Consider the following 44,757-nt stretch of genomic DNA (forward strand, 5'->3'; position numbering starts at 1 on the left):
CCCCGTCGGGGTCGGGGGCCGACCACGCGGGCATCCCGCCGGCGGGCACCACATGTGTCGGCCGCCACAAGTGGTTTTCGGTGGGTGGTGTGGGCGGCGCCTCGATGGCGTCTCCCCCCGTCGACGCCGGTGTGCTGATGGTGTCGGGTGTCACCGGCTGGGTTCGCACCTCCGGTTGTTGGTTGTCGGTCGTGGCCGCGGCGGACCGTCGTGCGAAGTCCGGTTGACGGAGGAAGAGGTTGAGGTAGCCGACGACGGTGTCGGCGCTCACGGTCTCCAGGTGAATGCCGCGGTCGATCCATTCGACGGTCATGAGGTCGTTGATACCTGTCTGCAGGCAGGTGAAGCCGAGGCGGTTCAGGCCGCCGTGGCCGTCGTCGAACGCGTTCGTCAGCTCGACGATCGCGGTGATCGCCGCGAAATGTTCGGCGATCGGGGCACATGGCCCGGCCGGCCGCGCGGCCTCGGAGTCTGCGTCCACGAGCCCCTGCTGGGCCAGTCGCGCAATGGAATCGGTCAACCCGGCCCCGGCGCGGGAAGCCTCGACTCCGCACAGCCGACCGATCGCGTCGACCAGTGAGAATCCGGTCGTGGGCGGCTCGTCGAGTGTGGTCCGCAGCTGCGCGAATTCGACCGGCACGTCGGCCTCGGGGTGACCGGTCGCCAGGCCGGAGAGGATCCGGCGGCGCTGCACGTCGATGAGCGCGGCGAGGACGACACTGTCCTCGATCGGCAGTTCGAGGGTGAGGTCCAGGCCGCGCCACTGGCTTCGCCCGACCAATCCTGTCAGGAATTCGGTCACCCGGTCGGTGGGCGCGGGGTCCTCGAGGCGAAACACGCCCGGCTCCCTGGTGGCAGACAGTGCGACGGGGTCATGGTCGACCGACGCCCACACGATGTAATCGACGAGGACACCGGCACCGACGAACCTGACCGTGGTCGTGGCGGTCGCCGCCGCGAGCGCCGCCAGGGTGGGTTGCAGGTCCCTTCTGGTCGCGGTGTCGTCGACGACACCGAGGTCGGCCAACCGGGCGCGCGCGGTGTCGGTGACCGTCCCGTTCACCCCCGCCCAGGGTGAGACGGGACTGTGCGGGCCGTCCACCAGCGCCGCCAGCGCGTTGAACGCCTCTGCGTCGAGATCGAGTTCAACCGCCACGTCGCCACCTCCTCGTTCCGATCACTTCCAGCCGCCTAACCACTTCGTGAACGCCGTGACGGCTTCGCCGGTTGCCTTGCAACCGACACCGGCTGCGATCTTGATCTGTGTGGCGACGCCACCCGGAACTAAGAACCAGCCAGCGTTGTTGAGGTTGTCCCCGACGAGGTGGGCAATGATTTGTGTCCTGCTCTGCTCGCTCGCCAGACCGCCGGCGATGTCCTTGACCGTCGTGTACGCGGCGTTAGCCGCCAGCCCCGCAACCGGCGTAGGCAGGAAATTCGAGGCGACGCTGAAGGCAGTATCGGCGGCGTGGCCGATTACCCCGGCGCCGGTTTCCCCTGCCCCATGTAGCGCTTCCCACCAGCTTTCGCTGTCACGCTCCGTCACCCCTTCGTCGATCTGTTTTTGCAGCTGCGCGCGGCGGGCGGCTTTGGCGTCCTCGGACATCGGCGGTGGTGTAGGGGTCGGTGTCGGCGTTGGCGTGGCCGTCGGGGTCGGTGTCGGGGTCGGCGTTGGCGTGGCCGTCGGGGTCGGTGTCGGGGTCGGCGTTGGCGTGGCCGTCGGGGTCGGGGTCGGGGTCGGGGTCGGCGGAGGCGGAGGCGGAGGCGGAGGCGGTGGCGGTGGCGGTGGTGGCGGTGGTGGCGGTGGTGGTGGTGGCGGTGGTGGTGGTGGCGGTGGCGGTGGTGGTGGTGGTGGCGGTGGTGGTGGTGGTGGAGGCGCCGGCCAGTGCGAGATGAGGATGGGACTATTGGGGTCGAAGACCGACTGGCCCCCGACAGTCTTGGTGCCGTACGCGGAGCCGGCAACATTCGGGGGCAGGTTGTCCGGCACCTTCACGTAGGTTGTGCCGTCCGGGCCGGTGACAGTGTGGGCGGGGACCCCGAAGTTCTGCTGCAGCGTCGACGCGAGCGCGGTGGCGTCGAACCCTTTCCCCGGTGGGGTGAGCCATTGGTCGGTCGGCGGCGTGGCGGGGTGAGACCAGTCCACCACCAGCGCGATGGGCTGGTGGGGGTCGATCGTGCCGTCGGGGCGGGTGCTGAATCCGCCGCCGCTGATGCCGGGCGGGAAACCCCCGGTGGGGGCGACCAGGGGGGCGTTCGGATCGTACGGCTGGCCGGCGGGGTGGGTGGCCGCCCACAACGTGCGGCGGGCATCGCCGCCGGAGACGACCCGGCTGTCGACCACAGTGCCCAGGGGCGGCGCCGGGGGTCCGGCGACCGGGCCCGCGCCCGGTCGTCCCGCCGCGGGGCCGGTCGACGACACCGCGTGCGGGTCCGGCTGCGGTTCGTCGGGACCCGGCGGTAGGTCGGGCGGGGGTGGGGGTGCGACGTCACCCTCCGGCGGCGGCGGTGGCTGTGAAGTGTCCACGGGCCGCGGACGCCGCTGGCTGGGCAACAGCAGTGGCGGGTCCGGCAGGCCGTGGGTGTGTCGCCAGTTCAGGTAGGCGTTGAATTCCGTGTTGCTGGGCGGATCGGGGTAGCCGGGGTGGGTGGCCCGCCACTGGGCGAATGCGGGGTCGCGGAGGAGTTGCTGGATCCAGTTGTTGATCGCGGCGCGGTCGTCGGGCCGGTCCGGGGATGGTGCCGGTTGCGGGCCGCGGCCGTCGCCGTTGCCCTGGGTTCCGGCGAGGGTGCCGAGGAAGGTGCCGGCGACCGCGCCGGCGGCGGCCGCGGCGCCGCCGACGGCCGCGTGGCCCAACACGGCGGGGGTGCCCGTGCAGCTGAGCCAGGGCGTGTTGTCGGCTTGGCATTCCTGCCATCCGCCGTCGTCGGCGAACGCGAGGGCCGGGTTGGTCAGCCAGGCCAGTACCGGAATTGCGGCAATCAGCAGCAGGGTGACCGCCGGGGGCGGCCCGATCCGGCCGATCGCCAGGGCGGCGCCGGCCAGCACCAGAACCAGGATCAGTTTGACCTCTGTGCTGGGGATCACGTACGCCGCCAGCAGGGCCGCAGCCGAGCCGAGCAGGCCGACCGTCATCCCGGTGACGCCGGTGACGGCGTGGCGGCGGGTGGGTGCGAACTGTGTGAGCAGTCCGGACCAGATCCGGCTGGCGAGGTCCGCGATGATGCTGCCGATCAGCCCGGGAGCGGCGACCAGCACCCCGAGCGCCAGGACCGCGCCCACCGAGGGCGCGAGGATCAGTGCGGCGAGCATGGCGGCCGCCGCCCCCCACAGCAGATGCACCCGGGCGGCGCGGTCGCCGCCGATCAGCGCGGCGAGGGCGCGGGGCAGCCCGCGCAGGTCGGCGAGGAAACGCTGGGTGCCGACCGCGTGCCAGTACCCGCCCACCCCGAAGATGACGGTGCCGGCCAGACCCCAGAACAGGGAACCCTGGATAAGGGAGCCTTGGCCGGTGGCCGGCGCACCACCGGGCACCATATATCCCTCGTAGCGCACGGCCATCAGCCACACATTCCACACGTAGCCGAAAACACCGCCGACCACGGCACCGGTCAGCGCCGCGAACAGGTGCGTGCGCAGCCACGTGGGAAACCCCCGCGCGACGTCTCCCACGGTGGGAACGGACACCGGGGATCCGCCCGCGCTCATCGCAGCCCCCTGCCCCGGTCGGCACTACGACAGGACCGCATCACCGGAACGACCCGGAGCGGTGCCGCCACCGGGCCCACGCGTGACAAACCCGCCGACCGGTATCCGCACAGAGCCGCACACCTCGGGACGGACCCGGATGGCTGCACCGGTGCGTAGCGGGATCGGGTGAGGTGAGAATTCATCTCAGCCCCCCGACCTTGTCCACGATCACGAATCCCCCCGAATACGGTGCCGGGGAGGTGCGGACCCGCATCACCTCGCCACTGGTCGCGAAGCACGCCCGGGTGATCCGGCCGGGCTCGAGCGTCGGGGCGCCGACGGCATCGGCCAGCACGTACCCGACCGCGTCCTCGTTACGCAGGCTCACGCAACCGTCGCCGGGTACCCGCAGCCACTCCGGGTAAAAGCGACCCTCGCGCACGATCGCGCTGGGTCCGCCGTCGACCTGCTCACCGGCCCGCACCGGTGCCGGGGTCCGGAAGGGGTGCTGCCAGGCCACCAGCACGACCAGGACGGTGAGCATCGAGTAACCGACGGTGTGCGCACTGACCTCCCGCAGTTGGCGCATCGTGCGCTCCGGGTGGGCGACCAGCGGGCCCAGCACCGCACCGTAGGCCAGGTGTCCGCCGTAGGCGATCGCCAGCAGCCCCGGTCCTCGGAGGGCATACAGGCCGGCGACCGGCGAGGCCACCGCCAGGGTCTCGATCGCGAGCCCCCACAGCAGGGCCCACTGCCAGCGCCGGCCCGCCGCGATCACCGCGTAGGTAATGCCGAAGCCGATGCCGTTGCCGAAGTGGAAGAGCCAGCCCAGCAGCCCGGTCCACGGACCGGACGACTCGGCACCGGCGATCAACACACCATAGGAGTCGATCGGGGCGAGCAACCGATACCCGGCCAACAGGAACGGGATCCGGAACAGGTCGTAGGCGAGCGTGCCCGCCAGCCCACCGAACGCGCCGACCACCAGTGCGGTGTGCAGGCCGCGGTACGCGGGCCACCGGGCGGTCGCCACCCCCGCGGTCGTCAGCAGGGCCAGCGCGGGCACCGTGACAAACCAGAACCACAACCGAAACGAACCCAGCCCGTACGCCCAGGCCAGCAGCGGAACCACCGGGAGCAGCCCGAGCAGCGCACACAATCCCCTCACGCCTCGCCGGCCGGCCACCGACGAGGCGAGTGCGGAACCCTTGGTCTGTACCCCTGAGGTGCGACCCTCTTCCGGGGATCTCATTGCGATCCGATCTACCGAGCGAGGCTGCTCATGTCCCGAGGCTGCTCATGTCCCGAGGTTGCTCGTCTCAGTATCACCCGCGGCGACCGGAACGCACCACCGCCGGCGGTGCCGACGACTTCCGCGCACACGTCGAGGGTTCGCCGCCGACACGTCGGGCGTGATCTGAGAGCCTGCGCGTCCGACCACCCGGGCGAATCCGGCGTGGCCGTGTCGGAGCCGCCGGCAGCGCTCGCCGGGGGAATCCGTCGGTGCGGACACCGCCGACGATCGTTGCCCGCTTGACGAGTGTCGCCGCCGGAATCACCAGAGGACCCGCGACGAGTTCCGGCGGCGGGTCCGCACCCACTACCCCTCAAACCTGCCTATGAAACAAGCCCTCTGCCCGTCAATTCGCCATTCACGGGAGAAACGATGACCAATGACGACAATCCGGATCTCCCGCCACGTCACCCTCCGGCGTCAAGGCCCATCGCAGCGGCCGCGACCGCTGCGATGGGCCTGCGGCCCGCCGTTGACCCCGGAGCCTCAACGGCCCCCTCAACGCGCAGTGGTACGGCGGGCAGGCGCGCCGCCCCTGCCCGCCGTACCACGCGGCCCTCGACACCCCGACCAAGATCAAATCCGGACAACCAGATTCTCTGCGGTTTCCGGGGATTGCCACTGTTCGCCGAGAGTTGCATGGGTCTCGCCTCGGCGAACACGGTTTCGTGAATGCCTGCAAGCCACCTCACACCAGCTGAACGAGCGTCACAACCGCAATGTAGGCCAACAGCAACCCCACCACGACGCCGTACACCCGCCACCAGAACTTCCCGTTGTCCCCGAACAATTCGACCAGCGACTCCTTCGTCCCAGGACATCGCCGTTCGAGTTCCGTTACGGACATTCTGCCGACGTCAACGGGGCCGCGGCCGAGGCGCTGCCACAGTTCGTGGAGGCTGCGCGGTGACCATTCGCCATGGAGGACGATGGGTCGATACCCGGACGCGCCGGTCACGATGAACACCCGCTTCGGGCGTCTGGGAACGTCGCTACCCGAGGCGCCCGGCGGGAGGAGGGCGCTCCAGACGCCGGTGACAGCCACGATCGGGATGGTGCGGCTGAGACGACCGGACTCGCCGACAAGATTCAGCTCGGCTCCGGTCACGACAAGCTTGACGTTCCGGACGGCCTGGAGGCCGAGGGGAACGATCATCAGCATGGCGGGCCCGAGGAATGCGCAGACTGCGGCGGCGACTACGGCGCCGAGGCGGGGTCCGAACGAAATGGTGAAGAAGAACACGCCGGCGACGACCATGGCCGCCAGCGGCGCCAGCACCACCACGCAATACACGACCGTCACGGCGCTGGAAAGCGATGACGGGCGAAGTACCAGCTCGTCCGGTTCGTTGCCCGTCGGCGGCCACGGCTCGTCATTCATCGCTGATCCCGTTCTCGTTCTTCTACCAACGACGTGTTGCCGGTCGTGATACGTCCAGCCCGCGGCGATGCTCGGCGCGAGCGATGGCCCCAGGCGCCGACACCATCGGTTGTCACGTCGCTCAGGTAGTACTGGCGGCGCGCGCCCATTTCATTCCGCTGAACACCGACGACAAGGCCGGGGCGATCGGACCGATGCGTTTCGTCAAGTACCTGATTTGGTCGTAGTAGTCCCCCTTGATTTGGAAGTTCTTGCAGCGGTATGGGATTCGAACTGCCAGTGCGGTAAACGCGGCGTCGGTGTCGTCGACCGCGCGTCCCTGCCCGCGCGGATGGGCGGCCCGAAGGTTCGCCTCGGCCCGCGCGCGGAACTCGGCCCTCAGCTGACGCTTCTGTTTCCGTGGGAGGGACTTGACATTGTCCGGGAGCATCGACAGGGCGTCCTGAGCCGCGCGCGTCATGGCGTCGTGGTCGGGCTCGTCGGCCTTGGCGGCGCGCAATGTGTCCTCTACCGCCGCCCGCAGCCGCGCCGTCAACTCCAGGTCCGACGCCCGGTATCTGGTGTGGGGAACCATGCCGAGGACCCGGTGTCGTTCCGGGGTGACGAGTCCCTCGCTGACGAGTTGATCCCGGGCCAGTCTCTCGGTCGGGCGGGGATCGGTGCCGATCCAGTGTTCCCAGGTGCGCGGCCTCGACGCGGCGATCTGCGTGATGAGTTGTTGTTCCAGCGCGCCCGGATGCGCCTGCCGGCACTCCGCATACGCGTGGCCCGTGCGATCCGTTATCTCACCGGTCAGGTAGAGCTCGGCGAGAACGCCCGCCCGGACGAGTGCGCCGAGTTCGTCGTACTCGGTGACCTGGCCGTCGGGGCGTGTGCACAGCAGATACAGGCGCTTCCACAGCGGGAGAGGAGGCACGGAGTCCATGCTAGTCCGGATGATGCCGGGGTTCCCCGGCCGGCGCGGGAGGCCGGCGGCGCCGATCATCGCAGTGCTTCGGGTCGACGACCAAGGCGTCGACGTTCCCTGTGTCGGGTGCTCGGATGACGGTGGCGCACGTCGTCAGGCGTGCGACCGCATGCCTCGTCGAGCATCGCCACCGTGCCGTGCCGGTGCAGGTGCGCTGACCGCCGGGTATGCGGCATAGTTGGCAACACAAAGGACGCAGGAACCCGCCCTGGAACAGAGGGCTCGCGGACAGACGCCCGCCCGCCCCGGTCCCGAGCCATGACGGTGTGCGTGTGGGCGGAGTGGTGGGTTCGTCAGTGCCTTCACTCCCTGGAGGCGGCGATGACGGGTACCCGGTTCGGGCGCTACCTGTTGCAGCGGCCGCTCGGCGACGGTGCGACGGGACAGGTGTGGTCGGCCCACGACACCGCCACCAACCGGACCGTGGCGGTGAAGGTGCTGCCCGCGCACCTGACCGCGGACCCGGTGTTCGAGGAACGGTTCCGCCGCGAATCCCACGCCGCCGCCGCGCTGCGCGAACCGCACGTGCTCCCGATCCACGGCTACGGGGAGATCGACGGCCGCCTCTACCTGGACATGCAATTGATCGAGGGCACCGCGCTGACGGCGTTGTTGGCCCGGGACGGGCCGCTACCACCCTGGCGGGCGGTGAGCATCGTCGAGCAGGTCGCCGCAGCCCTCGACGCGGCGCACGCCGCACGGCTGGTGCACCGCGACGTCACACCGGCTGGCATCCTGGTGTGCGCCAACGATTTCGCGTACCTCACCGGCTTCGGGATCGCCCGCGCCGCCGGGGAGCCGGTGATGACCGGCACCGGTGTGCCGGTCGGCACCCTCGCCTACACCGCCCCCGAACGTTTCACCACCGGGCAGGCCGATCCGCGCACCGACGTGTACGCGCTGACCTGCGTGCTGCACGAATGCCTGACCGGCGCACCCCCCTACCCGGGAGAGACCTTCGAGCAGCAGAGCATCGCGCACCTGACCGCGCCCCCACCCCGGCCCAGCCTCGCCCGACCCGGGATCCCGGCCGGGTTCGACGACGTCATCGCCTACGGGATGGCGAAAAGTCCGGACGACCGCTACCCCACCTGTGCGGCCCTGACCGCCGCCGCGCGAGAGGCACTCGAACCAGCCGACCCCCGGTCGGCCCCCGCCCCGACCCGGCCACCGGCCCCACCGGAGGCGGCAACGACGGTCCGGCGCCCCACGGTCCCGACCGAACCGGACGAGGCGGCGCAGCAGCAGACCGAAGCGTGGGCCCGCGGACGTCGGCGGGATTCCGCGCCACCACCCCTCGGACCGCCGAGCACGGACCGGCCGCCGGAGCGTCCGCCCCACGCTGGGCGTCCCGCACCCTGGTGGCGGCGCCCCGCGACACTGATCGTCGCGGTCGTGGTCGTCGCACTCGGCGCCGTGGGCTACACGCTCTGGCGCGGTCAGGACACGGACCGGGCAGTCCAGAACCCGGGAATGGTGTTCGACGGCATGTACGACGCGGCGTACCGGGTGCAGGCCACCCACGGCGTGGACGACAGCGGCGAGTCCGCGTACACGTTGCGGTGGGCGGTCCGCACCCATTGTCCCGCCGCCACCGGTGCCTGCGTCACGTCGGTCACCAGCCCGAGTCTTCCCACCGATCCACCCGGAACGCCACCGACCCAGTTCGTGATGGACTACAGCGACGGAACATGGTCCGCCGTGAGGGAACTATCCGACACCGGCTGCCAGGACCCCGAGACCGGTGCCCCGCTCCAGGACGTCCCGGCCTGGGATTCGCGGACACTGACACTCGACGGCCCGCAGCCGGACGGCCAATCCCTGACGGGCACGAAGGTCGAATATCGCGGCGACCCCTGCGCGCGGCGAACCGAGATCAGCATCACCCTCCGCCGCACCGGTGAGGTCGACCCCACCATCCCGCTCACCCCGCCCACCGAGATAGCGCCGATCGGCCCGACCTCACCCGGCGCGGCGCTGACCGGAACCTACAACCTCGTCTTCACCCCGGCGGTGGTACCACCCGGCGGGACGCCTGCTCGGGAGAACTTCACCGGTCGCTTCCGGACCCACTGCTTGCGCACCGGCGACCGGTGCGCCTCGATCCTCATCACCGACGCAACCCCTGAGGGGCTCATGTACCTGTACGCGAACGGCCAGTGGACTTGGGCCTACACCGGCGCCCCGGAGAACTGCGACTCCACGGAAGGGAACAAGTTCGTCGAAAACCGCGTGACCCTCGACCGCACCGGCGCCGGCGAGGGACCGGCCCAAAAACTCGCGGGCCGCCGAATCAGTACCCATCACGGCGACTGCCCAACCACCTACCAGTACACCGTCGACGTCACCCGAACCGGCGACTGAGGACACGACCACGACACGGGCGCGGTTCCCGGCGCCGAACAGGCACCGAAGGACCGCTCCGGCCGGTCGCCCCGCCATCGATCACGCACGGGTCGGCCGACCGATGGCGCCGTCTCGCCCGTGCAGTCGCCGACGGACGCGCCGCTCGCGATGCATGAGGATGGAGATCACCGCCACCCTTCCATCGAGCGCGTAGACCTCGAAATCCGTCCTGCAGACGGATCCCTCTACAGGACTGTCCGCGCCCAGCTTGGGGCTCGAAACGCCGCCGATCAGCGCTCCCGTTAGAACGTCCTGATGAAAGGCGCGTCCAGGATGGGCCGCACCCATCTGGATGCGGCCACGCCGATCTGTTAAACAGGCCGCACATTCTGGGCTTGCGGACCCTTCTGCCCCTGGCCTACCTCGAACTCCACCCGCTGGTTCTCATCGAGTGCCTTGAAGCCACTGCCCGCGATCTCCGAGAAGTGCACGAAGAGGTCTGCTCCGCCGTCATCGGGCTTGATGAATCCAAAACCCTTCTCGCCGTTGAACCACTTCACAATGCCCTGCGGCTCGAACGTGCTCTCGACGCCGTTCTCGAGCCGGTCTCGACGCCATACTCGTCGACCGAGTCGACGGTGACCTTCGCGTCTTTGACGATCGCGCCGGCATCGAGCGCCGCCTGCAGCGCCTTGTGCCGCGGGGAGCGAGTGTCGGGGATGATTTCGGCGCGGCTGGTATGGATTCGATTCTTGTGCGCCTCATGCTCGAGGCGGACCTCCCGCTTGCCGCGGCCAGGGCATGCCTCCTCGATTGCCCAGGTCAGCTCGTGAAAACGCCTTGGGCCGGATCACTGTGCCGGGGTGCAGTGTGATCGCCGCCCGGCAGATGGTCCGTCGCCGGGGAGCCAGTGACACGGTGACCTTCCGGGGAAGGTCACCGGTGGTCTGACGCACCACGGATTCGAGCATCTGAGTCCACTTGCGCGCGCGGTAGCGGGACACATCGAGCGCGCACAGTGCGGCAGCGACAGCGAGCAAAGGCCACTGGTAGCCGTGCAGCTGTGTGAGGAGGCCCGTCGCGGTCTCGTTGCCGTCGACGGCCGGCAGCAGCCGTGGCGCGTACACCGCCGCGCCGGCGCCGGCGACAGCGATCGGTGAGGAGGGGGTGAAGCGGCCGATGCGCGTCGGGTCGGGCGTCCGAATCGACCTGCGTGCCTGCGCGTGCGGTGTCGCAGTCGCCGAAGATCTCGCGGTACTGCTCAACCACCCAGTCCTCGACCGGGTCACGACTCGCGTTCACCGCGGCCCCTTTCGCTCGGCCCGACACCACTGCGGGAGTGATGCGGGAGCACTGTGGCAACAAACGCGCGCCGGATTCAACGGGGTATGTGGATAACTTCCGGGCGACGCGTTCGAGGAACCGTCCCGAGCCCGTCGGTGTCCCACGTAGAGCATCCCGGCGACCCCGGATCCCAGCGGTCCGCGCGCCGCTCACCGAGACCCGGTGTGTGTGCCGCATCGCACGCCGTGGCGAGGCAGGCATCCAGGGGGACTCGTTCGCTGTGTCGGCGGTGTTCGCCGCACGGTGCCGGAGCGGTGCGGGTGCGGCCGCGGACCCGCCCGCCGCAGCGCTCCGAACAGCAGTCGCGGACCCCCACCGCAGAGCGCTCGAATCAGCGGTCGAGTTCCGGGCGTTTCGACGGTGATTCGACCACTGCGGCGAGCACGTCCGAGCACGCGTGTGAGACGCCTCTCCGCGAGCGATACCGGCAGGGTCGGTGCGGCGGTCGACGCGGTCCCGATGCCGGCGCGGCGAGTCCACGAAGGGCGCGCCGAACCGACGCCCCGCTGCGCGGTCGACACAGCACCGCCGCAGGCGTGTGACATGGGCGTCCCGAAATATGTTGGCGCGGCGCAATTTCTAGTAGTACACTCCCCCTAGGCCCGAAGGGCCGGGGGGAGTGACCCCCGAAGGGGGTGGGGTTCCCCGCTTTTCCGGACGCTCGATTCGGACGCCCGTTCTCATGCCACGGCAGAGCACCCTCCGATCGGTGCCGCAGCACCACTTGTTCGATCCCCATTTCGAGGGCAATAAGACGCGCACTCGTGTGCGCCTGAACACGGTCGGTCAGGCACCACATTTCAGCGCTGAATTTCGCGCTTCCACGGCCCTGCCGCCACCGTTGCTCCGCCGGGCTCTCCTGGCACCGCCCCACCGGGCGGCCCGTTGCGGTGCTCGGCGGGCCCCGATCTCCGACTGAGAGGGGTCAAGCGCACACCGAACCACACACGACCCGTCAGAGGTCCACGCGCGACACCCTCACCGCCCACGCAATCGATGCCCGCGCCCAGCCCATGCGTGGGTCACCAGATGGCCGAAAAGCACGCACCCCCGCTGCGCCGAGGACCACCGCTGCACCTTCGCACAAGGAAGCTATCCACATACCCCGTTGACGTCGGCACGCGATCTTTCTTCACGTCGACCGCACCACGTTTCAAGTGCTCTCGCCAGATCCGACCCGAGAAGAACCCCATCTCTGTTGCGTCCACGGTCGTCGACGCCGCACTCGCTTCACCCACACACCCCCACATCGGTGGTCACTTTCTTGCTCCGGAAACCGAGGTGAACACAACAACCTCGAGGACTGGATCGGCGACAACGTCTTCGCCCGTGATCTTCTTCGCTGGTTGCCTGCTCGATCGCACTCGGAGCCCCCCAAGAGCAACTTCTCGAAGGTGCCGACCGTCGGCGGACGGTCTGTCGCCGCGATCACCTTCTCCGTGCTCGCCGGTAGCCAGAACGCAATGAACGGGCTCGGGGCCGTTTTCCTCAGCCTCTTCGGCGTCGACGTCTCACGCGTGCTCGTCCCTTGCGAACACATCTTCGAAGGAAGTGAGCACATGATCGACAACAACCGACCTGCTCTACCCGCCAGGACTCGCACTACCTCGGCCCCCGCGGGCAGAACCCTCCCGACTCGCATCCGGTACTCCACCGTCGCGGTGGGTGCAACGATCGCGGTCACGGCCTTCGTCGTCGCCCGCATGATCGTCCACGTCCCTCCACGCTTCACACCGCCGGCCGTGATGCTCACGCTCACCGTCTTTCTCACCACCACGATCACCCGATACATCAACGCCGACCGACCCCCGCACTTTCCGTGTTCATCGCGGCGTCGAACGACGTGGTGGCGCCACGACCGCCTCAGACCCGGACAGAGCGCCCCGGCCCCGGCCCGCCGGTGCTCGACCTGTCCACTACCGAAGGACGACGGGCTGGTGCTGTCGGCGCGAGATGCCGGCCTGGAAGTCGCCTCAGGACTCGCTGACGGCGGCGATACCAGCGGAAACCCGCAGACCGAGATCGAAACGATCGAATCGAAACTCATCGACACGTTCATCCGCCAACCCACGCAACTGATCAACTTCGGAGTCGTTCTCGATGCCCCGGAAAACAACGGGAAATGCGTCAAAGAGTTCGACGCCGCGTACCTCGCGAAGCCCAAGGAGCCTGGACTCGCGGACAAAGCGCAGGACGTCGTCTCCGAGATCGCCCCTGGGGCAGGCGTAGCCCTTGACCTGATCAATTCCGACGCGAAACCGGAAGACCGCGTCAAAGATGCCATCGCCAAATGTGAGGGGAAGGACGGGCCGATGAAGGCCTATGCCGACAACCCCGGTCCCGGACAAGCAATGGGCCTGTTTTTCCTGATCTTCGCCGGCGCACTCCTCATGGCCTTCGCGATCTACCTCGCCGGCCGATTGATCATCGCCGCAGGTGTCTCGATCGGCAATGCCATCAAATCGATACCAGGAGTCGTCCTCGCCATCGCACCCTCGATGCGCGGGCAGTTCTGGCGGACCATTGCCAACGTCGCAATGGCGTTGCTGCAGATGATCTTCGCCATCGTCTTCCTCGTCGGATACGTCATGGTCGTCGAGGATCTCTTCGCTGCAGACGAATCGAACCTGATCCGCACGGTGTTCTTCGTCGACATCTTCCTGGTCACCGCACTTCTCCTCTTCCGCCGAGCGGTCAAGGGAATGAAGCGAATGTCGGACAACCTGGCAACAATTCTGGCTAAACGGCCCAACGCCGCACCGACCGCCATTAGTCGCTCAACGCCCACCACAGCGCGCGACATCGCTGCGATGGCCGCCAACGGACGGCACCTGTACCAGGGCGGAAAGGCCGTGGTGAAGGGGGCAGGAGCACTAGCGAAGAAGTCCGGCACTGCCGCGGCAACGACCGGAAAAGTCGCAGCCGGAGCCACCTCGACCGCAGCAACCGGCGGGGCAGCTGCAGTGCTGGTTGCCGGACGGGTCCTCTCCTCGACGGCGAAGCGAGCGAAGAACAAGGTCGACTCGATCGCCGATCCCGACAGCTACCCGAAGTCCACCTCAGGCACGGTCGGTGCCCGGACCAGTCGTGGAACCGCCGCTACGAACGCTGCTGCCGACGCTGTCCGGAGTCGACTGTCGAAAACGGCGGTGTCGGACAAGGCCGGCATCACGCACCCCATCGGGGTCGCCCCGTCATTGCCGGTCGCCAACCCTGGCCCGGTCCGCGCCTCGGCCACGACAACCAGCAGCCCAGACGGTCGCCGATTCCGCGAATTCACCACCACATCTGGGGCGCCGGTGATGTTGCCGACGACACCGAGCCGCACCCCGCGACCAGCCAGACCCGCCTCTGCTGAAGCAGGGATTCCCAACGGTTCATCGTCGAAGACTGCTCAGCTGCTCGCTGCCGCCGCGCAGTCCGGATCCGCGCCGGTAGTCACGCCGAGCGCACTGGCCCACCGAGCTCGCTGATGACGCTCCTCGACACACCACCGTCGACCCCGGACACACAGGAAGGCAACTCGAAAAGGTGGTGGTGGCTGCTCGCCGGCATACCCGCCTTCGCCATGGTCATCATGATGGCTCCGATATTGGCACACTCACGCGACGACCGGTAGTGACACGAACTGCGGTCAACCTGTGCCAGACGCCGGGGGCGGCAGCCTCATGGGAATCAAACCCGGATCCCTCGCGGTCCCGATGGCCGAAGGCACCTACACAATCAGCTCACCCTTCGGTCTGCGCGAGGGAGGCATGCACGACGGCCAGGACTACGCAGCACCACTGGACACCCGTTCTACGCCGCCGGTGACGGCGAAGTCATCGCCGCCGAGCCCGCTGCCGGTTACGGACACTGGATCCGGATCCGGCACACCATCGAGGGCCAGATCGTCGAATCCCTGTACGGGCACATGCCGGCGTCCGGGGTCCTCGTCCACACCGGAGACAAGGTCACAGCGGGCCAACTGATCGGCAAGGTGGGCAGCGAAGGACAGTCGAGTGGACCGCATCTTCACTTCGGCATCTACCCCGGAGGCTGGTCACTGGGCGGCGGAGTAGATCCCATTCCGTGGCTCAAACAACAAGGAACCATCTCGCCCACTCGAGGACCAGCAGAGCCGGTCGCACACACCGATTCCACCGGTGAAGAGCTACCGCCGCTGCCCGCCGACAAAGGCAGCGAAGCGCACATGCAGATCGACTCGATCCGCATCATGCGCACAATCGCGGCGGCCTTCCCCGAGATCACCACCATCGGCGGATGGCGCCCCACCGGCGACCTCACCCAGAATCACCCCGACGGCCGCGCGGTCGACATCATGATTCCCGACTCGCCGAGCGCCCAAGGGAAGGCGCTCGGCGACAAGATCGCCCTGTACCTCCAACAGAACACAGTGGCCCTCGACGTCGAGTACGTGGTCTGGCAACAGCGTTACTGGGATGGCACCGGCCACTGGTCGCTGATGGAGGACCGCCACGGCAACACTGCACACCACTTCGACCACGTGCACGTCACCACCGTCGGCGGCGGGATGCCGACCGCCGACACCCACTACGGCCCCGCTCCGGGCGCAACGACCACCACCGGGCCGTGCCCGACAGAAGTCGGTGATCAGACCGAGCTCGCCCCTGGCAGCATCCCGCCGCAATACACCAACGCAGTCTCGGCCGCTGGTTCACTGTGCCCCGAGGTGAGCCCAGTTCTGGTTGCCGGCATCGTCCAGCAAGAGTCCGGGTTCAACGAAAACGCCGTCAGCAAGGGCGATGGCGTAAACCAGGGCGGCGCCGAAGGACTGAGTCAGTTCATGCCGGAGACCTGGAAGGTATTCGGTACGGATTCCGGTCTCGATCGTGCCGGGAATGCGGAACCACCGAACGCTGCCGACCCGTTCAATCCGTACGACGCGATCGCCTCGGAAGGGCACTATCTCTGCCACATCGCCGACTACCTTCGGCCGCATCACGACAGCGGGGCCGTCACGGGCGCGGTCACCGACCTGATCATCGCCGCCTACAACGGCGGGGAGGGCGCCGTCGTCACATACGGCGGGATTCCACCATTCGGCCAGACCCAGGCATACGTGCCGGCCGTGCGTGAGCACATGGATAACTTCGCGGCCCGGTACCCGTAGCCCTCCTACCGCCACAACGGAAATTGTGTTGTCCGCGCAATCCATTCACCGGCACGATCCGCCGACCCGCCGGACGCGCTCACCTTCGGTGATCGCTCGAGGCAATAAGAGAGTTCGTTTACCAGTCGTGCACTGTTGATGCGACATCGGCGAATGGCAGTGGCCCGACGCACCCAGCGACCTGTTTGTCGCAGGACCGATCTCGTGTGGCAGGCAACCGGCGATGACGGGCGGTCCTGGTCAACATGTCAGATCTGTGAGATCAGCAGTTCGACGCGATCTACGCCTGGAACAAACCACTGGGGACCTGGAACATACCACTGGGGAAGTGCAGCGAGGACGCATCAGAAGTTGTTGCCAGGACGCAAAAAAAATCATTCAACGGCGGCTTCGCTCCATCCATGCTCTCTTTGATGCGCTGTCTGGAGCGTAACGCACATGTCAAGGGGCCAGCCGGTCCACATCTGCTTCCGCGTCAGGGCTCCTCGAATCCCGACACGTCGACACGCCGCAGGACGCCGCTCGGTGGGTGGATGATCGAAGAGCACTTCACAACACGTTCCGAGGGGGAGCGCCGGTGTCCGAATTGTTGGTCTTCGACGATGAGCCCGAACCCCGGACCGCGCTCTGGCATGCCTGCACGCGTGTTCCGACCGCCGCCCCGGGCGAGTCGGTGACAGCTGTACTGAGCGATATGGCCGCCAAGCGGTACGACTGCGCTTCCGTTGTCGCCGTACTGGTCGGTGGCCGGCTCGTGGGTGTCGCACCGATCGAACGTATGTCGGTGCCCCCGGCTGTGCGGCGCTACGCGACGTCATGGATCCGAATCCGCCCGCGGTCCGACCCGATACCCACCAGGAACGGGCCGCGTGGCAGGCGGTTCAGCACGGGGAGCCGGGGCTGGCCGTGGTCGATGATGACGGTCGGTTCCGTGGTCTGATAGCGCCACAACAACTTCTCACCGTGCTGCTCCAGGAGCATGAGGAGGATCTCTCACGCCTGGGTGGCTTCCTCCATTCGGTCGAGACCACCCGCGAGACGAGCGTGGAGAGCGTGCGGCGCAGGCTGTGGCACCGTGTTCCCTGGCTCCTCGTCGGATTGCTGGGTGCCATGGTCTCGGCCGTGTTCATGGCGGCGTTCGAAGTCACTCTCGAAGCGAACGTGGCCGTCGCCTATTTCATACCCGGAATCGTCTATCTCGCGGACGCGGTGGGGACGCAGACCGAGACCCTGGCGATCCGTGGCTTGTCCGTCGGAGTGGGAATTCGACGTATCGTGCGGCGCGAAGCGCTCACCGGTCTGTCGGTGGGTGCGCTCCTCGGAGCCGTGATGCTCCCGGTCGTCAGCCTGATGACCGGTGACACGATGCTCGCGGTCGCGGTGGCCGCAGCGGTTCTCGCCGCGAGTGCGATCGCCACTATCGTCGCCATGGTGTTGCCGTGGCTCCTGCAGCGACTCGGCAAGGACCCGGCATTCGGCTCCGGTCCACTTGCGACTGTCGTACAGGACCTGCTGTCGATCATGATCTATTTCGCGGCCGTCACGGCGCTCGTCGGTTAGATGCCCCTGCCCGAACCTGCAGCGGGAAGGCGGGACACCGAAAGCGCTTACCCTGCAAGGACCTTGAAAACGTCGTAGACCATCCACGCCGGCCAGAACAACCCTTGGATGATCGCGAGAACATACTCCCAGAATGCGTCCGCCTGCTGCCAGAACCACACCCAGGCTCCGAAGATGCCCAGCGCGTAGATCGCTCCGCCGCCCGCGGCGCCGGTGTTGCCGTCGCTCATGGTCACATACCTTCCCCAGGCCGAAGTGCGTGACACCGGATCGCGAGAAACACGATTGGGCGCCTCGTCTCAGTGTCATCACCGCCGGTCTGCGGTGACAGAGTCATTGGTCACCCGCGGCGCTGCGGCTTTGCCGTAGGGAATCGGGTCCAGGTCTCAGCCTGGTGACCTTCTCCCCTACGGGTATCACCCGCGGGCCGCAACGATGAAGATCGAGGCAGAAACTCGGCGCCAGGAACCCGTAGGAGTGCATCATGTCCGGCCACCGCCCGATCGTTGTAGGGATCGACGGCTCCCCATCGTCGCTGCAGGCTGTTGCATGGGCGGCGAGGGAGGCCGCGCTCCGCAGCTCGCCCCTGTCACTGGTCACGACGATGTTCGTTCCCGGAAGGTACGGCGTCCCGATCGGTGTGCCTGCCAGCTTCTTCCAGGACGAGGAGCGCGACGGTAAGGACAGGTTGGACCGCGCGGCGCAAACCGCTCGTGCCGCAGTGCCCGAACACCACATCGAGATCGAGACCACCGTCTGCTCCGGGACGCCGGCCGGTGAACTTCTTGAACGTTCGGCGGATGCCACGATGCTCGTTGTGGGTGCGAACAGACGGGGAATCGTAGAGCGCGCCGTCCTGGGATCGGTCAGTTCGGCGGTGGCGACCCACGCCTCATGCCCGGTCGCGGTGATCCGCGGTGAACCTGATCGCAATATCAACGACATCCCCGGTCCGGTTGTCGTCGGTGTCGACGGATCACAGCACAGTGAACCGGCCATCTCGATGGCCTTCGAGGAAGCAGGTCTGCGGCAATCGGAACTCGTCGCCGTTCATGCATGGTCTGACATCGTTCTGCAGTTCTCCCCGGATGGAGGCAGCGAGGCGGAGTGGCTGCGGGATGCGGCCAACGAAACGGCCCTGTTGTCCGAGAATCTCGCCGGTCGTGCGGAGAACTATCCGGATGTGAAGGTGCGCACCCTCGTGGTCAGGGATCGCCCCACCCGGCACCTGCGTGAGCAGGCCGAGAATGCGCAGCTTCTCGTGGTGGGGAGCCGGGGGCGAGGAGGGTTTTCCAGCATGCTGCTGGGGTCGACCAGCAGGGCGTTGATGCATTCGGTCGTCTGCCCACTCCTCATTGTCCGCTAGCTGTACCGCGGGGATGCCGCCCAGGAGGAGATGTATCGTGCGCGACCCCAGCCTCGGATCGAGCCTGATCGAGTCTCAGCTGCCGAGGTATGAGCAACGCATTTTGCGCACGCAGGTCGTCCGTGCGTCTGCGCCGACGACCTTCGCCGCCATCCGCCGCGTCGACTTCTTCCGGTCGCCGGCGGTCGCGCTCCCGAACCGGGCCCGAATTGCGATCGACACCGTCCGCGGACGTCGGGGCGCCCATCTTCAGGGGAGTCGGTCCGAATTCAGGTTCGACCAGTTGCTGGAACCCGACGGCGGGTTCCAGCTTCTCGCGGAGGAGCCGGGACACGCGATGGTGCTCGGGTTCATCGGTCGCTGGTGGGAGAAGGGCTACGGCCGCGTCGAGTGGTCGCCAGCAGACTTCGGCCGGTTCGCCCTTCCCGGATATGGCATCGGCGCTTGGGGTTTCACAGTTCTCACGTACGACGCCCACACGTCTGTCCTGGTCACCGAGGTGCGCGTACACGGCACGGACGACAAGGCACGGCGAAGCTTCCACGGGTATTGGACGGTGGTGGGCCCGTTCGTCAAGGCGATGGGCGGGCCGGTACTGCGCCTGATCCGGGACGAGGCCGAGTCTCTCTGAGTCGCGGCCCAGCTCGTCACTCGATGGCGGCCCGGAATTGTTCGTGCAGAGCTGCGGCGAGCTCGCGGACCTCGGGTACGACGTCGGGGTCGACGATGATCGTTACTGTCAGCGTGCCCGCATAGGATAGTGCCGCGAACGCGACGCCGACGTTCCCCGCGGTGACGGTGATCGGGGTGATGCCTGTGATCGGTGCCCCGGCGATGACGACTTGCCCAGGGGGACCCGGGAGGTTCGTCAGGAACGAGTTGACGAGTCGCTGACGGTCGACGAACCACCGAAACAACCGCAGCGCGGCCAGGATCCGGAAAAGTGGTCCGATCAGTGCGGAGGACGTACCTCGGGTTCGCATCTTCTGAACGCGGGTGACACCCGAAACAGTGGTCAGCCGGTCCTGGAAACTTCCTACCAGCGGTACACGTACCGGCATCACACCGACCTGGTTCCCCAGGTGCCCACTCGTTGCCGAACTCCGGGCCGAGACGGGCACCGACACCACCAGCTCCTGCGGAAACTCCATCCGCTCACGTAGGAGTTCGGCCAATGCCCCAGTGACGGCGACCAACAGAACATCGTTGACGGTGGCCCCCGACCTCCGCCCCGCTGCCCGGACACCGTCGAGACCGGCGTCGACGGTCACTACCCTGCGACGGGGGCCGGTGGCAGCGTTCAGGGAACACCGCGGAGCCCACCCGCCGCGACCACGACCGAGTTCGGCCCAGCCGCCTCGTATACGAGCAATCCTGCGCGGAACTCGGCGCAGCGTGCGGCACCGTTCGCAAACGCCGTCGACGAACCGGCCCCGAGGCGGGGCCGCCGACGGCGGGTTCTCATTATCGGCGGCCGGTCCAGTCGCGTCCGCGCCGTCGACCAGGCGCGCGAGCACGGCGAGGCCACCGATCCCGTCGGCCACGACGTGATGCAGCACCAGCACCAGACCGGTGTGATCGTCGATGAGACCGGTGACGACGACCGCCCGCCACAACGGTCGCGACCGGGGCAGCGGCCGGGTCACCGCGTCCACCGCGATTGCCAGCGCAGCGTCACGGTCCCCCGGGCTCGGGCACCGCACTCGGGACACATGGGCGCGGACGTCGACATCGGAGTCGTCGACCCAGTACGGCCGTCCCGGGCCCCACCGTGGCGTGGCCAGGCGCTGCTGCAGGCGCCGAATGCTGGTGAGCCGTCGTGTGAACGTGGCCTCGACGGTCGCCGCGTCCACGTCACCTTCACCGGCAACGAAAAGTATCGCGCCGACGTTCATGGGTACCGGTCCGACGTCCGAGACGAGCGTGATCAGGTCGCCCGAGCCGAGTTGCTCGCGACGGTCGTCGGCCGTCATTCGGAGGCTGCGTCAGCCGCGCGCGACGAGGCGAGGAGGGTCAGGACACCGCGTTCTATCGAGTCGGAGAGGTCGGTGAGGTCCGGTGTGGTGTCGTAGTCCCCGGTGAGACCGAAGGCGAGATGGTCGCTGTAGCTGAGGATCGCGATCCCGATCCGCAGCCGCAGCGCGATCGGCACGTACGGAAGGATCTCCAGGATCGTGCGGCCCATCACGTGTCGTGTGGCTTTCGGACCGGGGACGTTGGTTGCGACGGCGACGACACTGTGCTGAGGAAACCGGGTGGCGAGTCGAACGGCCCAGGCCATGGGCATGAACGGTCCGTACTGGGCCACCGCGGTGAACGCCTTGCCCCCTTCCGCTTCCTTGCTCGCCTTGTGCGTCGTGAGCCGTTGGTGGACGGCGACCAACTGCTCGACCGGGTCTTCGATGTCGACTGGCAGAAAGGGCAGCATGAGCGAGACCTGATTGTGGATCGCACGTTCCTCGGTTGCGGAGCGGACGGACACGGGAACGAGCGTGCGGACCGTGTGGGGTTCGGGACGCTCGCCCCGTTTCAGGAGCAGCTGCCGTAGTCCGGTGGTGATCGCCGCGAGTGCGACGTCGTTCACGGTGACCTGGTACGTGGCGCAGATTTCGCGAACGTCATGCATCCTGACTCGCGCGGCGCAGTAGCGGCGCTGGCGACCGATCGGTCCGATCAGCGAAGTGTCCGTGGATGAGGTCAGTATCTCGGACAGCAGGTGGGTGAGGCCGGTTGCGACGCCGATACCGGCTGCCGTCAGCCGACGTGGAATTGCCAGTGCCGCCGAGACGAGCCGGAGTTGCCGCACCGGGGACAGGAACTCGATCGTCGAGCGGACCAGGCTCTCGACGCTCTCGAGGCGTGTACCGACGGTCGGTACCGGCTCGGCGTCGGTGTCGGGCTCTGCGGTCGTCGACGTTTCGGCCACGACTTCGTCGCACATGGCCTCGAACAGTTTGGTTCCGGTGATCCCGTCCGCCATGCAGTGATGAATCTTGGTCAGTATGGCCCAGCGGTCGTCGGTGAGGCCTTCGACGACCCAGCATTCCCACAAGGGGCGGTCACGGTCGAGTCGGTGCGCCATGACTCGGGCGACGAAACCGAACAGGGACTCCTCCTCCCCTGGTTCCGGGACGGCGACCCGTCGCAGATGATGGCCGAGGTCGAAATGCGGATCCGGTGACCAGGAGGGTGGGCTGAAGTCGAGTGGGACCGTGTGAACCCTGTCTCGGGCGTGCGGGAGCTTCGCGAAACGTGCGGCGACCGTGTCACGAAATTCGTCTTGCCCGGGAACGGGGCCCTCCATGATGGCGAGAGCACCGATCGTCAGGCTCGCGTGTGGGTCGGAGTCCTCCGTCTCGAGAAAACCCGCGTCCAGGAAGCTCAAGTTGTCGTCCACTGGCTCTGGCCTCACCATTCGGAAATCGTCGTCGTCTTCTTGTGTTCGACATCGATGGGCGTCAGCTGACCGGCCACCCAGGGGCCTTTCCGAGGTTCCTCCACTCGCGGTCCCACTGTGACATCCGATATCTCGTTCCTGCCCAGCGAATTCCGATCAACATCGTGAGACAGATCGTCGCACCCATTGTCCACAGTGCGAGTGCGGCGCCCACTGCCTCGAATGCGTTCTCGGTGCCTGTCTTCGGCGCATCGACGATCTTGCCGGCCGGGTCGATCCACATGCTGATCGTTTGTCCCGCCTTCGCTTCCGGCGCGGTCAGTACCTGGCCGGTGCGTGTGGTCCCATCCACTGCCCACCGGGCCTGTGCCTGCCCCGTGGCACCCGTTGCCGGAGTGGTATCCGCCAGGTTCACAGTTGGGTCCTCGAGGAGCACTGCCGCGATCTGATGCCGGTTTTCGCGGTCGGCGCGGGATTGGTCGTCGAGGCGTGTGTGAGTAACGGTTCCGAAGGCTGCGGCGAGGGGAACCAAGATCAGCACCAGGGCGACGACGACGAGGAAGACCGAGGATTCGAGGCGATAGCTTCCCCGCATCAGTCGGTTCCCGCTCCACGGCCCCAATCGCCACATCCGCGATACCAGTGTCTGTTCCCCGATCATGACGACCTCCTGCGATTGCTCCTTCGAGTGTCGCGCCGGGACAGATGCCGATGTAGGGCCCAAGGTCATCGCTCTGGTCGGATCGGTCCGGCGATCAGGAGGGGACACGGGGTTATGTGCACCAAGGCTGCGCTGGTCGAGCCGAGCGTCATCCCGGAGAAGCCGCCCCGTCCGCGGCTGCCGACGACGATCATCTGGGCTTCGTCGGCCATTTCGAGGAGGTGGCGAACCGGTCGGTCCCGAACGAGGGTCTGTCGCACCCGGACCTCGGGGAACCGTTCACACCATTCGGCGACGCCGGCTTCGAGCACCGACCGCTCCATGGTCTGCTCTACACCGACGGGGAGTTTCGACAGGTCCTGGTCGGACCACGCGTGCAGTGCGATCAGTTCCGTGTTGTGGAGGGAACACTCCTCGAACGCCAGACCGACGGCCCGTGCACTGCTCGGAGATCCGTCGACGCCGACGACGACGGGTCCCGTGCCGTCCGCGACTCTCGACCAGCCGTCGATCACTGCTACCGGGCACTGCGCATGACGCGCCACGGCCGAGGTCACGGAGCCGATCAGCCCGTCGGTGAACTCGCCCAGTCCGCGTCTGCCGAGCACGACCATCATTGCGCCGGCGGATCGGTCGACGAGTGATCCCGGGGCGTTCTGATGGGACACTTCGGCCCGAATGTCGATGTCTGCGTCTGCGGATCCGGCTCGGGCGGTCTCGAGTGCTTCGGCAACGTCCCGCTCGGCTCGGGCGTGGAGGACTTCAGCGAGTCGGGGCCCATCTTGTGCACCGCGGTACGTGATGCAGGACAACAACAGTAGCGGCGCCGCGCGCACTGTAGCCTCACGTGCGGCCCACCGCACCGCATCCAGCGACGACCGGGATCCGTCCACTCCCACAACGATCCCCGGATCGACCATGGTGACCTCCTCATCGATTCCGCTCGCTGCCCGAACCGCATTCGTGTCATCGATCTGCGTCGCATCGTTGGGTTGACGCTCGTCGTATTGCCAGGGGTGGCAGCCCTCCCCTACTCACCGGACAGGTTTCCCTGCGCCGGCCGTTCTCGAACCAGGACTTCCGATAACGGGCGTCTGGGTGTGGGCGACGGTTCCCCCACCCCTGTGCCCGCTCCCACCCTGATCAGAACCTGCGGCATCCCGTCCCCGGAAGACAGCTCTCGCAGCATTGTCCGTGTCGCGGCGCGTTCGGTCAGATGGGTGACGGGGCAGGTGGCGAGTCCGCGGTTCGTGCAGGCGAGCAGAACGGCGGAGAGTGCTTCGCCGCTCCGTAGCCAATCAAGTCTCGAATCCGTGGATGTGGAGAGCAGGAGGATCGCGGCGCGGTCTTCCGACGGGCTGCCGTCGGGTGTGCTCGCGCGGCCGGGTGGAAACTCTCGTGAGAGGTGCACCGAGTGCTGCTGCGAGTCGGACGGACGCGCCTGCTCCGGCACTCCGTCGGGGAACAGTCCGCGCCCCGACCACCACCGCAGTTCGGCTTGGTAGGTGGGGTCGTCGTGCCGTAGACCGGTCATCCGGCGTGATGCGTCCTCGAGTGCGGGACGGCTTCGCTCGCCGAGGTCTTCGAGTTCGACGCCTGTTCCTGCAATGATTCGCACCAGCTGCTCGAGTGTCTCCGTCCACGCGGACGGTGCGTCCAGTGGCAGTCGTTCGGTTCGCCTTCGTTCGATCGCCGCCGCCATTCGGGCGACGAAATCCGTCGGTGTCGGAGCCGGGACGAAGCCGATCGTCGACAGGAGTTGCCGGTCGGAAGAACGCGGCAGCCTCTCGATGAGAGGACGCCAGCGATTCGCCGTGAATGCGTAGTCGAGGTGATTCAAGGCCGCACCGCAGGAGATCACCATCTGACGGCCAAAGCCATCGGTGGCGGGCAGCAGCCGGTCGGGATCGCTGTACAACCGCAAGGTAGTGCCCATCACCCAACGCCACGGTTGGCTGTTGTGCAGCGACGGCGCGCGGCACGCCAGCGCCACAGCTGATTCGACGGTACGTCGGTCGGGTACCACGGGCAGCTCTCGCGTGTTCACAGTGTGTCCGTGTGTGTGGTGGGTGCTCCGCCGGTCATCGTGTGTCTCCTGCTTGTCCTGGCTTCGAGTGTTGTGCTCGCGGCTCGGTGGCTCTAGGGCCGTAGGTCATCGACACCGTCCGGCGGAGACGGCACGGTCCGACCAGCGCATCTGCGGCTGATCACTGGATGAGCACGACCCACACGGTCGCGGCTGTCACAGCGACCGGTGGGGCCAGCCACGCCGCCAGCGTCACGGCGAACCGGAACGAACCGGCAACGGCGGCGAGGACCAGTTTGGTGAGCAGGTTCGTTCCGACGGCGACAACCGCCGCCACGGTCGCGGTGTCGACGGTGATCTCGGCACCCGCCGCGGACGCTGCGGCGAGCGACGAGGAATGGGCATCGGCCAATCCGCCGACAGCCGATGCAGCGACGACACCGCCACCTCCGAAGCTGTCCGCGGCGCCCTTCGTCATGACGAGGAGGACGAGCAAAATTCCTGCCAGTGAGAGTGTTGCCGGAACCGAGATCGGGCGGTCGAGCAAACCCGTGGCCGGCTGTGTCCCCTGGACGCGGCTGCCCGACGATCGGTCGTGCGAGCCCCGGAGCACGAGAACGGCGGTCTCCGCGACGACGAGTGCGGCAGCTCCGCCGAGTATCAGTGCCAGCTGTGCCGACACCTCGGAATTGACGACCCAGGTGATACCGACGACGAGCAGGATGGTGGACAGATTCACGATCAGTGCCGCAGGTAAAGCATCCGGCGAATCCCGTTCTCGGCGCGCTGTCCGCGCCATGACGGCGGTGGTCGCAGCGCCGGAGACGAACCCGCCGCCGAAGCCGACGATCAGCAGTCCCCAGCGTGGGCCGAGGATCCGGGTGGCCACATAGCCCACCCAGCCGATCAGGCTCAGCATGAGCACCAGTCGCCCGATCGTCGCAGGGTTCAACGCGCCGTAGGGCCCGACGTCACGGTCTGGAAGTAGGGGGAGGACGAGGAAGCCGATCGCGAGCAGTACGCAGAAGTCCGTGATGTCGCGTTCGTCGATCATGTGCTCCGCGAATTCGTGCATGGGGTATTTGACGGAGAGGAGGACGAGCACGATCACGCCGAGCGCAACGGCGAGTGACGGATAGTGCCAGGCGAGGGCACCGAGCAGGAAGGCCACCAGGGCGGCGAACGCGGTGGTGGTCCCGACGTCCGGTCGCGGCGGGATATGGGTGCGTACCCAGTACCACCCCACGACGAGGGCCGCGATCCCCACGAAAGCCGCCGTGACCACGGCGGTGCCGAGGTGCGCTGCGATGGCGCCGGCGAGGGCAATGAGCGGAAAGGTACGTGCGCCGGGCAACTCCCAAGACCCCGGGTCCGCACCGTCAGGTGGGGTCCGGGCCGCGTGTTCCCGCTCGATTCCCAGCCCGAGCCCGATCAGCAGGGCGGCGGCGTAGCCGTAGGCGTGGAACTCAGCGACGTCCACGGTCGCCGAACTCCGTGGCGCGATCATGAACCGAACCGGTGTCCCGGTGCACTTTGCTGATCATGACCGGACATCGGGCCCGGTGAAGCATGTCCTGGCTCGTCGACCCGAGAATCGCACGGCCGAGCGCGCCGTGCCCATGGCTTCCGACGACGAGAAGTTGCGCGTCCTCACACCAGCGGAGCAATACCTCACCTGCACCACCGGACTCGACAATCTCTCGCACGACCACGTCGGGATATCGCTCGACCCAACCGGCGAGACTTTCCGCCAGAACTGCCCCGACCCCGACCGCGGCGTTCTCGGTATCGTGTGGAAAATCCGACCTCCACGAATGCACCGCGATCAGCGGCGCGTCGAATCGCCCGGCGAATTGGAAGGCGTCGGCCACGGCGGCGACACTGCACCGGCTGCCGTCCACACCGACGACGACCGCGCGTCGGTCGGGAATCGCGTGCTCTTCGGCTCCCCGCCACACCACGAGCGGGCACGGTGAGTGATGGGCGAGTCGCAGCGCCGTAGCGTTCAGATACCCCTCCACCGGGCCTCGTGCCGTCGACCCGATCACCACCATCGACGCTGAGTCCGCCAACGGCAACAGGATGTCGGCCGCCGTCGACCCGGTAGGCAGGGAACACTCCACGGCGAGGGCACGCCGGTCGGCCCTGATGCCGCGCAACGCACCGGCCAGGAACGTTTCCGCTGCGATGCGGTCCTCGTCTTCCGACGGCAGGGGCCTGGGCTCTGTGTAGAAGACGGGGGGTGGGGTCAGCACGTGAACCAGGTGCAACGTTGTTCCCTGCTTCTCCGCGACCGCGGCGGCCCAGCGCGCCGCAGCTCTCGCTGCCGTCGAGCCGTCGACTCCGACGACAACCGGCTCGAGAGAAGGTGTCCTCGCGTCGGTCACGGTTATCTCACCACATCGCGCTGGGCGAACCCCACGAGCGCGACTCCGAGCAACACTGCAATTGTGAGCAAGGAGACGGATGCTGCCGCGAACGAGAACCCATGGCGCAACGGATCATGGCCGGCGTACTGATAGAACGGTGAATATCGTTGCCACGGCGCCAACCACGACACTACAGGCCCGAGGCCGTTCAGCACATATGCCAGTATCGCGGTCACGGCAGGAACCGAACGACTCAGTGCGGGGCGGCCGGTGACGGCGCCGATCGCGAATGCGAGTGCGCCGAAGACCAGCGCCAGAAGCGCCAGGTGCGTCATTGCCGCCGCGACGTTTCCCACCGGCAGATCCATGTCGGCGAGTATCCCCTCCCCGAGCAGGGCGAGTCCAATGACCGCCGACAGCGTCATGGTGCCCACGGCGAGGGCACCGAATTTCTCCGTCAGGATTCGCCCGCGGCTCAGGGGCGTGACGAGCAACTGATCGAGCGTTCCCCGCTCCTCCTCTCCGGCGACCGCCGCCGCGCCCGTTCCGACGGCATAGATCAGAAGCAGCAATGGACCCATGAACGACAGCAGTTCGATCTCGATGTATCCGACCGGGGTAGACATGTCGGCCCCGGACATCGCGAACAGGGCACGAAACGCCTCGGGCATTTCGTCGAGGAACTGATTCATCGACGGCTGGTCGCGAACACTGGGCCAGATCGCCACGTACATCGCCACCAACAGCGCGAGCCCGACGACCCATGCAGGGAACGCGCGGCGCTGATCGTACAACGTCTTGGTGAGCACGCTACGCAGCATTTCGGTCTCGACTCTCGTAGAACGCCATGAATGTCTCCTCGAGGTCGGCCTCGGCGCACTCGAAGTCGACGATGCGGAATTGCGAGATCCGACGAATCAGGGCGTCCAACGCTGACTGCGGTGCACTGCACGTGAGCGACGTGCCCGCGACGGTGAGGTCGCGGAGGCCGGCCACTTCGCGGAAGTCCGATTCCCGGATCGGCGTCGCACATTCGGCGGTGACATGGTGCAGCGACTTCTGGCGTAGTTCGTGAAGACTCTCGACGGCGATGAGGCGACCCTCCCGCAGTACACCGACGCGGTCGGCTACTTGCTGAACTTCGCTGAGTACGTGAGACGACAGCAACACCGTTCCGCCGGATGCGGTGTGCTCGCGAACGATCGCATGGAACTCGTGTTGCACGAGCGGATCGAGGCCGCCGGTAGGTTCGTCGAGAATGAGCAACTGCGGGCCGGACATGAGCGCGAGGACCAACGCGAGCTTCTGGCGGTTTCCTTTCGACATCGTCCGGACGGTTCGGTCGAGGTCGAGATCGAGCCGATCGGCGAAAACTGTCGCCGCTTTGTCGCCCGGCTTGCCACGCAGGTGTCCGAAGTACGTGATGTGCTGGCGGCCGGTCATGCGGTCGTACAGTGCCAATTCACCGGGGACATAGCCGATCAGACGATGAACCGCCGGCGCCGCCGACCATGCGTCGAGACCGAACAACTGGGCCGATCCCGCAGTCGGACGCAGCAAGCCGACGAGCAGACGCAGCGTGGTCGACTTTCCGGCGCCATTGGGGCCGAGATAACCGAAGACCTCACCCTCGACAATATTCAGGTCCACCGCGTCCAGGGCGAGCACGGAGCCGAACCGCTTGGTGAGGCCGACCGTGCGAATGGCGATGTCGCTGGACATCTTCTCAGGCTTACAGCGGGCAGTTGCCGTCAGTAGGGTCTTCCGGCCCGAATCGTCGGCAGGTGTCCGGCAGTGACCATCGGCCCTAACCTCAGGCCACCCAGAAGGCGAACACTGAGGTGAACGCACCGACTGTCCGACCCGGGTCTGGGCGGAGTGCGATTCACCGAGGAGGCGATCGTGGACACCACCATTCCCGACGAGAACGTCGTCCGCATTGCCGTGGACCTCGCCTGCCGGGCACCGTCGGTACACAACAGTCAGCCGTGGCAGTGGACGTACGCCGACGGGCAGCTCGACCTCTACACCGAACGCGGCCGGCTCTTGGCTTCCACGGACCCGTCGGGCCGGCAATTGGTCGTCAGTTGTGGTGCGGCGCTGAATCATCTCCAGACGGCATTGACCGGGCTCAAATGGTCGGTGGACATCCGGCGCGTCCCGGAGGGTCCACACTCGGGGCATCTGGCGACGATTCGGTTCCGCCACGACGCCCGGCCTCAGTCGCACGACTTCGATCTGCTTGCAGCGATCCGGCACCGATATTCCGACCGCAGGCCCTTCGGCCCGGTCAGCGTGAAAACCCCGCTGCCCGCGACATTGACCGATATGGCGCGGGGCATGGACGTCCACCTGACGGTGCTGGGACAGGACGCTCGTCCGACACTCGCGAAGGCGACGGAGCTGACCGCGGCCGCACGGAAATACGACTCCGCCTACCAGGCCGAACTCCACTGGTGGGCTGGTCATTCCATTCCTCAGGGTGGAATACCGTCGGATTCCCTCGCAACCGCGGAGAACCGTGACCGCGTCGACATCGGACGCCGCTTCCCGGCAGGCCGCGACAACGACACGGGAACGGCGATCGACCGCTCGACCGTTCTCGTGTTGAGCACCGAGACCGACGGCCGCGGTGCGTGGCTCCGGGCCGGTGAGGCCCTGTCCGCGGTGCTGCTGGAGGCTACCGTCGGCGGTCTCGCGACGTGTCCCTTGACGCACACGACCGAACTCCGTCAGAGCCGGGAGATGATCCGCGGACTACTCCCCGACCGCGGCTTCCCGCAGGCCCTGATTCGGGTAGGCACGACTGAGAAGAAGTCTCCGCCACGGCAGACTCCGCGACGCCCCGTCGAGTCGGTGTTCTCGATCGGCCGCCGCCACTCCGCTCGTTGACGATTCCGGCGACACCTGCGCACGGTCAGGACATTCGGTCGGAGGGCTCACCGATCACCGACAGCACCGCCGACACCGCCGTGTCGACAGCTCGGCCCACCGCAGGGGAAAGCCCGCGGCCACCGCCCAGATCAGCGACCTCCACCGCCAGGACGATCATTCTGTGGGGCAGCCGATCGAGCACGGCGCCGAGGCGGATTGTCTGGTCGAGCGCGATTCCGTGTGTGCTGAACGTCCCCGCCCGAACGTCGCCGAGTTCGTCCGGAGTGAGCCGATAGACGGTGCCGGGTCGAGGCGGGTCGCATACGACGGCGTCCACGATGACGGCCAGCTGCGCACCGGTCCACGCTTCGAGCAGAGTGGCCGGGTCCCCATCGGATACCGACACGTACACGTCCGGGGCGACGTGGTCCGCGACCTGCCGCGCAACCGCCGGGCCGATCCCGTCGTCGCGGCGGAGATCGTTTCCCAGCCCGATCACCACGACGGTCATCGGCGGTCGACCGTGAGGGTCAGAAAGTGGGTGGCGCAGGAGATGCACGGATCGTAGTTGCGGATGGTTCGTTCGCACAGCGTTGTCAGATCGTCATCGGCCAGCATGAGATTCCCGTCCACCGCGCGCCTTAGATCGTGTTCGATGGCAGCCTGATTCTGCGAGGTCGGAGGAATGATGGTGGCGGCGCGGATCAATCCGGTGGGATCGAACTCGTATCGGTGATACAGCAGTCCACGGGGTGCCTCGCTGACCCCGTGCCCGACCGTGCGTATCGGTGGCCCGGCGGTGAACGGCTCCGCAGGCCGCTCGTAGCGGTCGATGATCCGCAAGGCTTCCTCGACGGCATAGACGACCTCGACGGCGCGGACGACGATGCTACGGTACGGGTTCCGGCACTGCGCGCCCAGCCCGGCGTCGGCGGCGGTCTGCGCCGACACTCCGGTAAGCTGCGACGAATTGAGTGAGTATCGAGCCAGTGGTCCGGTGAGGTAGCGGCGGCCGTCGAGCTCGGCATGGAGTGCGGTCGAGTGCGGCACCTGACGCTCGACCACGTGTTTCGGGAATTCGTCAGCGGTGCAACGTAATCCGGTCGACGACCAGATCTCGCCGTCGTCGATCGCGTAGCGGGAGTCGTCGTGAAGTGCGAGGAGGTCGTGGTCGAGTTCGACGTCGGGGAAGTCGAAGGACGACACCCATCGGACGGTGGCCACGGCGTGATCGAGTGCCGTGCGCAGTTGGTCGGACAGGGGAATCAGTTCGGCTGTGGTCGGCATCCGGTGGAACCCACCGATTCGGACGTTGACCGGGTGGATCGGTCTGCCACCGATCACATCGAGGATCGCGTTTCCGGCCTTCTTCAAGGACAGGCCCCGCTCGACGGCCTCCCGATCGCGCCGGGCGAGGGCAATCGAATCCGGGAGCCCCAGAAAGTCGGGTGCGTGCAGGAAGTAGATGTGCAGCACGTGACTGGCAATCCACTCGCCGCAGTACAGAAGTCGCCGCAGATCCCTCACCGCGTCGTCGAGTTCGAGTTCGCATGCCTGCTCGATGGCATTGCATGCGCTCACCTGGTAGGCGACCGGGCAGATACCGCAGATACGCGAGGTGATGTCCGGGGGTTCGAGAAAGTGGCGGCCGCGGAGGAAAGATTCGAAGAAGCGGGGCGGCTCGTAGATGTTGAGTTCGACGCGTTCGGCCCTCCCCTCGCGCACGGTTACGTCGACCCGGCCCTCACCCTCGACCCTGGCGAGGGCGCGCACGGTCAGTTCTCTATTCCGGGGTGCCACGGTCGTGCCCTTCCGATCCGTACGCCGCCACGTTGAACGTGGCGAAGATGCGGCCGATGGCGTCCTCGTTCATCCCGCACGTGCGCAGCCAACCGCTCATCGCGGCGAGATTCGGGTCGGTGGTGGGACCGAAGCAGCCGTAGCACCCGCGGGAGACCGACGGGCACAGCGCCCCGCACCCGGAGTGGGTCACCGGGCCGAGGCACGGTGTGCCGTCGGCGACCATCACACACGTCAGTCCGCGCCGCTTGCACTCGGTGCACACGCTGGTGTCGGGGATGTTCGGTCGCCGGCCCGCCAGGTACGCGGTGATGACCTCGAGGAGCTGACGCCGGTCGATCGGGCAACCGCGCAGCTCGAAGTCGACGGGGACGTGCGCCGAGATCGCGGTCGAGGTGGCGAGGGTGTCGATGTACTCGGGCCTCGCGTAGACCACCGACAGGAAGTCGTCGATGTCGGCGAAGTTGCGTAACGCTTGGATGCCGCCGGCCGTCGCGCAGGCCCCGATCGTGACGAGAAACCGGGACTGCGCCCGCACCGCGCGGATGCGGTCCCGGTCGGCGGCCGTGGTGATCGACCCCTCGACCAGCGACAGATCGTACGGGCCCGCGGTGATCGTGTTCGACAACTCCAGGAAGTGGGAGATCTCCACGGCCTCGGACAGCGCGAGTAACTCGTCTTCGCAGTCGAGCAACGTCAGTTGACAGCCGTCGCAGGAGGCGAACTTCCAGACGGCGAGTTTCGGCTTGGTGTTCGGTGGTGCGCTCATCACAGCTCCGGTACCCGTAGGAGTGGTTCGGCGGTGGCGTAGTCGACGACGGGACCGTCCCGGCACAGCAGCAGTTCGCCGAGCTGGCAGTGTCCGCAGGCCCCGACGCCGCATTGCATGTTCCGTTCCACGGACACTTGAATGTCGCGCGGACTCACCCGGTGGTCCGTCAACGCCCGGGCGCAGAACCGCATCATCGGCTCCGGCCCGCACAACAGTGCGGTGGTGTGTTCGGGGTCGACATCCACCCGGTGGAGGGATTCGGTGACGAATCCGACGCCTCCCGTCCATCCCGCGATCGGCTGGTCGATCGTCAACTCCACGGTGAGGTCGGTGCGGGCCTGCCATGCCGCGAGTTCGCTGCGGTAGAGGATGTCGGCGGGGCTGCGCGCGCCGACGACGAGAGTGAGTCGGCGGAACTTCTCCCGGGCGGCCAGTGCGGCGAGGACCACGGGGCGCAGAGGCGCCAACCCCACTCCCCCGGCGACGATCACGAGGTCGCGGTCCGAGCCGGCCGGCAGGTTCCAGCCCTGCCCGAAGGGGCCCCGCACGCCGATGATCGTGCCGGGCGGGGCGTCGTGGAGTGCCCGGCTCACGGCCCCGACGTCGCGGATCGTGTGGACGAGGGTTCCATCGGTTCGGGAGGGGTCTCCGGACACCGAGATGGCGACCTCGCCGACCCCGTGGGCGTACAGCATCATGAACTGGCCGGGGGTGAACCGCGGGAGCGGCATCGGAGGTTCAGAGGCCGGGACCAGGGTCATGGTGACCGAGTCGCGTGTCTCCACCGAGCGGGACACGACTCGGTATCCGGTCGGCAGCAAGCGGTCGGCGGGCACGACAGTCACCGTTCCCCTCGGTTCGCGTAGAGATCGAGCAGGCGGGCGCGGGTGGACTGCAGTCGGGCGATCAGCACCCCGGACAACGCGCGGGTGACGGCGTATCCGAAGTCGGGTTGGGAGAGCGCCATCTGCTCGAGCGCGGCGACGTCCACTTCCGCGGCGTCGGTGGTCGTGGTGGCCTGTGCATCGAACTGCCACAGCTGCCGGGTGCCGAGCCAGGACCAGCCGAGAACGTCACCGCCGTGCAGGGTTTCGAGTGCGACGGTGCCGCGGCCGGGTACCAGCGTGGTCAGGACGACACTTCCGGTGCCGAGCAGCCAGCACCGGGTCGCCGGCTCGTTCTCGCGGAAGACGAATTCCCCCGCGGCGAATCGAACCGGTGTGCTGAGCGCTGCGAGCCGGAGCCGGTGCCCGTGGCCGAGGTGGCCGAGGGCAGGGGGCAGCGGCGCTTCGTCGGCGTTCACCGTTGCTCCCGGTCGTCCTCCGGCCGATACGCGGGCATGAGCTGGACGAGCCGTGCGGCCTCTTCGGTGATGTCGATACCGACTGGGCACCAGTCGATGCACCGTCCGCATCCCACGCACCCGGAGCTGCCGAACTGGTCGAACCACGTGCCGAGTTTGTGGGACATCCACTGCCGGTACCGGCTCTCCCCTGACGTCCGGACGTTCCCGCCGTGAACGTGGCTGAAATCGGGTTCGAAACACGACGACCAGTGCTGCCAGCGCTCGGCGTGCTCGCCGGTCAGATCGGTGACGTCCTCACTGGTGGTGCAGAAGCAGGTGGGGCACACCATGGTGCAGTTTCCACAGGTCAGGCACCGGCTGGCGACGTCCTCCCAGACGTCGGCTCCGCGCGCGTCGCGGAGGAGGGCATGAAGATCCACCTCGGGCATTGCCCGTCCCATCCGGCCGGCTGCGGTGCTCACGGCGTTCCGGGCCTCGTCGACCTCTGCGGTCGCGGCGGTGCGGTGGGCGACCTCGGCGAGGACGGCGGCACCGGATTCGGTGCCGGCCTCGACGACGAAGCGGTGACCGTTGTCGTCGATGCGCTCGGTCAGTGCCAGGTCGTATCCGGGCCCGGCCGCCGGTCCGGTCCCCATCGAGGCGCAGAAACACACACCTCCGGGTTCGGTGCAGTGGGCGGCCACGATGAACAGTTGCCGGAACCTGCGGGCGGTGGTGCTGTCGGAATCGGGGTCCGGGCACAGCACCCGCCGCAGGACCGCGATCGCCGCGAGATCACAGCCTCGGACCCCCACGAATGCGTAGGGCCGCTCGTCGGATGCCGGTGCGATGAAGGCACCGTCCCGGTCGACGGACCACTGCTGCTGCCGTGGCGGATGGAGGAAGCGTTTCCACGACTGTGGGCCGGCCGAATGGCCGAAGACCGCGGCGTCGTCCCGCCGACGCAGCCGATACGTCCCGGGTCCGGTCGTCACACCCCAGCCGGACGGCAGCTGCGCGCCGGATTCGAGTTCGGCGAGAACGATGGCCGAGTCCTCGACGGTGGGACCGACGACGCAATAGCCGCGGGCGCGGAGTGTCTCGATCAGTTGGTCGAGGCCGCGGCGATCCAGAACACTCGAATCGGGGTGCACGGTCGGTTGCCCATCCATGCGCTCACTCCTTTGCCGACCCGGCGGGTGTGGGCCCTTCGTCCATTGAGCCAGGCGCATCACCCCGGAACCAGGGCCGTTCGGCCTTTCCTCGGTTCGTGTCGAAGCCCACCCCGGCGGGCCCGGTTATTCGGTGAGGTGAACGCTGCTGTGAGTGGCCGCTTCCACATCGGCGGCGGTGAGCTCGATCAATTGGTGGGCAAGGTCGGCCAACGCACGTGCCGTGGCCAGTTCGTCCCCGATCTCGGGGATCTCGGTGTCCGCGGGATTCCGGCGTGCGAGCCCGACCCCGACGAGGGTGTGGGTATCGCGGGTTCGGAGCCGGGCCTGTGCCCGGGTCTTGGATCCGCCCTCGTCGGCGTCGTGTTCGTCGATGACGATCTCCACGGACCACTTCTTCTCGTTCATGTTCATCGGCCTCCGTTCGGTGTGGACGCGGTGTCGCGCCCTCGATGTGGTTCTCGGGTATGGGGTGTGCCGCGATCACGAGGCCACGACCACCCTCGTATCGGTTGTCTTCGCGCACAACCCGAGGACGGCGCGAAACCCGTCGGCTATCGAATCGGTCAAGGCGGCGAGATCCGGGACGGCATCGGCGTCGGCGTTGATCCCGACACAGCATCGTGAGGTGTAGGACATCAAGGTGACGTTGAACGCCGATCCGAGTGTGGGGCTGAACGCGTAGTAGTGCAGAATCTCCGACCCGGCGATGAACAGTGGCACCGGCGATCCGACGACGTTCGAGGCGACGAAGTCGACGTGTTTGAGCATGTTTCCGAGTGTCGAGGCCGGAAGCAGGTTCAAGGCGCCGGCGATCGTCGGTGACAGCGGAATCGCGGACTCGTGGCGCCAGGCATCCACCGTGGCGTGCACCCGGCGCATCAACTCGGCGGGGTCGTCGACGTCGGTGGGTAGTGCAAAACGTGCCAGGGTGATGCGGTTGCCTCCCATCGGGTCCGTCTCGGCACGCAGGCTGATCGGCAGCGTCATTCGCAGTTCACTGATCTCGGCGCCGTGCAGTCGGTGGTACTTCGCCATTCCCAGCAGGACAGCAGCGAGAAACGCGTCGTTGAGGGTACAGGCACCCGCCGCGGCCGCCTGAGCGAGGGCGTCCACCGGCACGTCGAGCACCGCGCAGTGACGCCGCGTGCTGCGTTTCGTCATCACCGGGGACAGTGTGGAGACCACGGGACGCGTGAGGCGCAGTGTGGAGCCGGCCAGGGCGACTGCGTCGCGCCAGGCGGCCCTCGGAGTCCGGAACAGTCGAACACCGTTGCGGCCGAGCGTGTTCGATGCCCGACGGGCCACGTCCGTGGCCGTGTCCCGGTACCAGGAGAGGCGGCCCGGCGGGTCAGGCGATTCACCGTCCGGCGTGGCGGTCCGTTGCTCGGTCCGGTCCGGCCGTGCCCCCCCGTCGCGGGTGAAATCCACGATCTCGCGGGCAATCTGCATTCCACTGACACCGTCGGTGAGAGAGTGATGCACCTTCATCACGAGGGCGGACTTGCCGTCGTGTAATCCGTCGAGAACGGTGAACTCCCAGAGCGGACGGCGCTTGTCGAACGCGGTCATCTCGGCGGTCCGGGCGAAGTCGAGAACCCCGTCCCATGTTCGGGGTTCGGGAAGGGTGTAGCGGCGCAGGTGCCAGCTGAGATCGAAATCCGGATCGTCTGCCCACCTCGGCGGCGCCAAGCCCATCGGGGCCTCGATCGCCGCCCGCCGGAAGAGGGGTACCAGGTCGACCGCCCTCCGCATCATGTCGACGAATCGGCTCTGATCCGGACTGCGGTCGAGTAGCGCGACCGCCACGATGGTCGAGCGGAGGATCGGATCCTCCTCCATCCGCCACGACATGAAGTCGGTCTGGGTCATGTATCGCTGATGCGTCGTGCTCACGTCGGTCAACTCGCTCGTGCTCGGGTGTGCGGTCGGTCTGGGTCGATGGGCTCGGGGTGGCCGCCGGGGACTCGATCCCTGTGGTTCCCGGCGGGCGACGGAGTCACATCGGCATCATGTGCATGGGTGGGAGAACACCCATGCTGTGCAGCCACATCATGAACATGTGGAACATCGGCATCGCATCCATCACGGTCACCTCCTTCGACGTGCGCTCATGTCAGGGTGTCGTCCCGGCGCGCAGAATGGAGAGGCGACTCCGGTATTCCTGCTCGTCGATCTCACCGCGTGCGAACCGCTCGGCAAGGACCGCCTCGGCACTGCGAAGCGGCGGTGCCCCACCGGGCGGTGCCGGGAACGGGTGACTCACATAACGGATCAGCAGGATGATCCCCACGATCAGTAGGCCCCAGAACAGCGCCATCCCGGTGAACATCAGTGCATACCCCCAACCGCCGAAATCGTTGTCGTACATCACGGGGCGGCCTCCTACGGTCTGTTCGGCGGTGTGTGTCCAGGTCGGTCCGCCGTACTACCAGTGTCCAACCGTGCGAGGGGTCGTTCACAGGGTATTTCGGCCGTTTCCGGTGGTTTTCGCCCCGGCGGAATCAGGGCGCCGTATCCGGCGTTGTATACAAGCATTGGTGGTGGCATCGGGCGACCGCCGAAGGATAGAAGACGTGCACACCATGACGAACCCTCGCGAACTCGCCGCAGGAAATCCGCCGGCCCGCAAGCGTACGGTGGCGCGTCCGGACCTGCCCACGCCCAGCATGATGCTCGTCGATCCCCGGTTCGGTGAGCTGGCCGGTCAGTTCTTCCGACTGTTCGGGCAGCCCACCGACGGGGGTGGCGCTCTCGCGCTCTACCTGCACGGTGAGCCGGTGGTCGACATCTGGTCGGGATGGGCGGCGCGCGACACGCGCTGGCGATCCGACACCGTGTCGGTGTCCTTTTCCACCGGCAAGGGTGTGGCGAGCACGGTGCTCCACCGGCTGGTGGACCGCGGGCTGATCGACTACGACGCACCCGTTGCCACGTATTGGCCGGAGTTCGCGAGTGCAGGCAAGGAGTTGGTGACGGTACGGGAGCTGCTGACCCACCGGGCCGGGCTGCACCGTGTGCGCGGACTGGTACCGGGGCCGTCGGCCCTGTTCGACCACGACAGCGTCGTCGGCGCTCTCGCATCCGCGGCACCGGATCGCCGCCGCGCCGTCATGCCGGGCTATCACGCCGTCACGTTCGGATCACTGGTCGCGGAACTCACCACTCGGGCGACCGGCTCGTCGTTCACCGACCTGGTCCGCACCGAGATCGCCGAACCCCTCGGAATCCGCGAGTTCTGGTTCCAGGTTCCCGCGGAGGAACGCCACCGCATCGCGAAGTCCTTCCCTCGCATCACTCCGTTCGGGGTGCCCTGGGAGACGGCGTCCTTTGCTCTGTCGTGCTTGCCTGTGCTTCGGAACATCGCACACGCAGGCATGCCGGAGGGGTTCGACGAACTGGTCCGCAATCCTGCCATTCACGACTACGTGATGCCCGGCTGGAACGGTGTCTTCAGTGCCCGCGCCCTCGCCCGCATGTATGCGGCGATCGCGAACAAGGGCATGGTGGGCGGCAGGAGGTTCCTGACCGAGGAAACTCTCGCGCAGATCGGTGAGGTGCAGACGACGGCACGCGACTATGTGCTCGGTATCCGGATGAACTGGCGCCTGGGCTATCACGCGGCGTTCGTCGCCAGCCGCAATCAGTATCCACACGCATTCGGCCACTACGGACTCGGTGGTTCCGGTGCGTTCGCGGACCCGGAGACGGGGCTGTCGGTGGCGTTCGTGACGAACAGGATGGGCGGTGCACTGACCCCGCTCGCCGACCTGCGGCTGGCGAAACTGGGCGCGCAGGCAGAATCGATCGCTCGGCGACTGTAAGCGTGGTGCCGCAGCCGTGGGTCTAGCTCGCCCGGCGGCAGATCGTGATCGGGCAGGCGACGTGATGAAGCAAATTCTGACTGGTCGATCCCAGAAACGCGCCGGCCAGACGGTTGTGGCCGTGGCTGCCGACGACGACCAGCTGCGCGTCGCGGGCATATTCGAGGATCAGCTCGGCCGGATTGGCCTGTTCGACGACGGTGGTCAGTTGCAGATCCGGACACTTCTCGCGCCAGCCGGCGAGATTTTCCGCCATCAGAACGGATTGTTCTTCTTCGACGACGGCCCAGTTCACCATCGGCAGGGCGGCAGGGCGCTCCGAGAGGTCGCCGGCGCCCCAGCCGTGCACCGCGAGGAGCGGTACCTCGAAGAACGTGGCGAATTCGACGGCCGTGGTGATGGCGAGTGAGCTCAGTTCGCTGCCGTCGACTCCGACGACGACAGGACGGTGGTCGGGCACCGGGGACGGTGCCTCCGATCGGAACACGGTAACCGGACAGTGCGCACGGTTGACCACCTGCATGACGGTGGAGCCGGTGACGAGCGTTTCCAGCGCCCCCGCACCGGTGGAACCCACCACCACCATCTCGGCGTGCGCGCTCAATCCTGCGAGTGCCGGTCCCGCAGGGCCGGGATGGGTGCTGCACGAGACCGTGACGTCGGGGAACGCGCTCTTCACGTGCCGTTCGGCCCGATCCAGGATCTCGTGGGCAGACTTCTCGACTTCCTGGGCGAACTCGTTCTGGAAGAGAAGCGCGGCTTCGCTGTAGTGGTATCCCGGACTCGGCAGGACGTGAGCCACTCGCAGTGGCACGGACTTCCGCTGAGCGACCGCCGCTGCCCACACAGCGGCTCTCATCGCTCGTTCCGAACCGTCGACACCGACGACGATGGACTTTCGTTGCGCGAGAACGCTCATATTCTCAACTCCTCCGGTCACCGTCACGGTCCCAGACGCGGCAACGGCGCCGGTAGAGGCATAGGTCATCTGCCTGCAACGCGGCGGTGCCCGACGCCTGCGCACGCGGCAGGGGCGTGCAACGTCCCGGAAAGTGACGGTAGACCCTACTCGGTGGGCGACATCGTTGGTTGAATCCGAAGTGACACGACACCTCGGAGTTCGCCATGAATCCCCCACCTCACCATCGTCGACAGGGAAGTCGGTCGACGACGAGACAAACACAGCCATCCGCGCCCGATACCGATGACGATCGGATCGAATGGCCCGATCCGAGTCCGTTGGCCGACTGGTGGGCACGCGTGATGTTCGGTGCACACCAGTCGACTTGACACCATCGGCCGGAACATCCTCGTGCACAGAGCGCCGGGACCGAGCGGTACCACCCATAGAAGGAGTCGACATGCGAACACTTGTGGTCTACGAATCGATGTTCGGAAATACCCGGCACGTGGCAGAGGCGATCTCCCGCGGTCTCGAGTCCGCGGGCGCTGTGACGGCGATCCCGGTCGCCCGAGCCGGCGACGAAGACTTGTCCGGTTACGATCTCGTGATCGTCGGCGGTCCGACGCACGTCCACGGGATGAGTCGCGAGTCGACCCGCCACGGGGCCGCCGTGACCGCCCACAAACCGGACAGCACCGTGGCCTTGGAACCCGACGCGGAAAGCGAAGGCCTCCGCGAGTGGCTCGACGGGCTCCCCCCGAGCCACGGGAAGGCGGTGGCCTTCGACACTCGGTCAGGCGGCCCTGCGCTCCTGACCGGCCGAGCATCGAAAGGTATCTGCCGAAAGCTGCGCCTGCGCGGGTTCGATCTCGTCGCCGAGTCCGAGAGTTTCCTCGTCGACAAGGAATCGCGGCTCGAGGAAGGCGAGGAGACACGCGCCGAGCAGTGGGGTCGGACACTCGCCCAACAGGTCAGTTCCACTCCCGCCTAGCACATCCCGCGCCGACCGGGCTCGTTATCGGCCCGTGACTGCGACCGCGTTCGCCACCCGGGAGCTGAGCCCATGGCACAGACTGCGATCGATCTGCGTCGGCACGATGCGGTCATCCTCGACCTCGACGTCGTGACGACCGAGTCCGCCGGGGCCGACACCACGATGGCACTCGTCGGTCGATTGCAGAGTCTCGGGGTGGCGACAGCGATCTTCTCGTCCGATCGCGACGTTCAGCCGATGCTCGACTCCGCTGGGATCGCCGAGGTGTTTCCCGTTCGGGTCGCTGGCGCGTCGCCGGCCGACGCCGCCGATCGGCTGGGGGCGCGTCCGGGCAGCGCGGTGGTCGTCACGACCTCAGAAGCAACGGCAGCCGCGGCCAGCCGTGGCGGCTTCGCTCTCGTCATCGGGGTCGCTCCCGACCGTCGCGCCGACAGGCTGAGTCGATGTGGAGCAGACGTCGTCGTCGCCGACACCTCCGAGATCCAGGTCCGCGCAGGCGATCTCCGGTTGTCCGAGATTCCGGACGCGCTGACGTCTCGGCACGAACTCACCGCCTTCCTCCGTGTCCGCCGGCCCGCTGTGTTTCTCGACTTCGACGGCACCCTCTCGGATATCGTGTCCGATCCGTCGGCGGCCGTTCCGGTCGACGGTGTGGCCGCCGAGTTGGCCCGGTTGACACGCGAATGCCCGGTGGCCGTGATCAGCGGACGCGACCTCGCGGATGTGCAGGCACGGGTCGGCATGGCGGAGATCTGGTACGCGGGCAGCCACGGCTTCGAGTTGGCGGGGCCGCAGGGGCAGTACTACGAGAACCCTGACGCTCTCGCCGCGGTACCGGTACTGCATCACGCCACCCGCGCGCTCACCGACCGCCTCCGCGACGTGCCGGGCGTGTTGATCGAGCCCAAGAAGTACACCGTCGCCGTGCACTATCGCAATGTTGCCGCCGACCGGATAGACGAGGTCGTCGCCACGGTCCGTGACGTCGCCACGTCCGGGGAGGTCCGGCTCAGAGTCATCGGTGGGCGCAAAGTAGTCGAACTCCGTCCCGACGTCGATTGGGACAAGGGACGCGCACTGAACTGGGTCCTCGAGCACATCCACGACGCGAGATCCCTGCTTCCGATCTACGTCGGTGACGATCTCACCGACGAGGACGCATTCGACGCCGTGTCGGCGACCGGGGTGGGGATCGTCGTCCGCAGCAGTGAGATCGGGGATCGACGGTCGGCGGCAAGATTCGCCGTGAACGATCCGGCTCAGGTTCGCGAACTGTTGCAGCGGCTGGGGGATCTTCTCGGCCGCGACCCCGAGACCGCGTCCGCGGCCGATGCATGGATGCTGTTCTTCGACGGCTACGAACCCGCGACCGAGAAGCTACGGGAGGCCATCTGCACTCTGGGGAACGGCTACTTCGCCACTCGCGGGTGCGCCCCCGAGGCAACCGCCGGCACCGTCCACTACCCGGGCACGTATCTCGCGGGTGTGTACAACCGCTTGAGCGACGAGCGTGGCGGGATGGCGATCGTGAACGAAAGCATGGTGAATGCACCGAATTGGCTGACGACGACCTTTCGTATCGAGGGCGGGCCGTGGTTCGACGTCGATGCCGTCGACCTGCTCGAGTACCGCCAGTACCTCAATCTGCGTCGCGCCGTGCTCACCCGCCGGTTTCGGTACCGGGACGACGCCGGGCGCACGACGTCGGTCATCCAGCGGAGATTCGTTGCCATGCACTTACCCCACGTCTGTGCGCTGCAGACGACGATCATCGCGGAGAACTGGTCCGGCTCGTTCGAATTGCGTTCGGCTCTGGATGGTTCGGTGCGCAACACCCTCGTCGAGCGGTACCGTGATCTCGCCGCCGAACATCTCGTGCTACTCCGTTCCGGCGCGCTGTCGGCGGACTCCGTCCTGCTGGCGATGCAGACCAATCAATCGGGCATACCGGTGGCCATGGCGGCACGAACCACGCTGTCGCCCCACGACCGACACCGCGCGTCCACGTACCGTCTGCTCGACCGCGACGGCCGCATAGGCCACGACATCACGGTAGACCTCGGCGTGGGTGAGTCCGTGACGTTCGAGAAGATGGTGACAGTGTTCACGGGGCGCGATCACGCGCTGTCCGAGCCGGCCGAGGAAGCAGCACGCTGGGTGCCGTCGATCGGCGGGTTCGAGGAAGTGCTGGACGGTCATGTGCTGGCCTGGGAGCACCTGTGGGACCGTATCGGCATCACTCTCGGTGATTACCAGGACGTCCTGCGCATCGCCAGGCTCCATCAGATGCAACTGCTGCAGACGGTGTCGCCGAACACTGCCGACCTGGACGTCGGTGTGCCGGCCCGAGGATTGCACGGCGAGGCGTATCGGGGTCACGTCTTCTGGGACGAATTGTTTGTTTTCCCGGTCCTGAACCTGCGGGTGCCGACCTTGACCCGGTCGTTGCTGCGCTACCGGTACCGTCGCTTGCCGGAGGCCCGCCGCGCTGCGCGGGCGGCCGGTTATCGCGGCGCGATGTTCCCGTGGCAGTCGGGTAGCGACGGCCGGGAGGAAAGCCAGCAAGTGCATCTCAATCCGCGGTCCGGTCGCTGGCTCCCGGACCCGAGTTGGCGTCAACACCACATCGGCATCGCGATCGCCTATAACGTGTGGCACTACTACCAGGTCACCGGGGATCTGGAGTTTCTCAGTGATTTCGGCGCCGAGATGCTGGTGGAGATAGCCCGATTCTTCGCCGGCCTCGCCTCCTACGAGGGGACCCGCGGTCGCTACACGATCCGCGGAGTGATGGGACCGGACGAGTTTCATTCCGGCTACCCCGAGGCACCGCACGAGGGAGTCGACAACAACGCGTATACCAACGTCATGGCCGTGTGGGTGATCCTCCGGGCGATCGAGGCGCTCGATGCGATTCCGACCCAGAACCGGTCCGATCTCGTCGACTCTCTGAGCTTGGATTCCCACGAGATGGCGCGGTGGGCGGACGTGAGCCGCCGAATGTTCGTTCCTTTCCACGATCGGGTCATCAGTCAGTTCGAGGGGTACGAAGAGTTGGCGGAACTGGACTGGGCCGGCTACCGGGAGCGGTACGTCGACATTCAACGGCTCGACCGCATCCTCGAGGCGGAGGGGGATGACGTCAACCGGTACCGGGCGTCGAAGCAGGCCGACGTTCTGATGCTGTTCTACCTGCTGTCCGCCGACGAACTGCGAGATCTGTTCGAGCGACTCGGATATCAGTTCGAACCGGAGGCAATACCGCGCACCATCGATTACTACATCGCCCGGACCTCACACGGTTCGACGCTGAGCGCGGTGGTGCATTCCTGGGTGCTGGCCCGCGCCAATCGTGACAAGGCCATGGAATTCTTCGAAAAGGTGCTCGCGTCCGACATCACGGACATCCAGGGAGGTACGACTTCCGAGGGGATCCACTTGGCAGCCATGGCGGGAAGCATCGACCTGCTTCAGCGCTGTTTCACCGGACTTGAAACGCGTGGTGATCGACTCGTCTTCAGCCCGGAATGGCCGAACGCGCGGTCAAGTCCAGGGAGGTGGTGTACGACGTCGTCGCGTGACTCCTCGTCGGGTAA

Annotated in this window: 36 protein-coding genes and 1 pseudogene; 10 read left to right on the forward strand and 27 right to left on the reverse strand. The window is 67.1% G+C overall.

Annotated features, from left to right (window positions below):
• The 5 genes from QM806_RS38275 to QM806_RS38295 form a co-directional block, all read right to left on the reverse strand.
• Nucleotides 1–1,156: hypothetical protein (locus QM806_RS38275; RefSeq protein WP_283294865.1), on the reverse strand; the 1,156-nt coding region annotated here is incomplete at its 3' end.
• A 21-nt stretch (nucleotides 1,157–1,177) separates the two neighbouring features.
• Nucleotides 1,178–3,709, reverse strand: coding sequence for a hypothetical protein (locus tag QM806_RS38280; RefSeq protein WP_283294866.1), 2,532 nt, complete (start codon nucleotides 3,707–3,709; stop codon nucleotides 1,178–1,180).
• 181 nt (nucleotides 3,710–3,890) lie between these two features.
• The gene (locus tag QM806_RS38285) at nucleotides 3,891–4,943 is read right to left on the reverse strand and encodes a hypothetical protein (RefSeq protein ID WP_283294867.1); all 1,053 of its coding nucleotides are present in this window, start codon (nucleotides 4,941–4,943) and stop codon (nucleotides 3,891–3,893) included.
• A gap of 730 nt (nucleotides 4,944–5,673) precedes the next feature.
• The gene (locus QM806_RS38290) at nucleotides 5,674–6,366 is read right to left on the reverse strand and encodes a hypothetical protein (protein ID WP_283294868.1); all 693 of its coding nucleotides are present in this window, start codon (nucleotides 6,364–6,366) and stop codon (nucleotides 5,674–5,676) included.
• Between the two features lie 121 nt (nucleotides 6,367–6,487).
• Complete coding sequence (locus QM806_RS38295; protein WP_283294869.1) at nucleotides 6,488–7,291, reverse strand: GOLPH3/VPS74 family protein; 804 nt, start codon at nucleotides 7,289–7,291, stop codon at nucleotides 6,488–6,490.
• Nucleotides 7,292–7,654: 363 nt separating this feature from the next.
• On the opposite strand from QM806_RS38295, the gene QM806_RS38300 reads away from it, so the two are divergent.
• Nucleotides 7,655–9,697: a serine/threonine-protein kinase gene (locus QM806_RS38300; protein WP_283294870.1), complete on the forward strand. Its 2,043-nt coding sequence runs from the start codon at nucleotides 7,655–7,657 to the stop codon at nucleotides 9,695–9,697.
• Nucleotides 9,698–10,050: 353 nt separating this feature from the next.
• Here QM806_RS38300 and QM806_RS38305 read toward each other — a convergent pair whose 3' ends face one another.
• Together QM806_RS38305 and QM806_RS38310 are read right to left on the reverse strand one after the other, a co-directional pair.
• On the reverse strand, nucleotides 10,051–10,242 hold the full coding sequence (locus QM806_RS38305; protein WP_283294875.1) for a cold-shock protein: 192 nt from the start codon (nucleotides 10,240–10,242) through the stop codon (nucleotides 10,051–10,053).
• Nucleotides 10,243–10,440: 198 nt separating this feature from the next.
• Entirely contained in the window at nucleotides 10,441–10,944 is a 504-nt protein-coding gene (locus QM806_RS38310) for a hypothetical protein (protein WP_283294871.1), read from the reverse strand.
• 1,638 nt (nucleotides 10,945–12,582) lie between these two features.
• Here QM806_RS38310 and QM806_RS38315 point away from each other — a divergent pair.
• The 3 genes and pseudogenes from QM806_RS38315 to QM806_RS38325 all read left to right on the forward strand — a co-directional run bounded on the left by QM806_RS38315 (nucleotide 12,583) and on the right by QM806_RS38325 (nucleotide 17,717).
• Nucleotides 12,583–14,496 carry a DUF308 domain-containing protein gene (locus QM806_RS38315; RefSeq protein ID WP_283294872.1) on the forward strand — a complete coding sequence of 638 codons (1,914 nt, stop codon included), beginning with the start codon at nucleotides 12,583–12,585 and terminating at the stop codon, nucleotides 14,494–14,496.
• 212 nt (nucleotides 14,497–14,708) lie between these two features.
• Nucleotides 14,709–16,157: a M23 family metallopeptidase gene (locus QM806_RS38320; RefSeq protein WP_283294876.1), complete on the forward strand. Its 1,449-nt coding sequence runs from the start codon at nucleotides 14,709–14,711 to the stop codon at nucleotides 16,155–16,157.
• Between the two features lie 577 nt (nucleotides 16,158–16,734).
• A pseudogene (locus QM806_RS38325) lies at nucleotides 16,735–17,717 on the forward strand (magnesium transporter).
• A 47-nt stretch (nucleotides 17,718–17,764) separates the two neighbouring features.
• On the opposite strand, the gene QM806_RS38330 reads toward QM806_RS38325, so the two are convergent.
• Nucleotides 17,765–17,947, reverse strand: coding sequence for a hypothetical protein (locus QM806_RS38330; protein ID WP_005257869.1), 183 nt, complete (start codon nucleotides 17,945–17,947; stop codon nucleotides 17,765–17,767).
• 254 nt (nucleotides 17,948–18,201) lie between these two features.
• Between QM806_RS38330 and QM806_RS38335 the strand changes: the two genes are divergently transcribed.
• Together QM806_RS38335 and QM806_RS38340 are read left to right on the forward strand one after the other, a co-directional pair.
• A complete protein-coding gene (locus QM806_RS38335; RefSeq protein WP_005257870.1) occupies nucleotides 18,202–19,083 on the forward strand; it encodes a universal stress protein in 882 nt (293 codons plus the stop codon).
• 37 nt (nucleotides 19,084–19,120) lie between these two features.
• Nucleotides 19,121–19,714 carry a hypothetical protein gene (locus tag QM806_RS38340; RefSeq protein WP_133983776.1) on the forward strand — a complete coding sequence of 198 codons (594 nt, stop codon included), beginning with the start codon at nucleotides 19,121–19,123 and terminating at the stop codon, nucleotides 19,712–19,714.
• A gap of 16 nt (nucleotides 19,715–19,730) precedes the next feature.
• Here the strand turns inward: QM806_RS38340 and QM806_RS38345 are convergent, their stop codons facing one another.
• From QM806_RS38345 to QM806_RS38385, 9 genes are all read right to left on the reverse strand, one after another.
• Nucleotides 19,731–21,056: a wax ester/triacylglycerol synthase domain-containing protein gene (locus QM806_RS38345; RefSeq protein ID WP_005565957.1), complete on the reverse strand. Its 1,326-nt coding sequence runs from the start codon at nucleotides 21,054–21,056 to the stop codon at nucleotides 19,731–19,733.
• Nucleotides 21,053–22,480 carry a wax ester/triacylglycerol synthase family O-acyltransferase gene (locus QM806_RS38350; RefSeq protein ID WP_005565956.1) on the reverse strand — a complete coding sequence of 476 codons (1,428 nt, stop codon included), beginning with the start codon at nucleotides 22,478–22,480 and terminating at the stop codon, nucleotides 21,053–21,055. The genes QM806_RS38345 and QM806_RS38350 overlap by 4 nt, the downstream gene beginning before the upstream one ends.
• 61 nt (nucleotides 22,481–22,541) lie before the next feature.
• Nucleotides 22,542–23,141, reverse strand: a complete 600-nt coding sequence (locus QM806_RS38355; RefSeq protein WP_054245525.1) for an Rv1733c family protein — start codon at nucleotides 23,139–23,141, stop codon at nucleotides 22,542–22,544.
• Nucleotides 23,142–23,206: 65 nt separating this feature from the next.
• Nucleotides 23,207–24,061: a universal stress protein gene (locus QM806_RS38360; RefSeq protein ID WP_005565953.1), complete on the reverse strand. Its 855-nt coding sequence runs from the start codon at nucleotides 24,059–24,061 to the stop codon at nucleotides 23,207–23,209.
• Between the two features lie 110 nt (nucleotides 24,062–24,171).
• Nucleotides 24,172–25,188 carry an Acg family FMN-binding oxidoreductase gene (locus tag QM806_RS38365; RefSeq protein WP_043789405.1) on the reverse strand — a complete coding sequence of 339 codons (1,017 nt, stop codon included), beginning with the start codon at nucleotides 25,186–25,188 and terminating at the stop codon, nucleotides 24,172–24,174.
• Nucleotides 25,189–25,348: 160 nt separating this feature from the next.
• Nucleotides 25,349–26,647: an MgtC/SapB family protein gene (locus QM806_RS38370; protein WP_005565949.1), complete on the reverse strand. Its 1,299-nt coding sequence runs from the start codon at nucleotides 26,645–26,647 to the stop codon at nucleotides 25,349–25,351.
• Nucleotides 26,634–27,554, reverse strand: a complete 921-nt coding sequence (locus tag QM806_RS38375) for a universal stress protein (RefSeq protein WP_133983780.1) — start codon at nucleotides 27,552–27,554, stop codon at nucleotides 26,634–26,636. The genes QM806_RS38370 and QM806_RS38375 overlap by 14 nt, the downstream gene beginning before the upstream one ends.
• 2 nt (nucleotides 27,555–27,556) lie before the next feature.
• Nucleotides 27,557–28,357, reverse strand: a complete 801-nt coding sequence (locus tag QM806_RS38380; protein WP_133983782.1) for an ABC transporter permease subunit — start codon at nucleotides 28,355–28,357, stop codon at nucleotides 27,557–27,559.
• The gene (locus QM806_RS38385; protein WP_133983784.1) at nucleotides 28,347–29,258 is read right to left on the reverse strand and encodes an ABC transporter ATP-binding protein; all 912 of its coding nucleotides are present in this window, start codon (nucleotides 29,256–29,258) and stop codon (nucleotides 28,347–28,349) included. Before QM806_RS38385 ends, QM806_RS38380 begins: the two co-directional genes overlap by 11 nt.
• Nucleotides 29,259–29,414: 156 nt before the next feature.
• Between QM806_RS38385 and QM806_RS38390 the strand changes: the two genes are divergently transcribed.
• Entirely contained in the window at nucleotides 29,415–30,428 is a 1,014-nt protein-coding gene (locus QM806_RS38390) for an Acg family FMN-binding oxidoreductase (protein WP_133983786.1), read from the forward strand.
• Nucleotides 30,429–30,453: 25 nt separating this feature from the next.
• On the opposite strand, the gene QM806_RS38395 is transcribed toward QM806_RS38390, so the two are convergent.
• From QM806_RS38395 to QM806_RS38435, 9 genes are all read right to left on the reverse strand, one after another.
• Complete coding sequence (locus QM806_RS38395; protein ID WP_005257892.1) at nucleotides 30,454–30,921, reverse strand: hydrogenase maturation protease; 468 nt, start codon at nucleotides 30,919–30,921, stop codon at nucleotides 30,454–30,456.
• Nucleotides 30,918–32,210 carry a Ni/Fe hydrogenase subunit alpha gene (locus QM806_RS38400; protein WP_120661196.1) on the reverse strand — a complete coding sequence of 431 codons (1,293 nt, stop codon included), beginning with the start codon at nucleotides 32,208–32,210 and terminating at the stop codon, nucleotides 30,918–30,920. The genes QM806_RS38395 and QM806_RS38400 overlap by 4 nt, the downstream gene beginning before the upstream one ends.
• Complete coding sequence (locus tag QM806_RS38405; RefSeq protein WP_120661194.1) at nucleotides 32,194–32,979, reverse strand: NADH-quinone oxidoreductase subunit B family protein; 786 nt, start codon at nucleotides 32,977–32,979, stop codon at nucleotides 32,194–32,196. The genes QM806_RS38400 and QM806_RS38405 overlap by 17 nt, the downstream gene beginning before the upstream one ends.
• Complete coding sequence (locus tag QM806_RS38410) at nucleotides 32,979–33,827, reverse strand: FAD/NAD(P)-binding protein (protein ID WP_133983788.1); 849 nt, start codon at nucleotides 33,825–33,827, stop codon at nucleotides 32,979–32,981. Before QM806_RS38410 ends, QM806_RS38405 begins: the two co-directional genes overlap by 1 nt.
• Nucleotides 33,824–34,285, reverse strand: a complete 462-nt coding sequence (locus tag QM806_RS38415; protein ID WP_133983790.1) for a cyclic nucleotide-binding domain-containing protein — start codon at nucleotides 34,283–34,285, stop codon at nucleotides 33,824–33,826. Before QM806_RS38415 ends, QM806_RS38410 begins: the two co-directional genes overlap by 4 nt.
• Nucleotides 34,282–35,439 carry a 4Fe-4S dicluster domain-containing protein gene (locus QM806_RS38420; RefSeq protein ID WP_133983792.1) on the reverse strand — a complete coding sequence of 386 codons (1,158 nt, stop codon included), beginning with the start codon at nucleotides 35,437–35,439 and terminating at the stop codon, nucleotides 34,282–34,284. The genes QM806_RS38415 and QM806_RS38420 overlap by 4 nt, the downstream gene beginning before the upstream one ends.
• Nucleotides 35,440–35,565: 126 nt before the next feature.
• Complete coding sequence (locus QM806_RS38425) at nucleotides 35,566–35,853, reverse strand: DUF1876 domain-containing protein (RefSeq protein ID WP_005257904.1); 288 nt, start codon at nucleotides 35,851–35,853, stop codon at nucleotides 35,566–35,568.
• A gap of 69 nt (nucleotides 35,854–35,922) precedes the next feature.
• On the reverse strand, nucleotides 35,923–37,344 hold the full coding sequence (locus QM806_RS38430) for a wax ester/triacylglycerol synthase domain-containing protein (RefSeq protein ID WP_283294873.1): 1,422 nt from the start codon (nucleotides 37,342–37,344) through the stop codon (nucleotides 35,923–35,925).
• Nucleotides 37,345–37,555: 211 nt separating this feature from the next.
• The gene (locus QM806_RS38435; protein WP_005257908.1) at nucleotides 37,556–37,810 is read right to left on the reverse strand and encodes an SHOCT domain-containing protein; all 255 of its coding nucleotides are present in this window, start codon (nucleotides 37,808–37,810) and stop codon (nucleotides 37,556–37,558) included.
• Nucleotides 37,811–38,024: 214 nt separating this feature from the next.
• On the opposite strand from QM806_RS38435, the gene QM806_RS38440 reads away from it, so the two are divergent.
• Complete coding sequence (locus QM806_RS38440; protein ID WP_005574439.1) at nucleotides 38,025–39,263, forward strand: serine hydrolase domain-containing protein; 1,239 nt, start codon at nucleotides 38,025–38,027, stop codon at nucleotides 39,261–39,263.
• Between the two features lie 22 nt (nucleotides 39,264–39,285).
• Here QM806_RS38440 and QM806_RS38445 read toward each other — a convergent pair whose 3' ends face one another.
• Nucleotides 39,286–40,182, reverse strand: a complete 897-nt coding sequence (locus tag QM806_RS38445) for a universal stress protein (RefSeq protein ID WP_005574437.1) — start codon at nucleotides 40,180–40,182, stop codon at nucleotides 39,286–39,288.
• Between the two features lie 442 nt (nucleotides 40,183–40,624).
• On the opposite strand from QM806_RS38445, the gene QM806_RS38450 reads away from it, so the two are divergent.
• Nucleotides 40,625–41,158, forward strand: a complete 534-nt coding sequence (locus tag QM806_RS38450) for a flavodoxin family protein (protein ID WP_005257913.1) — start codon at nucleotides 40,625–40,627, stop codon at nucleotides 41,156–41,158.
• Between the two features lie 72 nt (nucleotides 41,159–41,230).
• The coding region (gene otsB, locus QM806_RS38455; protein ID WP_283294874.1) for a trehalose-phosphatase at nucleotides 41,231–44,757 on the forward strand (3,527 nt) is incomplete at its 3' end.

This window comes from Rhodococcus sp. IEGM 1351 (genome assembly GCF_030056875.1).
Lineage (GTDB): Bacteria > Actinomycetota > Actinomycetes > Mycobacteriales > Mycobacteriaceae > Rhodococcus_F > Rhodococcus_F opacus.

Excerpts from the sequence above, each read along its gene's own strand:
- QM806_RS38280 (WP_283294866.1), bottom strand. The coding sequence starts at position 3,709 with ATGAGCGCGGGCGGATCCCCGGTGTCCGTTCCCACCGTGGGAGACGTC.
- QM806_RS38285 (WP_283294867.1), bottom strand. The coding sequence starts at position 4,943 with ATGAGATCCCCGGAAGAGGGTCGCACCTCAGGGGTACAGACCAAGGGT.
- QM806_RS38290 (WP_283294868.1), bottom strand. The coding sequence starts at position 6,366 with ATGAATGACGAGCCGTGGCCGCCGACGGGCAACGAACCGGACGAGCTG.
- QM806_RS38295 (WP_283294869.1), bottom strand. The coding sequence starts at position 7,291 with ATGGACTCCGTGCCTCCTCTCCCGCTGTGGAAGCGCCTGTATCTGCTG.
- QM806_RS38300 (WP_283294870.1), top strand. The coding sequence starts at position 7,655 with ATGACGGGTACCCGGTTCGGGCGCTACCTGTTGCAGCGGCCGCTCGGC.
- QM806_RS38315 (WP_283294872.1), top strand. The coding sequence starts at position 12,583 with ATGATCGACAACAACCGACCTGCTCTACCCGCCAGGACTCGCACTACC.
- QM806_RS38330 (WP_005257869.1), bottom strand. The coding sequence starts at position 17,947 with ATGAGCGACGGCAACACCGGCGCCGCGGGCGGCGGAGCGATCTACGCG.
- QM806_RS38335 (WP_005257870.1), top strand. The coding sequence starts at position 18,202 with ATGTCCGGCCACCGCCCGATCGTTGTAGGGATCGACGGCTCCCCATCG.
- QM806_RS38345 (WP_005565957.1), bottom strand. The coding sequence starts at position 21,056 with ATGACGGCCGACGACCGTCGCGAGCAACTCGGCTCGGGCGACCTGATC.
- QM806_RS38355 (WP_054245525.1), bottom strand. The coding sequence starts at position 23,141 with ATGATCGGGGAACAGACACTGGTATCGCGGATGTGGCGATTGGGGCCG.
- QM806_RS38360 (WP_005565953.1), bottom strand. The coding sequence starts at position 24,061 with ATGGTCGATCCGGGGATCGTTGTGGGAGTGGACGGATCCCGGTCGTCG.
- QM806_RS38380 (WP_133983782.1), bottom strand. The coding sequence starts at position 28,357 with ATGCTGCGTAGCGTGCTCACCAAGACGTTGTACGATCAGCGCCGCGCG.
- QM806_RS38385 (WP_133983784.1), bottom strand. The coding sequence starts at position 29,258 with ATGTCCAGCGACATCGCCATTCGCACGGTCGGCCTCACCAAGCGGTTC.
- QM806_RS38395 (WP_005257892.1), bottom strand. The coding sequence starts at position 30,921 with ATGACCGTCGTGGTGATCGGGCTGGGAAACGATCTCCGCCGCGACGAC.
- QM806_RS38405 (WP_120661194.1), bottom strand. The coding sequence starts at position 32,979 with ATGAGCGCACCACCGAACACCAAGCCGAAACTCGCCGTCTGGAAGTTC.
- QM806_RS38420 (WP_133983792.1), bottom strand. The coding sequence starts at position 35,439 with ATGGATGGGCAACCGACCGTGCACCCCGATTCGAGTGTTCTGGATCGC.
- QM806_RS38425 (WP_005257904.1), bottom strand. The coding sequence starts at position 35,853 with ATGAACATGAACGAGAAGAAGTGGTCCGTGGAGATCGTCATCGACGAA.
- QM806_RS38435 (WP_005257908.1), bottom strand. The coding sequence starts at position 37,810 with ATGTACGACAACGATTTCGGCGGTTGGGGGTATGCACTGATGTTCACC.
- QM806_RS38440 (WP_005574439.1), top strand. The coding sequence starts at position 38,025 with ATGACGAACCCTCGCGAACTCGCCGCAGGAAATCCGCCGGCCCGCAAG.
- QM806_RS38445 (WP_005574437.1), bottom strand. The coding sequence starts at position 40,182 with ATGAGCGTTCTCGCGCAACGAAAGTCCATCGTCGTCGGTGTCGACGGT.
- QM806_RS38450 (WP_005257913.1), top strand. The coding sequence starts at position 40,625 with ATGCGAACACTTGTGGTCTACGAATCGATGTTCGGAAATACCCGGCAC.